The organism is Bacteroides caecigallinarum, from assembly GCF_021531075.1.
GTDB classification, from domain to species: domain Bacteria; phylum Bacteroidota; class Bacteroidia; order Bacteroidales; family Bacteroidaceae; genus Phocaeicola; species Phocaeicola caecigallinarum_B.
In genome coordinates this window covers 1-50,373 of the sequence record NZ_JADYTJ010000021.1, presented here as the reverse complement: position 1 = coordinate 50,373, position 50,373 = coordinate 1, and the positions used below count along the sequence as shown (strand labels likewise).

The window sequence follows — 50,373 nt, the reverse complement described above, 5'->3', positions numbered from 1 at the left end:
ATATAATATCATGTAACTTCTTAAAAATGATTTCTTAAAAACTCTTCTTTTAATGTTTCTGAATAAGAGTTGTAAATACCTAAGACATTGTTGTGAGAAAAACTTTTAAATATATAATATATTTGTGACTTCTATAGTAGAAATGTTATGATATTGCCTTTCTTCTTACCTGTTTTTGATGGTTTTATGAATGGAAAAGTTCCTGTAGAACTTTGTTTGGTATCAAAATGAAAGTTATAGCAGCTTTCTACGATTAAATATATAGTACAAAAAACTCCTAGAATATTTTTTTGTTTTTGCTATTATTTTATAAAGTTTTATGTTGTGTATATATAAATTCAATTTTCTTTTATATTTTTGTCGGCCGAAATAAAATGGGAATTTATGAAGAGAGATTTTTTTTTAATTTTTGTCTATTTTTTTATAGGCATCGGATGGGTGTGCGCCCAAACTAGGGATGTTTCCGGAACTGTCTTTTCGGCGGAAGACGGAGAACCAATCATTGGAGCCTCTGTATTGATAGAAGGAACTACCAGTGGAACAGTTACCGATATTGATGGTAAGTTTTACCTCAAAACAGCTGAAGGCGCGAAGTTGCAAATCAGTTTTATAGGTATGAAGACCGTTACACTTCTTGCAAAACCCAATATGGTGGTAAAATTAGAATCGGATACAGAGGTGTTGGATGAAGTAATGGTCGTGGCATATGGAACGGCAAAGAAATCTGCTTTTACCGGTTCAGCCAAGGTTATGAAATCAGAAGACATAGGAAAATTGCAGGTTACAAATGCTGCAGAAGCTCTTACCGGTAAGGTAGCCGGAGTTCAGATGAATACATCCAGTGGCCAGCCGGGATCGTCTACTCCAACAATTCGTATTAGAGGTATTAGTTCAATTAATGCCGGAAATGACCCGTTGATTGTGCTCGATGGTGCTCCTTACGATGGCGATATCAACAATATAAATCCACAGGATATTGAGTCAATGACAGTATTGAAGGATGCCGCTTCAAATGCACTATATGGTGCTCGCGGTGCTAATGGTGTTATTATGATTACAACTAAAAAAGGAAAATCCGGAGATGCAATTGTCACTTTAGATGCTAAGTGGGGTTCTAACATGCGTGGTACAATGGATTATTCAATGGTGACTAATCCTGCACAGTATTACGAAATGTATTATTCTGCTTTGAAAAATTATTTTATGGATTCAAGCAAGATGTCTCCTGCAAACGCTCATATTGCAGCCAATAACAATATGTTTGGTTCTGGAGAATATAGTCTTGTATATAATGTATATACAGTTCCGGAAAATCAATTCCTAATTGGTACAAATGGAAAACTGAATCCTAATGCTACTTTGGGCAATGTCGTAACATTTGGAGATAATAAATATCTGCTTTATCCTGATAACTGGACTGATGCTGCTTATAAACATGGTTTGCGTCAGGAGTATAACCTGAGTGTGTCTGCAGGTTCTGACAAATCAACATTCTATTTTTCTTTAGGTTATCTTGGAAATGAAGGTATTACTGATCAGTCAAACTATGAACGTCTTACAGGACGTCTGAAAGCCGATTATCAGGCAAAGAGTTGGTTGAAACTTGGAGCGAATATAGCATACAATCATATGGATATTAACTCACTAGGTAGTGACGGTGAGTCTGGAGGTAGCCAAAATATATTCTCTTATGCTTTGGCTGTGGCTCCTATCTATCCATTATTTATCCGTAATGAGGATGGTACTATTATTAGAGATGAAAATAATTTTCCTCGATATGACTATGGTGATAAAAATAATGCAGGATTGGAGCGCCCGATTTTTGCCGGTTCAAATGCTTATTCAGACTTGCTGCTTAATGAGAATGGTTCTGAAAGTAATGCAATAAATGCAAATGCATTCTTTGAGATAAGATTCCTTGAAGATTTCAAGTTTACGTGGAATAGTGGCGTAAATGTAGACGAGACACGACAGACTATGACAATCAATCCATACTATGGAACAACCTCTTCTTTCAATGGAATGGTTCATAAATATCATATTCGTTCGTTTTCTTATAACCATCAGCAGTTGTTGAACTATCAGCATACATTTGCGAATGTACACAATGTTGGGGTAATGGTTGGACATGAGTCATATCGTAGCAAGTACTATATTCTTTCGGGAAGCAAATCAAATATGTTCAATCCTTCAAATGTTGAACTTGACGGAGCTATAACAGTACAAGGTACAGGCTCTAACACTTCCGATTATAATTCTGAAGGTTTTTTCAGTCGTTTACAGTATGATTACGATAGTAAATATTTTGGTTCAGTTTCATATCGTCGAGATGCTTCATCCAGATTCCATCCTGAACATCGTTGGGGTAACTTCTGGTCCTTGGGAGGTGCATGGCTTATTTCTAAAGAAGACTTCTTCGATGTTGACTGGGTTGATGAATTGAAATACAAGGCTTCTTACGGTTCGCAGGGTAATGACAATATCGGTGATTATCGATATACTAATACATATGTAATAAGCAACTCATCAGGATATCCTGCTGCAGTCCCAAATGTTATGGGTAATGAAACCATTACATGGGAAACCAACGGTAACTTCAATACAGGTTTTGATTTCAGTTTCTTTAAAGGCCGCTTGACTGGTGCTGTTGAAATGTTCTATAGAAAAACATCAGACATGTTGTTTGCCTTCCCATTGCCACCTACATTTGGATATACATCATATTATGACAATATCGGTGATATGCGTAATATCGGTATTGAAGCAGAGTTTAATATTGGTTTGATAAAGACTAAGGACTTGCTGTGGGATTTACGCTTTAATATGACGCACTATAAGAACAAGGTTCTGTATTTGCCTGAAGAAAATAAGACAAATACAGTTGACGGACATGCCGGATTCATCAGTGGCTTGTATTATTATGGCGAGAATATGCCTCTTTATACATTCTATATACCTAAATATGCAGGTGTAAGCGAAAATGGAGAGTCGCTATTCTATAAAGATGTCGTTAAGGATGGAGTAAAAACAGTAGAAACAACTACAACATACAGCGAAGCTACAAAATATCTGTGCGGTTCGTCATTGCCTAAATTGTATGGTGGTTTTGGAACCTCATTGAGCTATAAAGGTTTGGATTTCTCTATGGACTTTACTTATCAGTTAGGAGGTAAAACATACGATTCTACTTATGCTTCGCTTATGCAGTCGCCTCAGACATCAACACGAGGACGAAACTTCCATACAGACTTGCTTAATGCTTGGTCTCAGGACAATAAAGGGTCTAATATACCGCGATTTCAGTATGGTGATGTTAATACTGCACAAACGTCAGACCGTTTCTTGACTGATGCTTCATATTTAAGTATTCAGAATATCAATTTAGGATATACATTGCCTACCACAATGCTTAAAGCTTTGCAGAGGGTAAGAGTTTATCTTTCGGCTGATAATGTCTTTGTGTGGTCAAAACGTCAGGGTCTAGATCCACGTCAAAGTCTTATGGGACAGCCTAACGGTGAAACTTATGCACCTATCCGTACTATCTCGGGAGGATTGACAGTAACATTCTAATTTAAAGAAGAAAGTATTTATGAATAATATATCGAAAATAATAATAGGAGCGTGTAGTTGTTTCTCTTTGATGTTGTCAACGTCGGGATGTATCGAAGAAACCATACCTACATCACTCATTTTGGAAGAAGAATTGTCTTCATCACAGAAATCAAGCGAAGCATTACTTTGGGCTATGCCTGCATGTTTCAACAGAATAGGAGTTATTTCTTCAAACTACCATTGGGACTGGGGATATGGCTCAATAATGCATATCCGTGATATAATGACAGAGGATTTTGCTATTGCCACATCTTCTTATGACCATTATACAGCATGGCAACAAAATGTTAGTCAAGGTTCCAATTCTATTTATTCACAATTTTTCTGGTATTACTATTGGAAATCTTTGTTGGCAGTAAATAAGATGATTGCTGCTGTTGATACACAGACTGCATCTGATGCACAGCTTGGTTATCTTGGTGCAGGATATGCTTTCCGTGCATTCTTTTATCTTGATTTGGCAAGAATGTTCGAATACCTTCCAACAGATAAGACTAATCCTGTTACGGATGCAGGTAATGATGTGACTGGTTATACAGTTCCAATTGTGAAAGAAGGGATAACAGAGGAACAAGCCCGCAAGAATCCTAGGGTTACACGTGAAGAAATGGCTGCATTTATACTTAGCGATTTGAATGAAGCAGAAACATATATTTCAAAATTGCCATATAAAGAAAAAACATTGCCGCATCTTGATGTAGTATATGGTTTGAAAGCGCGTTATTATATGTGGCTTGGCGATTATAACAATGCGAAGACATATGCTCGTAAGGCTATAGAGGCGGCGGACGTTACTCCAATGACAGAGCAAGAATGTCTAAACACTACAACAGGTTTCAACGATATCAATATGTGGATGTGGGGAGCACAGTATGTTGCCGAAGACAGTGGAGTCATGACTGGAGGTCTTCTTACATGGACTTCATGGAGTTCTAACGAAACTTACTTCGGATATGCCGGAGCAGGTCCATATGTTATGATAGGTGCAAGTCTATATGAAAGACTTTCGGACACTGACTTCCGCAAGAAAATGTTTAAGGCTCCTAAAGGAAGTTCTTTGGAAGGTGCTACAGAGTTTGTTGATCCGTTGTATGGAAACAACCTACCTGATTATGCTTCTGTAAAGTTCCGCCCGGGAAACGGAAATATGTCAGATGTTACTGTAGGTGCTGTAGTGGGCTATCCTTTGATGCGTGTAGAAGAAATGTATTTCATAGAAGCAGAAGCAGCAGCCCATATTAATTCTTCTGAAGGACTTAACCTTCTTAAAGAATTTATGACAACATATAGAGATCCTAACTATGTAAGTGCAGCTACAGGAGATGATTTGATAGAAGAGATTGTATATCAGAAACGTATTGAGCTGTGGGGTGAGGGGCAGTCATTCTTTGATATTAAACGTCTTAATATGTCAGTAACACGAGGATACGAAGGTACAAACTTCGGAGATGCAACACGTTTCAATACAAACGGCCGTCCTGCATGGATGAATCTTACAATAGTTCGTCTGGAAGAAGATAATAATCCGGCCTTAAAAGGATGGAACAATCCGGACCCTAGCGAGGCTTATTCCAAATGGGTGGAACCGGGCAGTGAAGAAGAATAAACTTAATATCAATGATAATTTTTAAATTCCTTATATGAAAAATATACTTATCCGTTTACAATTATTGGCTAGTATGTTTCTCCTTTTATTGGCTTCATGCTCGGATGAAATGGAGTATGTGCAGGGAGAACTTCCGGAAGGAAGCGAGGTATTTTTTGCTAAAGATGTAAAACAGTCATATACACTTGAGAAAGGAGATGCAGCCTCATTTAAACTTTCTGTGTATCGTGTTAATACTGAAGAAAAAGAGGTTGTTACTATAAATCAAACAGAATTTTCTGAAGGAGCAGATGCTATTTTTGATATTCCAGAAAGTGTTGAGTTCCGTTCAGGAGCAAGTGAAGCAGAATTTAGAGTAAGATATTCAAAAATAGAGGAAGGAAAATCATACAGTGTAAAGTTGACTCTTGGCGAAGGAACTCCTTATGCAAATTCTTCTATTGTCTTGAAGCTGTCATATCCCAAGAAAACTGTGTATAACTGGCAAGTCGTGAGTGAAAATGCATGTCTTGTTGAGAATATGCTTGTTTTTCACGGATTTCAAAATCTTATGATTATAGATATGACTGTCGAGAAGGCAGAAGGACATAATATATATCGTTTCCGTTCTCCTTACGACAATGAATACTTTGCTGCTCTTTTGGGTCCTGGATATAAGAGCTTCTTCCCTGAAAACTATGATTATCCATACATCGTTCTTGATGGTGAAACTTACAAGGAGGATGGTTGGTTCATTCCTAGTGTTGAACTAGGGTTTAAGTTAGTTGCAAATTCCTCACCGGAAAGAGACGACAATTTTAAAACATTTGGTTCTGCAGCAGTTAACCTTTCAAATAATGGACAGCAAATACCTTCAGACAGCGATGAATTCCCTTTGGGTACATACAACAGACAGAAGAAGATGTTCGATTTTGGAGTTGTGTATGAGCAGATAGCCGGAACTGGTGGTGGATATCAGGTTTTTGGATCAGGAGCATTTGTCTTATATCTTGATCAGTCGCTTATGACACTGGACTATGACCGCGACTTTACATGGGAAGAACGTCCTGAACTTACAAGTCTATATAAAAGTACAATATTTCAAGGATCAACATCGCAGGAAATAGAATCTGCCAAGGAAGACCCTACACTGTTCCGTTTCCCTTCTTTATATACTCAGGGTGTCAATATAGTGTTCTATTGTGATACTGAAAAAGGCTATGTGTCAATACCTAAAGGACAGTTTACAGGCCTTACTACAAATTTCGGAAACAAAGTATTCCTAGAAGCGACTCCAGGTGTGTCGAAATATGATAAAGAAGAAGAAACATTGACTTTGGGATATACTTTCTATTTAGCCGATGCTCAGGGAAATAAAACTGCAGAACTTATCAGTTCTGTTGAGACAATACTTTGGGGACACGCCACTGAAATTGATCAGTTGGTTCCTGGTGCTAAAATAGAAGCTTATTTGGGTAAATGGAATGCATACGGTACAAATCTATCTACTAATTCAATGGATACTGCAACCGTTGAAATAACTAAACATCCGAGCAGGGATGTAGTTATACTATCTAATGCAAGTAAAATTGAAATAGAAGGTTATTCTGACGAATTTATCGCTAATTACGATAAACGAACAGGTTTTATATCTATCAATCCTCAGGATCTATCTTCTCTAGATGCAGGTGATGGAACTATGTATTATCCGACACTTACATTTATGAATAGTACTACAGGAACTTTCACAATGGATAAGAATGAGTCTCTTGTGGGAGGTTTTACTAAGTCTGGAAAACTAAAGTTTGTTAATTCAGCCTCAAATTCGGGGACTTACGATGGTTTTGCGTATGTGGCTCAAACGAGTGAAGGTTATCTTATTTTGGGAGATCAGACAAGTGCCCGTATCTGTGGATTGAATTGGGATAAGCACGAAGAGATTGCTACTTCGAATTATGTAGTTCCTTCTTTGGAAAAGGCATCAATATACGGTATTCCGTTTAATTTCAAGAAGGCTGTTCGTGAAAGACAGAATCCGTTCCTTAATATTGTTCCTAAGCCTATGTCAAGCAGCAATGTAAATAAAAACTGTACATTGAATTCTTGCGGACTGACAAGGAATTGTAAGTTAGAGGAAAGTAACTAAACTTGAACAAATAATATTAATAGAATATGAGATATAAATATCTATATATAATAAGTTGTGCAGCTCTTTCGTTAGTAGGCTGTAAAGACGAATTCAGTACATCCGACGATGCTTCTATAACAAATGGGGATGGTCCTGTTATGGTAAATTCGTTGGAAAATGCCATGCCCAATATGGTTTTGGTAAAGTTCCATGATGAATATGCAGAAACTATTGAAAATACGGTTAATAATGCTTCTACACGTGCCGCTTCACGTTCGGGGCTGTCAGACTTCGACCGTTTCCTTGAAGACGTACAGGTGGAATCTTTCGAGCGTCTGTTCCCTGTGAATAAGTTTGAAAAACGTACACGTGCCGAAGGATTACACCTTTGGTACAAGGTTCATTTCCGTTCAAATTTACCTATGGAGGAGGTAGCCCGCGAGTTGAGAACTATATCTTCGCTCGAACTGGTTCAGTTCAATGAGGCTGTTAAACCTGTTGAACCTACAAATATACAGCTTGTAGACCAACTGATGGTTAATGCACGTTCTATGTATGCAGAAAGTGGACTGGAACTACCGTCCGATCTTAATTTTAAAGATCAGTGGAATCTGTATTATGATTCGGAGACTCCATTATTCGACAAAATAGAAGACGTGGCACACATTAATTTTCCTAATGCATGGAATATACAGAAAAAAGCGAGTGATGTTATTGTCGCAGTAATAGACGAGGGAGTAAACTATGACCATCCTGACCTGATAAATAATATGTGGGTAAATGATGATGAAGAAATGCAGGGAGCTTCTACAGATGGTGATGGAAATGGATATAAAGGTGACCGTCACGGTTATGATTTTGCTGTCAATTCTGGTGAGATTACTAAAGGTACTCATGGAACTCACATAGCAGGTATCATTGCCGCTCAGAATAATAATAATGTAGGTGTTGCCGGTATAGCTGGAGGTTCTGGTGGTAGTACCGGTGCGCGCATTATGACATGTTCTATTTTTACAGCTACAAGCAGTGGTGGTACTGCGGCTGTAGCAGAGGCTGTGAAATATGCCTGTGACAATGGTGCTGTGATATGTCAGAACAGTTGGGGTTATCAAACTCCTAATATGCAATGGGAAGGCTCTTCTACATATCGTGCAGAGCGTCAGGCATATGATTATTTTATTAAATACGCAGGTTATAATGAAGATGGTGAAGTAACCGGACCAATGGCCGGAGGACTTGTGACATTCTCTGCCGGTAATACAGGACATTTGTATGGTGATGCTAAAATGTATCCTGGAGCATATCCGGAATTTATAGCTGTAGCATCGGTAGATGCTGCCGGAAAACCTGCTTATTATACAAATTATGGCGATTGGGTTGATATCTGTGCACCGGGTGGAGACCAGGTGTTTGCCTCAAACGAGTTGGAGGACAGTACAGATTTTGTAGTAGAGAAAGATATGCATGGAGGTGTTCTGAGTTGTTATTACGAAGGTTCGCCTAGAGAAAACAAATATACGTATGCTTATTTGCAGGGTACATCTCAGTCTTGTCCACAGGTTTCTGCTGTTGCTGCACTTGCTATACAGCATGCAAATGACAATGGTGTAAAATTAACTGCGTCAGAATTAAGAGAACTTATCCTGCAATCAGCGCGTCCTATAGATGAGAAATTCACAGGGGAGAAATCTGATGATGGAGGAATGACAGGTGCCAATTTTACAGTCCATATGGAAGACTATGTAGGCAAGATGGGTAGAGGATTCCTTGATGCAGGGCTTGTAATGAATAATGTGCTAGCTCGTGTTGGAGCTGGTAGTAGTCCGATAAAACCAGAAAATGTATCCAAGGAAAACTTGACTAATGTTGCTGCTCCCGGAAGTCTAACTCTTACATGGGCACCTGGCGATGGCATTAAATTATATAAGGTTTATATAAGTGATCAGGAAATAGCAATAGATGCTAACGGTTATGTTAAACCTTCTTCGTATGTAATAGGACCAAAAATCGTCAAGACCGACACTGAGAATAAGGCAACTGAGGTTTCTTGTGAACTTACAGGATTACGTGCAAATAAAAAATATTATATAGTTATAATTGCAGTAGATGAACACTTCATTCAGTCTGAACCATTGACAGTATCATATACAACAGCTGAACCTGTATCGGGACCTGCTGTTACAGATCTGGAAGTTCTGAAAACAGGTGCTACGACTACAGTTCTTGAATGGACAGAGGTGGGTGACTGTGTAAACGACCCATATGTTTCTTATGTTGTAACTTGTGCTACAGATCAAGAATTTAAACAAGACGTGGTAACAAAGACAGTCCTTGCAAAAGAAGTTGGTAAGACTATGAAGGTAACAGTAACAGGTTTAAAACCTTCAACCAAGTATTATGTGAAGGTTGAGGCTTGGGATCAGTATTATCTGCTATCTGAAGCAAGTAAAACAGAAGAAATAACTACTGGAGCAAATAATACCCCTGTATTATCACCGGCAACAGTTGATAAACAGGATGTTCAGTATTGGGAAAGAAGAGAGCTTGTATTTAATGTTAATGATGAAGATAATGATGAATGGACAGCAACGTTGAAAGATAAGGCCGGATGTTGGACTATGACTACAGATGCTGAAGCAAATACCGTAAAACTTACATTCAATGGTCCTGTAAGCTTTACAGGAGATGCAGTTGCTGAGTTGACTGTTGTCGATACGAACGGTGGAGAAGTGAAGACTAGTTTCAGTTATAGTGTAATTGCTAATGTAGCTCCGGAACCTTACAAGCGTTTTGGCGATATCTATCTCACTTCGTGGGATACAACACATCAGCTTACTTTAGGCGATTATTTTACTGATAAAAACGGAGAAACTTTAAATTATTCTTTCACACAGACAGGTAAGTCGGTAAGCGTAAGTATAAACGATGGAATTATGTCTATAAAGGGTGTTCAGAACGGTTCTACTACATTGGAAGTTACTGCTACAGATGCTTCTGGACGTAGCGCCCAATCTTCACCTTTCCAGATAATGGTACGTCAGTCATCTGCGGCAATGGATATCTATCCAAATCCGGTGAGTGATGTAATGAATATCCGTATGGGAGAAGATGTGAGCGGATATATAGATGTAAGAATACTCACAGCAATGGGTAGTGAAGTATATTCAGTGAAATCTTCTATCTCTCCGTTCAGCCCATCGCAGGTTGATGTTTCTTCGTTGAAATCGGGCAACTATATAGTAGAAGTAACTGTGCAGTCAACTGGCAAAATATACAAGAATAATATAGTTAAATTATAAAACAGTAATTAAATACGGTTTTTGAGTTTGCAATTGTAATTCAGCAAACTCAAAAACCAAAAAATAAGGAATTCCATTATGGTAAAGAATATAATATATATAGCATTGCTCCTTGGTGTACTTCCAAAGGCATATTCACAGGGGGCATTCTCATATGCAGAATTGAACAACAGTCCACAAGGGCTGGCTATGGGAGGACTTTCAACAGCTGTTGATGCCAATGCGTTTTCTGTTTTTGATAATGCAGCATCTGTTTCATTTTCCGACAAGACTTTCGAAGCCGGAGTATTATATTCTCCTTGGGCAAAGGAAGGAACTTCCGGTATGGATCGCGACAATATGCTGATAAATGCAGGTGGTTACTATCGCGCAAACGATAATAGCAGTTTGCTTTTCGGTTTTTCATATTACGCTCCTGGTGGTAATAAAATGTATATAACAGATGAAAACGGCAACATTACAGGCGATGAAATCCGCTCCAGATATTTGTCTGTAGATTTGGGATACGCTTATCGTATCAACGATTTATGGTCTGTTTCTGCTACAGGTCGTTATGTAAACTGGAGAATTGTTTCTTCTGATTTGGTGGAGGCTGTAAGTTTCGATGTTGCTTTGATGCGCAGATTTGGACTAGGCAACTTTGGTAATATCGATGCTTCATTGAAACTGTCTAACTGGGGTACTATGATTTCAGGCGAGAATCGCGACAGTTATGAACTCCCGGGAAGTGTTTCAGTAGGAGGCTTGTGGAATACATCTTTTGCCGAGAAACATGGAGTGAAAGTTGGAGTAGAAGCTGGTTATCGTCTTATGGACACTAAGGCTTTGCATGCTTCGGGAGGTGCTGAATATAGTTACGGCGATTTCGTTTTTGTTCGTGGTGGTTATAACTTCAGCGAATACGATACAAAGAACCTTAGTTATGCTTCTGCCGGCATAGGTGGTAAATACAAGATGGTGCGTGTTGATGCTTCATATCTGTTCGCAGATTCAAAGAGCCCATTGAACAATACATTTATGGTAGGATTAAGTTTTGGATTTTAATTTAAAAATAATAAGTTATGAAGAAAGTGCTTTTTATTCTGACATTATTCTTAGGAGTAACAAACGTCCTAATGTCTCAAATTCCGTCTGTAAAACTTGAGAACGGTAAAGGAGAAATTATCAATACTTCAAGCCTTGCAGATGGCAGTACACCGATGATTATATCATTTTGGTCTACTACATGCAAGCCATGTATCAGAGAACTGGACGCTATCAATGATTTGATGCCAGATTGGTTGGACGAAGCTGAATTCCGTGTTGTAGCAATTTCTACAGACGACAACCGCTTCGTGGCAAAGGCAAAATCTCTTGTTGAAGGACACGGATGGAGTGATTTCATCGTTCTGTATGATAAGAATCAGGAATTCATGCGTGCTATGAATGTAACTTTGACTCCACAGGTATATGTAGTCGATGCAAATGGCAAGATAATATATTCACACACAGGTTATACTCCGGGAAGTGAAGAAGAATTGTTTAAATATATCAAATCTGCTCAGAAATAATATGGATAACAGCAGTAAATTATTGTCGTTGGCTTTACTGTCAGCATGTGTGGCTTCAGGATTGAATGCTCAGGAAAACAGCCGTAAGGGATACCTTACAGGAAGTTTCGAAACAAACACCAACTATTATCAGAAGGATTCAAAGAATCCTGGGGTGAATGTTCCTGAAGACCAGTTTGGTTCTAACAACTATCTGAAGTTGGACTATTACCACGGTAAGTTCAGTGCCGGTGTACAGGTAGAGGCATATGCTCCTGTATTGCTTGGCTATCCATCGGAACTGCAAGGGGCGAAGTTTACTAACTATTATGTAGACTGGACAGATGAAGACTTCTCTGTAACGGCAGGAACATTCTACGACCAGTTCGGTAGCGGATTGCTTTTCCGTAGCTGGCAGGACCGTACATTAGGTTTGAACAATGCCATAATGGGAGCACGTGTCACTTATAATTATAAGAACATCGTACGCCTGAAAGGATTGTGGGGTATGCCACGTTTCGGAATGGAATTTACTGAAACACAGGTCAGAGGTTTCGATGCAAGCGTGTCTTTGTCGGACTTGTTTAAATGGCAGACCACATCATTAAGCATAGAAGGTTCTGCTCTTAACCGTTATGAGAGTTTTGACAATTATGGAGGAATAGACCTTAAGGAAGAAGGAGGTAAACCATATAGCAACGGATTCTCAGGACGTATAAACCTCGATTCTCACGGATTTATATTCAAAGGCGAATATGTGGATGCCGGAAATAAATGGTATGATTCTACAGACGGTGAAACATTGTATACACGCAAGCGTGGAAATGCCCAGTTGATTGAATTGGGATATAATGCCAACGGTCTTGGTATTAACGTTACAGGACGTCGTCTGGAATGGATGAAAACAGATATCCTGGGCGGTAATACATCTACTTCGAACATGTTGAACTATGTTCCTGCCATGTGTACACAGTATACATATCTTCTGACCAACCTTCATCCTTATACAGCCGAAACTGGTAAGATGGGTATCACTCCGGGTGAAATTGGTGGACAGATTGATGTATTCTACAATTTCCGCAGAGGTACAGCTTTGGGTGGAAAACGTGGCTTGAAGGTTCATGCAAACTTCTCTACATATTATGCTTTGGCAGAAGAAGGCACTGCTAAAAAAGGAAATCTTCTGTTCCGCGACTTCAGCTTTGATTTCGAAAAGCAGTTCAACAGACAGTTTAAACTGAATTTCCTCTATTCCGTACAGGAAAAGAACCCTACATACGGAGCTACAAAGGAAACACACCTTTCAAATATCTTCGTAGCCGACATGCAGTATAAGTTTACTCCTAAGTTCTCTACTAGATTGGAGTTGCAGTACCTGACTACACACGAGGATGAAAAGGACTGGATGGCTGCTCTTCTGGAAGTGAACTTTGCTCCAACATGGAGTATCTATGTAAGCGATATGTATAATCATGGAGATACTAAGGTGCATTATTACAATATCGGAGCCAGCTATGCCAAATCGCGTACACGTGTAGCATTGAGCTACGGACGTAACCGCGAAGGTTATGTATGTTCCGGAGGTGTGTGCCGAACTCTTCCTGCATATACAGGACTTAATCTTTCAGTAACTACATCATTCTAAAAAAACGCAACAATGAAGAAAAATCTTTTTACATACATCGTATCATTGATATTGTTAGCTCTTGTTCCTGCATGTTCCGGAACAGAATCAGGTGAAGAAGTTCCAGCCGGAGAACTTGTTCTTCAGGCAAGCAAAGATGTGATAGAGGCCGACGGTAAGGACGAGGTGGAATTTGCAGTTTATGCAAATGGTGTTGACGTGACAGCCAATGCATACGTTATGGATGTCCTTACAGGTCTTGACCTTGAAAAGAACTCAAAGGGTCGTTTTGTATACACAGCCATTGCAAACGGAGAATTTGAGTTTCAGGCTGATTATAAAGGAAAGTCTGTGACTACTAAAGTAACAGCTCAGAACAGAAAAAAATACGAAGAGTTCTACAGACGAGTAGCTGTGTTCAAAGTAACAGGTACTTGGTGCAGCAACTGCCCTTCAATGACTACGGCACTGGCAAATGTAGAGAAGAAAATGCCTGACCGTATGGTAAAAATGGCTTTCCATTATTCGTCTTCTTTGGGAACTGATCCATATGCAATTGATGCTACATCATCTTTCTTCTCTGCACCTTATAACGTATTGGGCGCTCCGACATCAATTTATAACCTTAATGTGGTAGAAGCTGATCGTTCAAAAATTTCGTCAATTATAAATCAGGAACTTCGTGATAATCCTGCTACTTGTGGAATAAAGGTAAAGGCATATACATCAGGTAATGATATTATGGTAGATGCAAGTCTTAAATCAAGTACAGGAGGTAAATATGACTTAGTTTATGTGGTTCTAGAAGACGGTCTGACAGGTGGCGGTAGCTATTATGAGGAAGTATATGACTATACAGCTGTGGCTGTTTCAGGTAATTTCATAAGGCATGGAAATACAGCTAAGGAAGAAGTGGCTAAGGGAGAAGAAGTACAGTTCGGTACATTTACAATATCTAATGCAGACAAATTGCCTGAAGGTTCTAAAACACGTGTAGCAGTTTATGCACTCGTAGTAAAAGATGGCAAGTATATTGTTGATAACATTGTATCTTGCGATGTAGACGGCGAAGAGGTAGACTATAAGTATAATGATTAAAATTAATAACCAATGAAACATTTTATTTATACACTTATTTTAGGAATATGTACAGTCCTTTTTTCTTCCTGTTCAGGAACATCGGATGATGTAATGGATGGAAAGATACATCTTAAGGCTGACAAGACTTCCATTATGGCTGATGGCGCTGATTGCGTTACATTTACTGTAAAACGTGATGGCGAGGATTTGAGTAATGCCAAAACTATGCAGCTTGAGGTAACTGCTGAAGATGGTTCTGTTTCTACTTTGGCTGGAGGTGCAAATACATTCAGCTCAACCAAAGCAGGTAAATATTCTATTCGTGCCAAATATTATGAAAGAGGTTATACATACAGTGAAGAAACAATAGAAGTTACTGTTAATTCTATCGGTGTATCAAAGTATAAGCATATTCTTTTAGGTATGGAGTTCACTTCAGAAGGATGTTCTGCATGTCCTAATTTTGCAAAAACACTTGAGGTTATTAAAGAGGAAAACAGTGATAAAATGGTTGTTGTGGCTTTCCATATGGATTTTCTGGGAGTTAATGATTTCCTGCATTTGGATGAAACTACGGCATATCTGCAGTCTTTAGAAGCACGTTCTGCTCTTCCACAGTTCTATTTTAATATCCGCAAAACAGATGAATCATTAATTACACGCGATAAACTTCTTAAGGCAATGGCAGAAGAATTGACTATTCCTAATACCTGTGGTGTGGCAATAGATACTAAATACGATGTAGTAAGCAGAAAACTGAATATTACTGCAAAAATAACTTCTGATGTTGATAAGGAATATCGCTATGTGGTTTATTTGGTAGAGGATAATATTCCTCAGAGACTTCAGGGTGTTGAGGGTTTTATTCATCAGAATGCAGTTCGTAAAGTCCTGACTTCAACTATTGGAAATAAATTCCCGAATCCTATTCCTGCAAATCAGGAAGTAGCTGTTGCATTGCCGGAAGTAGAAATACCTGAAGATTGGAATACAGATAATATGCGTGTAGTGGTTTCTATGGTGAGTTCATTGGATGGTGGAAAGAGCTATACAAGCAATAACACAGCACAATGTAAGTTGGGAGAGTCTGTTGACTATCAGTTAAATGAATGATAATAAAGTTGCTATGAGACTTATCAATAAATTAAAAGTATGGGGGGGCTATATAATGGCATCCCTCGTGATTGTATCCTGCTCAGGAACAGCAGCTGATGGCGAAGCTACATTGACTCTGAAAGCAAGTAAATCGTCTATAGATGCTAACGGTAGAGATAATGTTACATTTACTGTAACTTCTTCCGGACTTGATGTGACTAAAGAAGCAGAGGTACGATGTGTTACTACCGGTCAGGTAGTGACTGAAAAAGGTTTTACTACTTCAGAGCCTAAAACCTATATATTCGAGGCTTCTTATGGTGATTTGGTTTCGGAACAAGTAAGTGTATCTGCAAATGAAGTGAAGCAGTCTGAATTTGTCCGAAAGGTATGTTTAATGGAATTTACTTCTATAAGTTGTACTTTCTGTCCGGAAGGCTATCGCAGAATAGAACCTGTTTTGGAACAATATCCGGAACAATTGTATCTTCTTTCGATGCATCCTGAATATTACAGTGGTACAGCAGATCCTTTAGGTATTCCACAGACCACCGAATTGGAAAAGACATTTAAGATTGGAAGCTATCCTTATACACTTTTAGATATGCGTGAACCGGCTGATGCATATTCAAAGAATGTACGAGAGGCATTGCAACGTTCGTTCGATGAATATCCTGCACACTGTGGAGTGGCTGTATCATCTGTTTTTAATGAATCTGAACGTAAAGCCCAGGTTACGGTAAAACTTCATTCAGAGAAAGAAACTGATTATCGTATAGCTGTTTATGTAGTGGAAGATGATATTATTTCACGACAGCTCGATAAAGGTGATTGGCGTGATGATTATCCTCATCATAAAGTAGCCCGTAGTATAGTCGATGGTAATGTTAATGGTGAAAAGTTAGGTAAAGTTTTAGCAGGAGAAGAAGCGATGAAAACATGGGATATATCTCTTGATCAATCTTGGAATATTGATAATTTGTATATCTATGCTCTTGCTATAGATGAGGATGGAACAGTAAATAATATGAATGCCTGCCTTGTTAAGAATGGAGATAGCGGCTATGCTAAGGTAAATGATAATGACTGAGATTTTTAAATATTTTATTTGTCTAACTTAAGTTTTTATGATTATGAAAAAACTTTTTCTAAACTTTATGTTTGCAGCATCATTGCTGTTTTCTGCAGGAGTTTCTTTTGTCTCCTGTACAGATGACGAAGGTCCTGACAATGGAGATCAGGATACTCCTTTGTTGGAAGGTGAGGTTATTAAAGGTAATGACACACCTACTCCTATCAAATGTTATGAAGGGGATGAAACTGTACTCTCAGAGTATGGTGTACAGATTGTTAAGGGTGTAACGCTTGACAACGAGATTCGTTTCGAATGTATTCCCGGTGCTTCTGCCAAGTCTTACCGTTTGGATATTATTCCGTTGGCTAAGGCATATGACATGATTTACACTGCTAACTATGATGAAATCAACAACGGAAAGGTTATGACTGTTGAAGAGACTGCTCAGGCTTTAAAGGATTTGCTTTTTGCTGAGGGTGGCGCTGCCGGTTATACATTTGCTCCTTCTGATAAAATGACTGATTATGCTACAGGACACGAATTTAACTGGGTTGCTGATGGATATTCACAGTTTACTATCGTTCCTGATGCTGAATATTTGATTGTTGCAGTTGGTTGTTCAGACGAAAACGGTGCAAACGGACGCGATATGTCTATCTTATGTGTTGAAACCACTCCTAAAGATCTGATTGGAGATCCTATTGTTAAAGTGAAAGGAGAGGTTAAGAGAGGTTGGAGTGCTTTCGGCTTTGATATGGAGGCTAATGCAGATGCCAAGTATTATTATTTATTCCCGATAGGAACAAAGGATATGAACAATTACGTGGATAAATATGGTGAAAAGACATTTGTCGATATGATTCGTTTTTCACAGTATCCAAGTGATGCTACTAAAGGTAACTTGAGTGCGCAATATCCATTGTGGCTTGACCCTTCAGAAGAAATCACTATTATTACTATAGGTGCTGATGAGAACTATGTAGTAAATGATATGGAGAAAACTTCTTTCTATATGCCACAGAAGCCGGCTGACCGTGTTATGCCAAAGAAAGGTATGAGTAGGGTTACTTGGAATCAGGAGTTGACATCCGCAAGCGTAGTTAATTTCAATATAGAATTCGACAAGGAAATCTCATTAATCAGATATAAATTGATGAGTAAGAGTGAATGGGAAACTATGGCAAATGACCCTGAAGCACAGGCTAAACTTGCTGACGAACTTACTTATAATGGTGGATGGGTTGAAAAAAATCCTAACTATAAATTGAGTGTAATTGGTGAAGATGATTACGAAGTGGCTGGTGAGGCTGGTACTACAACTTCCAAACAGTATATAATTCCAGCTGGAAGCGAAAATTATTTGGTTTGGACTTGCCAGAATGGTTTTGAAGATTATAACAAAGAATTGGAAGCTTGCTATTTCAAAACTGATGAATGGTCTAGAGACCTTTGGGGTTGGGATGAAGATAATTTGTGGTGTACATTTGAATCAACTACTAGAGGAATAACACTTTTGGTTGAGCCTACTGATAACACAGCATTCTATTATCACAGAATGATTCCTGAAGATAGAAATTTTGAATTAGGTACTGATGAACAGATAAATGCTGCTTTTGATTTCATGTTTGAAGAAGACGGAGCATATTATAATTTTACAGACCCATGGGCATATGAGAAGGGAACTCCTGAATGGGAAGAACAGAATTCATTCCCTTATATGGGGCTTGAACCGGGGAAAAAATATGATATTATGGTTATTGGAGAAACTTGGGACGGAAAACTTCTTTTCCCACAGATTGTTTATGCTGAGACTGAGGCAAATGAAGGTGGATTAGACCCTCAAATGACAATAACTGATGCGAAATATGGTTTCGATCCTCTTTGGGGTTACAATACATTCTCTGTTACATATAAACCGATTAAGGATGTTAGAATGTACTATCACGGTATTTTTGATAGGAATAAGGCTGATATGAAGTCAACTTATGCAGATGAAGTAACTTACTGGAAAGATATTATTGTAAACGGTGAAGATGGTACTGGTAATCCTTTCCAGTCTGATAGAGAAAAGAACCAATTTGCTGCAATAAATGAATGGTCTACAAGTGATTATAAGCTGGCTATGTGTTTGCCATACGGTAAGAATGATGTCAAAGGTGAACTTTCTATGGTAGCATTCGATGTGAAAGAGCTGAGAGTTATTACTGACTTAAGCGAAATCTGGCCAGATTATGAACCAGCATCAGCAGCAACAGCTTCTGTTGCTACTAAACCTGTAAGTGCTAACTTGTTTACAGCAACAGAACGTATAAAGAAGAATCAGGAAGAAGCAGAAGCATTCTTGCAGTCTTTGCGTAAGATTAGAGGCTTTGATAAATATCAGTGGACTCCATCTATAAAGGCTCCAGCACCTATTAGTATTAACGGTGAACCTGTTGTGAAATAATCTTGATTATATACATAACAGAATTCTAATATAATTTTTATTCTTACCCAAGGCTTGCGGAAAACGTAGCCTTGGGTAAGTTTTTTTATTGGCATAAGGCAACAAATTGTATCTTTATAAATTTTTCCTTTGTTTAATTGCCGTTACACGTTCGTGTCACTATCGTTACACCTAGGTGTTACTATAGTCACACGTTCGTGTAACTGTTGTGGCACGAACGTGTAACACTAATTTATATCAGTCGTTACGCCCGAAATCAGTCATATTATTCAGAAATTTAATGTGTTAAGTGACACAAAATGTGTATATTTGCAACTCATTTTGCAATATGCATAAATTGATGAATAAATATAAATTAAAAATACAATAAAGCAAATGAAGAAAAGACTATCTTTATTATTTGGTGCATTGCTAATGTGCATCTTTACGTTTGCCCAAATGCAAACGCCTGTAAAATTCAAATCCGAGCTTAAAAAGCTGTCCGACAATCAGTTGGAGGTGGTGTTTACAGGAACCATTGACGAGGGATGGCATGTCTACTCAACAGGCTTGGGTGAGGACGGTCCTACATCGGCAACATTCAATCTTGACAAGATAGAAGGTGCCAAGGTTATGGGAGAACTGACATTCGAAGGTGAGGAAATAAAGAAGTTCGACCCTATATTCGAGATGAATGTAAGATACTTCGAAAAGACAGTGAAATTCATTCAAAAACTTGAGATAACATCATCTGAATATACCATTGCCGGATATCTGGAATTTGGAGCATGTAATGATGAAAGCTGTATGCCTCCTACGGCAGTGGATTTCACATATTCAGGAACATCGGCAGTAAAACCTTCGAATGAAGTGGCTGCTACTCCGGCAAAGGAAAGTGAAGAGGTGGCCGAGGTGAAGGAAACTGTAGTTGATACTGCAGACAAAAACGAGATGGAAGTTTCGTCGTATTGGGACCCTGTAATAGACGAAATGGGTGCTCAGGGCGAAGAACAGAGCAGTGCTGACAGATCATGGATATACATTCTGTTTACAGGTTTCGTGGGTGGTTTGCTGGCTCTGTTTACACCATGTGTTTGGCCTATCATCCCTATGACTGTGAGCTTCTTCCTGAAACGTACTAAGGACAAGAAAAAGGGTATACGCGATGCGTGGATGTACGGTATCTCAATCGTTGTGATATATGTGGCGTTGGGTCTGGCTGTTACACTAATCTTCGGTGCCAGTGCATTGAATGCGTTGTCTACTAACGCTGTGTTCAATATCCTGTTCTTCCTGATGCTGGTGATATTTGCGGCATCGTTCTTCGGGGCATTCGAGATTACTCTGCCATCGAAATGGAGTAATGCTGTAGACAGCAAGGCTGAACAGACAACAGGTTTGTTGAGTATATTCCTGATGGCATTTACTCTTTCGCTGGTGTCATTCTCATGTACAGGTCCAATTATCGGATTCCTTCTGGTAGAAGTGTCTACTACAGGTAGCGTGGTAGCTCCGGCAATAGGTATGCTGGGATTTGCAATAGCTTTGGCTTTGCCTTTCACACTGTTTGCAATGTTCCCTACATGGCTTAAGTCTATGCCTAAGTCGGGTGGATGGATGAATGTGATAAAGGTGTCGTTGGGATTCCTGGAACTGGCTTTTGCTTTGAAGTTCCTGTCGGTAGCCGACCTGAGCTATGGCTGGGGAATACTTGACAGAGAAACATTCCTTGCTCTTTGGATTGTGATATTTGCTCTTCTTGGTATGTATCTGCTGGGCAAGATTAAATTTGCACACGATGATGATGAAAACAAGATAGGTGTTACACGTTTCTTCCTGGCTATGATTTCACTGGCGTTTGCAGTGTATATGATTCCTGGATTGTGGGGCGCTCCACTGAAGGCTGTAAGTGCGTTTGCACCGCCAATGCAGACTCAGGATTTCAATCTGTATAAGAATGAGGTACATGCCAAGTTCTTTGATTATGATGAAGGTATGGAGTATGCCAAGCAAAACGGTAAACCTGTTATGGTTGACTTTACCGGTTACGGATGTGTGAACTGCCGTAAGATGGAGCTTGCTGTGTGGACAGACCCGAAAGTGAGCAGCATGCTTACAGAGGACTATGTGCTTATCACTCTGTTTGTGGACGATAAGACTAAACTGCCACAGCCGATGAAGATTGTTGAAAACGGTACTGAACGTACGTTGCGTACTGTAGGTGACAAATGGAGCTATCTGCAGCGTTCCAAATTCGGTGCCAATGCACAGCCGTTCTATGTCCTGCTTGACAACGAGGGTAAGCCTTTGAACGGTTCGTATTCGTATGACGAGGATATAGACAAGTATGTGGAATTCCTTGAAAAGGGATTAAGAAACTATTAATGACAGACGTTGCAGTGTCGACGATATAGATAATGGGTAGGAGGAAGATAGAAATATTTTCCTCCTATCTTTTTAATTTATAACTTTGCGCACGGATTAATATCTGGGATTATGAACGAGGAACAGATTAAATACAGGGTTCAGAAACGTATAGTCATTATTTCCGGCTTGATACTTATAGGTAAGTTTATAGCGTATTTTGTGACAAATTCTGTAGGTGTGCTTACGGATGCAATGGAGAGTATTGTCAACGTAGTGGCAGGAATGATTAGTCTGTATTGCCTGAGATGGGGAGCAAAACCTGGCGATAAGGAGCATCCTTATGGGCATGGAAAGATTGAACTTATCTCGGCCTCGGTAGAGGGTATCCTTATAAGCGTGGCGGGCGGAATGATTATTTATGAGGCTGTTAAGAGACTGGTAGTGCCTGCCGAGGTGGAAAAGCTTGATGTCGGTATAGTGATAGTGGCTGTTTCGGGAGTGATAAACTATCTGATGGGGTATTTCAGTATACGGACAGGCAGGAAATACGGCTCTATGGCTTTGGTGGCTGGTGGAAAACATCTTCAGTCGGACACTTATTCCACAATAGGACTTGTGGCTGGCTTGCTGGTGTTGTATTTTACAGGTATAAACTGGATTGACAGCGCTCTGGCTCTTGTCTTTGGCTCAATAATTATAATTACGGGTATTTCGATTCTGAGAAATACTATTTCGGGATTGCTCGATACTGCCGATGATAAGCTTTTGGAAGAACTTGCCGGGTTGTTGAACGAGAACAGACAACCTGAGTGGGTGGATATACACAATACGAAGGTTATAAAATCGGGCAATTGCATATATATGGACTGTGACCTTACGGTGCCTTGGTATTACACTGTATCGGAAGGTCATAAGGCCGGAGAGAAGCTTAAAAACGTTCTGAAAGCAAGGTATAACGACAAGATTCAGCTTACATTGCATCTTGACCCGTGCGACATATTCGAGAAACCTAAATGTGATACCTGTATATTTGATTCGTGTAAGTACAGAAAGGCGGCTGTGGTTTCTGCAAATAAAATCACGTTGTCGACCTTTACTCTGAATGAGAGCGAAATGGATAACTGATAAAGAGATGTAACTGGGATTATCCTGCCCAGTTCTCTCTGTCAAGGTTACGGTAGCTTATGGCTTCGGCTATGTGCGATGAACGGATGTCCGGGCATGCTTCCAGATCGGCAATGGTACGTGCTACCTTCAGAATACGGTCGTATGCGCGTGCCGAAAGGTTGAGTCTGGTCATGGCGTTCTTCAGTAGGGTGAGGCCTTGTGCATCCGGTTGTGCATGTTTGTGCAGCAATGATGATGTCATCTGTGCGTTACAGTGTACGCCTTTTTCTTTTTCAAATCTTTTTTCCTGAATCCGGCGGGCCATGATAACCCTTTCTCTTATGGCCGAACTGCTCTCGCTTTTTTCGCGTTCTGAGATTTTTTCGAATGGGACTGGTACAATCTCTACCTGTATGTCTATTCTGTCGAGCAGAGGGCCTGAAATCTTGTTTAAATAGCGTTGTACTTGTCCGGGTGAGCACACGCAGTTACGTGTGGGATGATTATAGTAGCCGCAAGGGCATGGGTTCATTGATGCTACAAGCATGAAACTGGCAGGATAGTCCAAAACGTATTTGGCACGGGATATGGTGATATGCCTGTCTTCCAATGGCTGACGAAGGACTTCGAGCACACTTCTGTTGAATTCCGGGAGCTCGTCGAGAAACAGGACCCCGTTATGGGCCAGACTTATTTCGCCCGGATGTGGATTGGTTCCTCCGCCTACCATTGCAACTTGCGATATCGTGTGATGCGGACTGCGGAACGGACGTGTGGCTATGAGGGAGATGTCTTTACCAAGCTTGCCTGCTACTGAATGGATTTTGGTGGTTTCAAGGCTCTCGGACAGTGTGAGTGGCGGGAGAATACCTGGCAGACGTTTGGCCATCATGGATTTACCGCTGCCTGGAGCGCCTATCATAATAATGTTATGTCCGCCGGCAGCTGCCACTTCGAGGGCTCTTTTAACGTTTTCCTGGCCTTTGACGTCTGCAAAATCAAAAGGGAAATCTGTCTGATTCTGATAGAATTCTTCGCGGGTGTTTACTATAGTCGGCTCCAGTTTACGGGTGCCGTTGAAGAACTCTACGACTTCCTTAATGTTTTCTACGCCATAAACGTCCAGATTGTTTACCACTGCTGCCTCGCGGGCGTTTTGTTTGGGCAATATAAAGCCTTCAAATCCTTGTGCCCTGGCTGCAATAGCTATCGGCAATGCTCCTTTTACAGGCTGTAAACTGCCGTCCAGGCTAAGTTCGCCTATTATCATGTACTTGTGCAGCTTCTCGGATGACACTATGCCGGTGGATGCCATAATACCTATGGCCAGAGGCAAATCGTATGATGAGCCTTCTTTTCGGATATCGGCTGGAGCCATGTTTACAACTATCTGGCAGGATGGAACCTTGTAGCCATTTACATTTAGTGCAGACATGATTCTTTCGTGACTCTCTTTTACAGCAGAGTCCGGCAGACCTACCAGAAAGAACTTGATTCCCCTGGAACTGTTTACTTCTATGGTAACAATAGTTGCGTCAATACCTTGAACTGCGGCTCCGTATAACTTTACTAGCATAGTGTTTTTATTTCTTCTTTTTGTTTTCTTGTATCAGATTCTCTATTTTTTCTTTTAGTTCGTCTCCGTAGATGCACGTGGTTATTATTTTCCTGTTTTTTGTTACCAGTATATTATAAGGAAGTGTGTTGATGTTTAATTGTTTTACAACAGAATTTTCCCATCCTTTGAAATCGCATGTCTCAATCCATTGTTCGTTATCTTTCTTGCATTCCTTTTCCCAGGCATTTTTGTCGAAATCAATAGATATGTTCAGAACTCTGAAGTCCTTTTCAGGTAATGTCTTTATAGTGTTATACAGTGAATCTCTGATTACAATACTCTTCTCATCCCATGATGCCCAGATGTTCACCAGCGTGTATTGTTCGTCCTTACTGCTCCATGACACGTATTTTCCTTTACGGTCCTTGCACGAAAAGTAATTTATGTAATCAGACTTGTCTTCCTTGTTTTCGGCTACCTTTTTTTGAATGATGTCAACAATTCTGCAGTCTTTTACGTGTCCGTCTATTTGTGCAATAAGTTCTTTTAATTCTTTTATATCAGGATTTTTGTCCTGGATAAAATATTCGTTGAGAATATATGCCGATGCATATGAAGTTCTGTTGTTTAAAATAAAGTCTTTTGCCAGTGAAGATTTATTGATGGTATCTTTCAGCACTTTGTCTCTGAATTGCTGTAACTCATCATTGGGACCGTCGCCTTTTATATGAGGGTTGGCAAAACTTCCCTTGAAATTTACATCCCAGCCTTTATCTGCAAAAACAGGTAGGGCTATACCTGAGTCGTTGGCCAGTCTGAATATGGTTATGGTGTCAGGAATGAAAGAGTATTCAAATTTTCCGTCTGTAAGTTTTATCGTGTCCACCTTACCTATAGGGTCGTCGTATATGGCTATTATGTATTTCTCTTTTTTATTACTCAATTCCCCGGTTAGTGTGAATGTGTTGTCTTCGCTGCACGATGTCAAGATGAGCAGGGAATAGAAAAATATAAATCTGATTACTAGTTTCATAAAGTATCTGTTTGTTTAGCGCGAAAATACATAAAAAAGGTGTAATGTGCGTGATTTGTCTGAGTTTATTTACAAAAAAAAGGCCGGAACCTGAGTTCCGACCTTTGTATCTATCAAGTAACTGGTAGTTTAATTATTTGATTTCGTTTGCATATTTAGCAAATTCACGGTCATTTGCAGCTTTAGCAGCAAGAGCAGCGTCTTTCTGTGCAACCTTAGCCATACTTGTCTTAACCAAATCAGCATTGTTAGTTCTTGCACCTACAAGTGCCATCAAATAGTCTGTGTAAGCATCTGGGTTCTTAACTGCAGACAAAGTGTTTTTAGCTTTGTTGTAGTCCTTAGCCAAGATCTGAGCCAAAGCAGCAGAGTTAGTCTTAGTATCACCGAATGCAGCTACAGCCTTGTCGTACTGACCTTGTTTGATATACAAGTTACCAAGAGCTTCGTTTGCTGTGTTAGAACCTGTAGCTTTAGCAAGATATGTTTCAGCGTTAGCTACATTACCCTTAGACAATTCAATCAAACCAAGGTTAGTGTTTACTTCAGGAGCGTTAGCGTTCTTGCTTGCAGCCTGTTTGAAGTATTTTTCAGCAGTTGCTTTGTCTGAAACATATGCCATTTCACCAAGGTTGTTGTAAGCACGGTAGTCGTTAGGATACAATTCGATAGCTTTCTTGTAGATAGCTTCTTTGCGAGCATTGTCGTTAGTCAAAGTAGCAGCATAAAGAAGTTCTTCTACGCTCAATGAAGAAGCGTCAGTATCGAATGCAGCGTTGATTTCTTCGTCGCTACGGCCGATAACGTCATAGTTAGCAGTCAAGCGTGCACGACGCAACTGAGGAAGAATTTCGTCAGCCAAAGTCTTGTAAACTGAAGAAATGTTCTTGATCTCAGTTTCACGCTGTTCCGGATCCTGATACATAGAAAGAACACGCAAGATAAGGTCTTTGTCCTGGATATTTGACTTAGAAACCAATTCCTGGAAACCTTCCCAGTCCTGAGCTGTGTATTCAGTATCTACAGTTGTTTCAATCTTTCCTTTCTTCAACTGCTGTTTCATGTATTTTTCAGTGTTGTTCTGACGATTTTCAGCCAATCCTGTGTTCAGTTTAACACCACCATCTGGTGAAGCATAAGCAGAGATTTCAATGTTGTTAAGTTTGTAGTTCTTAGTGTCGCCAGCAACGATAGCTACCTGTTTGTGGAAATCTTTGATACCTTCAGATTTCAATTCGCTTGAGCGAAGGTTGGCCTGCTGGATCAAGAACATGATCTGAGCTTCTTTAGCTTCTTTGATGATACGCTGGAATGCATCTGTAGATGTTGCTGCATTTGCAGAAGTAACTGTAGGAAGTTCTGAAGTAGCGATTACACCATCAGCAATTTTTACAGAAGGGATAGTATATTCTTTGCTACCTTTCTTGATTTTGAAATCAAGGTAAAGTTCAGATTTAGCCATTTCTGGAACATAGTCGAAAGAAGCTTTCATAGTGTAAGTACCACCTGCCTTGTAAGAGATAGTCTGGTCATTACCTTGAACTTTTTCACCCTGGAACATAGCTGGCTGTCCTTTAGCCTCGCCACCTTCCCATCTTAGAACCGGAGTAACTTCTACGGTTGCGCTTTTCTTGAAATACTTTTCAGGGAACTTACCTGTGATAGTTACAGGAACTTTACCTCCAACAGCTTCGAGAACTTCAGGATTTGTTGTGAAGTAGTCAGAAGACAATTCTCCCATCTTGCTACATGAAGAGAAAGCAAGAACTAATAATGCCACGATAGGCAAATACAACTTCTTAATCATGATTTTAAAAAATTAGGTTTGTATAATTATATAATTTGTTTTATATTAAGTTCAGTCGGGACAAAGATACGAAAAAAGATATAGCTTAATCTATTTTTTGTTCTTTTTTTATGCAATAACAAATGAAAAATGTTTAAAAGTTATAGTTTTTACGGTGTTTATGGTAATTTTTTGTTATTTCGAGGGTGGTGCCTGATTATTTCTTCTTTAAGTTTACTGCTGTCTATGTGAGTGTAAATTTCAGTTGTACCGATACTCTCGTGTCCTAACATACTTTGGATTGCCCTTAGGTTTGCTCCTCCTTCCAGTAAGTGTGTTGCAAAGGAATGTCTGAATGTGTGCGGACTGATGTTTTTTTTAAGCCCTATCTTATCGGACAACTCTTTGATGATATGGAATACCATTATTCTTGAAATGTTTCTTCCGAATCTGCTGATGAACAGAAAGTCTTCATATCCCGGCTTTATCAGTCCCTCGCCTCTGGTTTCGAAGTAAAAACCTATTTCTTTGATAGCTTTTGGGGATATGGGTACCAGTCTTTGTTTGCTGCCTTTACCTTCGACTTTTATAAATCCTTCATTGAGATATAAATCCGAGATTTTCAGATTGCAAAGTTCCGAAACACGCAACCCGCAGCTGTAAAGTGTCTCTAATATTGCACAATTCCTTTGTCCTTCTCTAGTACTTCTGTCAATGGCTCCAATCAGGCTGTCTATTTCTTCCACACTGAGAATGTCCGGGAGATGTTTCCCTATCTTGGGCGACTCCAGTAATTCCGATGGGTCTTGCTCTATGTAGTCCTCAATGACAAGAAAATGAAAGAATGACCGAATGCCAGATAAAATCCTTGCTTGTGATCGTGCATGGATGCCTATGTCTCTTAATCCGGCAATGAAATTTTCAAGATTATCAATAGTTACGTCCAGTATGTCTATGCCGTCTGTGGCTAAAAAAGATAATAGTTTTTCTAAATCTCCTATATAAGCCATGATTGTGTTGCCTGATAGAGACTTCTCTAATCTCAGATATTGCTTATACTTTATTATAATTTGTCCGTTTACTTCCTTTTTATTCATACTTTTTTATTATCTTTGCACCATATTATTACAAAGATACAAAAAGTTTATATTGCAATAAACAATGCGAATACAAATAATCAATGGTCCCAATATTAATTTATTAGGGAAACGTGAACCTTCTATTTACGGAGCTGTTTCTTTTGAAGAGTATTACAATAAGCTTGTTCTTCAATATCCGGAGATAGAGTTCGATTATTATCAGTCTAACATAGAAGGTGAAATGATTAACAAAATCCATGAAGTTGGATTCTCATACGATGGCATTATCCTGAATGCCGGTGCCTATACGCATACTTCTATAGCATTGCAAGATGCTTTACGTGCAGTTACTACTCCTGCCATAGAAGTCCATATATCGAATGTTCATACCAGGGAAGAGTTCAGACATAAATCTATGATTTCGTGTGCATGCCGTGGAGTGATATGTGGATTTGGTCTTGATTCTTACCGGTTGGCAGTAGAGGCTTTTATTAATTCGAAATAGTGTAAAACAGGTATAATAGTTTTTTATTATGATGCTTAAACAAACAAAAATCGTTGCGTCCATTTCAGATTTGCGCTGTGAAGTGGATTTTATCAGAGATCTTTTTAATGCAGGTATGAACGTTGTTCGTATGAACACAGCACATGCCAGCCGTGAAGGTTTTGAAAAGTTGATATCCAATGTGCGCGAAGTATCTAACCGTATTGCAATCCTTATGGACACTAAGGGCCCTGAGGTTCGTACAACAGCTAGTGCTGAAGGTCCTATCGATTTTAAAATTGGTGATAAAGTGCAGATTGTAGGTAATCCGGATCAGGAAACTACACGTGAATGCATCGCGGTAACATATAAGAATTTCGTTCATGACTTGTCTATAGGAGCTTCTGTTCTTATCGATGATGGTGATTTGGCTTTGACTGTTGTCGACAAGAATGAAACAACTTTATTCTGCGAAGTGCAGAACGATGCTACGCTTGGAAACCGTAAGAGTGTGAACGTTCCTGGAGTTAGAATCAATCTTCCTTCACTGACTGAAAAGGACCGTAACAATATCCTTTATGCAATTGAAAAAGATATTGACTTTATCGCTCACTCTTTCGTTCGTAACCGTCAGGACGTTATGGATATACGTGAAATACTTGATGCACATAACAGTGACATTAAGATTATCGCGAAGATTGAAAATCAGGAAGGTGTAGATAATATAGATGAAATACTTGAAGTTGCAGACGGCGTGATGGTTGCCCGTGGTGACTTGGGTATAGAAGTTGCTCAGGAACGTATCCCTGGTATACAGCGTCAGTTAATCAAGAAATGTATTCTTGCACGTAAGCCGGTTATCGTTGCTACTCAGATGCTTCACACAATGATAAACAATCCACGTCCTACACGTGCCGAAGTAACTGATATTGCAAATGCAATTTATTATCGTACAGACGCGTTGATGCTTAGTGGTGAAACTGCATACGGAAAATACCCTGTAGAGGCTGTTAAGACTATGACTAAGATTGCAGCCCAGGCTGAAAAAGATAAAATGGAAGAGAACGATATTCAGATACGTCTTACTGCGGAAAATGCCGATGTCACAGGATTCCTTGCAAAATCAGCAGTACGTGCCACTAATCTAATGCCTATACATGCTATTATCACCGACAGCTTCAGCGGTTTGACAGCTCGTAGCCTTGCAGCTTATCGTGGAAAACATCCTGTATTGGCTATCTGTTATAAGGAAAAAACTATGCGTCATCTTGCTCTTTCATACGGTGTTGAGGCTATCTATATGCCGGAAAAAGCAAACGGTCAGGAATACTACTTCACTGCTCTCCGCAAGCTTATCACCGACGGCGTTCTTTCAGGCAACGACATGGTGGCATATTTGAGTAGTGGTAAGGCAGGAACAAAGACTTCATTCCTTGAAATCAATCAGGTGAACGATGTCCTTGAACATGCAGATGACTATGTTCTTCCAAACAAAAACCGTTACTTATAATCAATAATGAAAGAAACGGACGCACTGGACGATTATATACTTCGTCATATTGATGAAGAAGGAGAATATCTGAAAGCATTATATCGGGCGACGCATGTGAAACTACTGCGTCCCCGTATGGCTTCCGGACATCTTCAGGGGCGAATGTTGAAAATGTTTGTACAGATGATTCGTCCGAAACAAGTGCTTGAGATAGGTACATACAGCGGATATTCCGCCCTTTGTCTGGCAGAAGGACTTGAAGATGGAGCTATGCTCCACACATTCGAAATTAATGACGAGCAGGAAGATTTTACACGTCCGTGGCTTGAAAATTCGCCATACGCTGACAAAATAAAGTTTTATATAGGTGATGCTCTGGAGATAGTACCTACTATGGATATTACGTTTGATCTGGTGTTTATGGATGGCAACAAACGTTACTATGTAGAGTATTACGAGATGATTCTCAAACAACTTCGCAACGGTGGATATATTCTGGCCGACAATACCCTTTGGGATGGTCATGTACTTGAGGAAAATCCGCATCACACAGACCTTCAGACAATAGGAATAAAGAAATTCAATGACTTGGTAGCAACCGACGAGAGAGTGGAAAAAGTAATACTGCCCATGCGCGACGGGCTTACCATAATAAGAAAAAAATAAGAGATAATATGGAAACTACCAGACAAAACAAAATAGCCAGACTCATTCAGAAAGAATTGAGTGAGATGTTTCTGGTTCAGACAAAATCAATGCCGGGTGTGCTTGTTTCTGTCAGCATAGTAAGAATCAGTCCTGATATGAGCTATGCGCGTGCATACTTGAGCGTTTTCCCTTCTGAAAGAGGAGAGGAGATAGTAAAGAATATCAATGATAATATGAAGTCTATCCGTTACGAACTTGGCAACCGTGTTCGCCATCAGTTACGTATAATACCGGAACTGAAGTTCTTCATCGACGATTCACTGGATTACGTTGAAAAGATTGACAAACTTCTGAAAGACTAATCTGTCTTTCTATATTAAAAACAGATTCATCGTGAATTTCCCTTTTTTTATTGCTAAAAGGTATCTGTTCTCAAAGAAATCGCATAATGCCATAAATGTAATTTCTGCTATATCTGTGTGCGGAGTCGCTTTGGCCACACTGGCCTTGGTCTGCACACTTTCTGTTTTTAACGGCTTTCAGGATATGGTAGCTACATTTTTTACAGCATTTGATCCGCAGATAAAGATTACATCCGTCAGAGGTAAGGTTTTTGACGGAAGCGAACAGTTATTTGCCGAAATCAGGACGATGCCGGAGATTGCTGTGTATTCAGAATCGGTAGAAGACAATGCTATGGTGCAATACAAAGGCCGTCAGGTAATGGCTGTAATAAAGGGAGTGGAAGATAATTTTGACACGTTGACTCCTATAGACAGTATACTGTTTGGCAGGGGAGACCTTTTACTTCACGATGAGGTTGCTGACTATGCTATTCCCGGTCTTCAGTTATTGTCAACATTAGGTACCGGAATTCGTTTTCTCGATCCGCTTGAAATTTATGCTCCCAAACGTGGAAGCCGTATAAATATGTCCAATCCTATGAGCAGTTTCGTAAGCGACCAGCTCTTCTCTTCCGGACTGACATTTACAGTAAATCAGGAGAAATACGATGCTTCGTATATTATAACTTCGATTGGCTTCGCACGTCGTCTTTTTCAGTATACCAACGAAGTTTCAGCAGTCAACCTCCGACTTACTCCCGGGGCAGATGAAAATGCCGTAATAAAAAAACTTAAAGAGAAATTAGGTGATGATTTCCGTGTTCAGAACCGTTACGAACAGCAGGCCGATACTTTCAGAATAATGGAAATAGAGAAACTCATTTCTTATATTTTTCTTGTATTCATACTTATGATAGCATGTTTCAATGTTATCGGTTCGCTTTCAATGCTTATTATTGATAAGAAAAACGACGTACAGACATTGCGCAATCTTGGTGCTTCCGACAGTCAGATAGTGCGTATATTCCTTTTCGAAGGTAGAATGATTTCCTTCATAGGCGCAGTATCAGGAGTTGTCATAGGGCTTGCTTTATGCCTTATTCAGCAGGAATATGGTATAATATCCTTAGGTAGTGCCGGTAGCTTTATTGTCGACGCCTATCCTGTAAGTGTGCATGCATGGGATGTGGTGCTCGTATTTGTCACTGTGCTGATTGTAGGATTTATCTCTGTATGGTATCCGGTCAGATATCTAAGTCGTCGTTTGCTATAAGGGTTATTCAAGAGTTATACTCCTTACTTCCACATCTTCATGCAGGAATATCGATGCCGATTCCTTGAATTTTTCTACTGATTCCGTAGTAAGAAACTCGCATTTACTGTTTCTGGTGCATCTTGTGGCTATCTCATCATGTCTGCTGAGATAATCCTTCAGACTGGCAGCTACATATTCTCCCTGCGTTATTATGTTTATGCCTTCGGGAGTGAACCTCCTGATTTTGTCCAGCAGCAGAGGATAATGTGTACATCCCAGCACTATTGTATCAATGTCTTTATCCCTGCTTAACAGTTCGTTGATATATTTTTTTACGAAGAAGTCTGCACCCTCTGAATCGTATTCCTTGTTTTCCACCAGAGGAACCCACATCGGGCAAGCTACACCGGTGACTGTTATGTCCGGAAACAGTTTCTTTATTTCCATAGGGTATGATTCGGAACGGATAGTGCCAGATGTAGCCAGAATGCCCACATGACGGCTTTTTGTGACTTCTCCTATACTTTCTGCCGTAGGTCTGATAACTCCAAGCACACGCCTTGAATTGTCCAGATAAGGCAGGTCATTCTGCTGTATGCTTCTCAAGGCTTTAGCAGATGCAGTGTTACATGCCAGTATCACCAGTGGACATCCCATTTCGAACAGTCTGACCACCGCTTCAAGAGTAAACTCGTACACTACTTCGAACGAGCGTGTTCCGTATGGTGTACGCGCATTGTCGCCCAAATACAGATAATCATATTCGGGTAATGCTTTTCTTATTTCTTTCAGTATAGTCAGTCCGCCGTAGCCGGAATCAAATACTCCTATAGGTCCTTTAATCAAGTTTCTCAGAAATGGCATGTCGTTCAAATTAAAAAGTGAAGAACCTGAAGGCACCGTATGTGTGCTGACAGATTCTTCACTTATTATATATGTTTAATTTAATATTAGTTCCCTGCTGGAAGTGTAGCAGGCACCTGTGGTACGTAAGGTGCAGCTGTCAAGCTGATTCCGAGATTTGTTTTGATATCATCAGTAATATCTTTAGCCTGAGTCTCGTCTACGTAAGGTATGTCTGTACGGTTCAAATCGAATACGAATACATATCCGCCTGCTTTAGCTACAGTCTGAACTGATTTTTCCATCTTTTCATATATAGGAGCCATCATGTCAGCATAAGCTTTCTGCAATTGCTGCTGAGCATCCTGCTGGAACTGCATTCCCTTTTCAGAAAGTTCCTGAAGTTCTTTCTGGCGGCGTTCAAGGATGTTCTGAGGGAGGTTCTTCTGTTCCTGCTGGAATTCAGCAAATTTTTTGTTGAATTCGTCAGATGCACGTTTGATTTCATCTTCATATTGTTTCTGCAATGCCTGAATGTCAGTCTGTGCTTTAGCGTATTCCGGCATAACCAAGATGATTGATTCTGATTTGAAGTATCCGAACTTCTGTGCAAATATGCTCATTGGTGCAACGAGCATAAGCAATAATGCTAATTTTTTCAACATAATATTTGTCTTCTATTTATTATTAATTTTTTCTGTTATTGAATGTGTTTTCCTTTCGGATGCAAATGTATAAAATTATTTTGAATATCCTAATTTCAAAAGAACATCATTACTGATATCAATGCGTGGTGATGCAAAAATCATACTTTGAGCTGAGGCTCTGTCAATTACTGCATCATATCCCTTTTCTGTAGCAATAGCCTTTACTGCATTGTATATGGCATCCTGTATAGGTGCTATCAGTTCTTGTCTTTTTTTCATAGCCTCTCCTTGTGGACCGAAATATGTCTGTCTCAGTTCGGCAGCCTCCCTTTCCTTTGCTATAATTTCCTCTTCTTTGGCTGTTCTTTGCTCAGCACTCATTGTTGAAGCTGTCTTCTGGTATGACTCATACAGAGCTTTTGCTTCGTTCGATTTTGATTCTATCTCAGTCTGCCATTGCTTTGACAGATCTTCCATCTGTTTGTTGGCCTGTTCGTACGAAGGAATTTGCTTTAATATAAATTCCATGTCTATAAGGGCAAATTTTTGAGCTTGCGCTGCCATTATGGTTGCCACGATAAACAGCAACGAAAAAAACACCTTCTTCATAATATTTGAGTTTTTGAGTTTATTAGTTTTTGAGTTTTTTAGATACTAGTTGACGAGTAACTAGTTGACTAGGTTTCCTAGTCTCTAGTTCCTAGTCTCTAAAGCCTTGTCACCTTGTAGTTAGAACTCCTGACCTATGATAAAGTGGAACTGGCTTCCGCTATACTGCATTGATCCGTTTATCTTGTCGAAACCATATGCCCAGTCGATACCCATCATACCAATCATAGGGAGGAAGATACGAACACCGACACCTGCCGAACGTTTCAACTGGAATGGATTGAAGTCTGCCACGTCAGTCCATGCGTTACCAGCTTCTACGAATCCCAAAGCATAGATACTTGTTGAGTTCTCAAGCATGAGCGGGTATCTCAATTCAGCTCCAAGTCTGATGTAAGCATAACCTTCGCTACCGTATGGAGTTAACGAACCGTTTTCATAACCGCGGAGCGCGATAGTTTCAGAAGCATAGTTGTAGCTATATCCTGTCATACCGTCACCACCCACATAGAATGTTTCGAACGGAGAACGTTTGTACTTGTTGTAATGTCCCAGGATACCGAATTCAGTACGTGTCATCAGCACAGGACATTTCTTTATAGGCAACAGTGCTGTATATGTTTTTGCTTTGAATTTCCACTTGTGGTATTCTATCCACTTATACATGCTTGCAGCCTCTTCGTAGTTATCCTTGCCGTATGTAGAATAATCCTTGTTGCTGAACAGAGAGTATGGCGGAGTGAACGAAACCGATGCTGTAAACTCAGAACCGTATCTTGGGAAGATAGGGTTATCAGTAGAGTTTCTTGAAAGAGTAAGGTTCAGGTTTACATTGTTACAGTTACCTGTGTTCATATACTGCCCGTTGTTCAGCTTGATGTACAGATAGCTCCAGTCCTTAAGCATGAATCTCTGGTAAGAAAGCTCGGCCGAGATAGTAAAGTAGTCGTCAGGCCATCTCAAACGCTTACCCCAACCGATTGACGCACCGAACATCTTGATCGACTTGTCTGGGTCGTAGTAAGATTCATAGTTATTATAGTAGTTGCCATAATAGTTGTTGTAGTAGCTACCATAACCGTAAAGCATATTATAGTAGTTGTTCATGTATGCCGAGTTATAGTAGTTGCTGCTTACGTCGGTCTGAACAGAGTAGAATGCCGATACAGAGAACGAAGTAGGACGTTTGCCTCCGAACCAAGGATCGAAGAACGAAACACTATACGACTGATAGTATCTACCGTTAGTCTGACCGCTGATGGTAAGAGTCTGACCGTCTCCCTGAGGGAGGATACCACGATAGTTGTCATTTTTTCTGAAGAGGTTGGCAAACGAGAAGTTTGTAAACTTCAGACTCAGCTTACCTATTACACCTGTCTGTCCCCATCCAGCCGAGAATTCCACCTGGTCGTTGGCTTTTGATTCCAGTCCCCAGTTGATGTCTACAGTACCGTCCTGAACATTTGGCTGTACGTCAGGCTGTATGTTCTCAGGGTTAAAGTGTCCCATCTGTGCAATTTCACGATATGAACGTTCAAGTGCTTCCTTGCTGAAGAGGTCGCCCGGACGGGTTCTCAACTCACGACGAACGATGTTTTCATACAGACGGTCGTTACCGTTGATGCGTACGTGGCTGATAGTAGCCTGCGGACCTTCTGTGATACGCATTTCCAGGTCGATAGAGTCGCCGTCAATGTTTATTTCCACAGGGTCAAGGTTATAGAACACATAACCTCTGTTGTAGTAATTGTTACCGATGGCATCTTCATCACCACTGATACGTTCGTTCAGCAGTTTCTGGTTATACACATCACCTTTTTTCATTCTCAACTGTTCGCTCAGCAGGTCCGAAGGATATACAGTGTTACCTACCCATGTGATGTCTCTCAGGTAGTATTTGTCACCTTCGTATATTTTCATGTATACGTTTACCGTCTTGTCGTCATACTGGCTCACGCTGTCCATTTCAATAAGCGCATCACGGTAACCAAGTTCGTTATACTTGTCTATGATAAGCTGTTTGTCGGCTTCGTAATTGCTTTCTATGAACTTTTTGGTACGGAAAAGGTTAATAAGCTTGCCTTTTTCGTTGGTTTTCTTCATTACTCTCTTTAACTTCTTGTCTGTCAAGACAGTATTCCCGTCAATAATAATCTGGTGAACCTTGATTTTTTCCTTTTTGTCTATGTTTACATCCACATATACCTGTTCAGCATTTGCGGTGTCTTCTCTTTCTATGATGTTTACTTCGGCATTTTTGAATCCTTTTTCGTCGAAGTGTTTTTTGATAAGTATTTTAGCACGGTCAATAAGGTTTGGTGTAATCTGGCTACCTTTCACAAGTCCCAGTTTGGCTTGCAGGTCTTCACGTTCACTCTTCTTTACGCCGTAGAAACGTATGTCAGTGATACGTGGACGTTGCTTAAGTTCGATGTGCAGATATATCTTGTTGCCTTCAATCTTGTCGGCAGATATTTTCACGTCCGAAAACAGTCCGTGTCTCCAGTATTTCTTTACAGCTCCGGTGATGTCATCGCCCGGCACTGTTATAGTCTGTCCCACGGCAAGTCCGGATATTCCCACGAGCACATAATCCTCGTAGTTCTTCACGCCTGTCACCTTAATGTCGGCAATTTCGTATTTCTTAGGCGAGCCGTTATATAATATTACAGGTTTGTCGCTTTCGGTATTATTATCCTGGGCACAGACTTTTGTGTTCATGAAAGTCAGTCCCACGGTCATCATAGTTATGAGTAAAAGACGGTATCTCATTGCTTAATATTATAATTGTTCACTAGTTTTTCCAAATCGGCGTTCTCTGCTCTGGTAGTCGCAAATAGCCTTACACAGTTCCTCTTCCTTGAAGTCCGGCCAGTAAGTGTCACAGAAATACAGTTCAGAGTAAGCACACTGCCATAGCAGGTAATTGCTTAGTCTTATCTCTCCACCAGTTCTGATGAGCAGTTCCGGGTCGGGCATATAGCTTGTTGCCAAATGTTGGTCAATGGTCTTGTCGGTAATGTCGTCTGCAGACAGTTCCCCCTTTTCAACCTGTTTTGCAATTTTTCTCATTGCATCCGTTATCTCCCATCTTGACGAATAGCTCAAAGCCAGTGTCAGACACATTCCCGTGTTACGCGATGTGTTTTCAATACACTTGTTCAGACGGTCAAGCACTTCCTTTGGCAGTCTGGAAGTGTCACCTATTATTCTGAAACTGATATTGTTCTTCATGAAAGTTTCCTCCTCTATAGAGTCCATAAGCAGACTCATCAGAGCTGCCACCTCATCAACCGGTCTGTTCCAGTTTTCGGTGGAAAAGGTATATAAAGTCAGAAATTTAACACCCAATCTGGCCGATTCTTCCGCTATTATGTGTACAGTTTCCGCTCCTGCCTGATGTCCGAATGTCCTGGCATGTCCTTTTTCTTTTGCCCAGCGCCCGTTGCCGTCCATTATTATGGCTATGTGTGCGGGTATTCTGGTTTTATCTATTTTCTCTCTGTATGTCATGTCGGTAATTTTCTGTTTAAACAATTATTCCTTAGGCATGAGTCTGTTAAGATGTCCTCTTGTCATCGTTCCATCCTGCCATATAAACCACATGAATGATCCTTTACTTCCATTATCCTCTACTACAGTGGAATAAGTACCATCCTGACGATAAGAAGAAAGTGGCTTTATACCGTTTTTCTCTTCGGTTGGGAATACCATATATCCGGTCTCTTCGTTCCAGTTTAATCCATTGTCGACAGAAGAACGGAATGTGTCGAACAGTCCTCCAAAGGCAAACAGTTTACCGTCATACTTAATCATTGAAATGTTTTTCTGGTTAGGACATGTGGTAGGGTAGTTAGGCTGGTATTTTACCCAGGTATCATCACTGCTTGTATAGCTGTATATGCATGCAGTGGTGTCTGTCTCTGCCCCGTTTTTCATTACAGTGGTTCTCCACAACGACGGGTTATGCGATGCCGTTTGCGATACGGCATACAGCCTTCCGCTCATATCTTCTCCATCAATAAAATCTATGTCCTTTTCCTTTGAACCATCGGCTTTTATGCTGCACACCTTGCTGTCAGAGGTATATGCCAGCATTACATCACCTGTGGCTGATATAAGATTAACCAGGTTGTTCAATGCTCCTATTGGGGAGTTTGACGATAAATTATACAGCTGTCCGTTTGCTACATAATATATATCATTTTCAAAAGCCAGCGCAGAATATATGTTTATACCCTGTATGGCAGGAGTGATGTCTTCCCATCCTGAGATGTTACCTCTGTCGACACCGGTTCGGAATACTTTAGTTTCCTCGGCAGATGTCTTTCCGAATACGTATATGTTGTTGTTCTGGTACACGGCTTTCTGTTCAGTCAGCTTTATTCCCTCTCCGAAGGTGCTGCTGTCAAAATGTTTCCATACCAGTGAGTCCGGATTCAGCTTGTGTACATTGATACTTACTCTATATCCCTGTCCATATACGAAGTTATTCTGTATTTCGCTGAAAGCCATTACTTTGAAAATGATGTCATTGGTAAAGTCCAGAGAGTCGGTAGAAGTCCATACAGTGTCTTTTCCGTTCTTTTCATAATATATTGCAGCTATATCAGCTTCTATACTTGTAACCACTCTGGTGATATCCACATCTTTTGGCAGAGAATCCTTGTTGTATATCCTTCTGTTTATTTGGTCTATGGTGAATGCACAGTCGGCATAACTTATGGTATCAACATATATGCTGTCTTCGCCCTTGGAACTTTTTCCATAGAATGTCTGGTGTAAAGTCCCTATCGAGAAGCTTGTGATGCTCGATGTGGCAGGATATTCAATCTCGCTTGTGTCATTGCCGAGACATGAAGACAATAAAAATGTGGCCGACATGAATCCGGCAACCAATACAGGTAATATTCTTAATTTCATTTGCAAATGATTTCTATGTTACAAGTTGCAAAAGTAGAAAGTTTTTTTGTCTAAACAGAACATTTCCTACAGTTTTATATAAAATTATGGATAAACTGTCCGATTTTATCGTCAAGTTATTGAAAGTACAACATTTTAAACTGTATTTAAACGATGTTACTCTTCCTTGGTCCCAAAACTTCCCGGTGTGGGCATATAAAGCGGATGGTTCTCGAAACCTACGTTGACCAGTTTCCCGCTTTCGGTCAGGCGCTTTATTTGCTGCATGGCCATATATCTTGTGGTTGAACAGATGTCTTGCAGCTTAGGGCGTGTGATAGCTTTATTTGTGCTGAAATAATTTGTCAGTATTCTGTCCACTTTCTCGTCTGTTAAAGAGTCTGAATGTCTTGCCATTACCTTTTCCGTTCCGTACTTTTTTACCAAATCCTTTACCCTTTCCGTAAATTCCTTTTCCGGATTGATATTGACCGATTTCAGTTCAATTGCCTTCCCGTTCTCCTTACCGGTACACGTCCCGTTGGCAGATTTAAGACTGATATTGAAGCTGCACAGACCTTCCAGTTTCACAATGTTTCCTTGTGCCAGCTGATTGGCTATCTCTTCCTGAAAAGCGAAGATTACAGCATTAATGTCCGCCGGTGTAAGAGTACTGGCATTGTGTATCAATTCTATGATCCTCTTTGTACTGATGGTTTGCTGTCCGCATACTCTGATGTGGTATTCCGATTTCAGTTTGCCTTCTTTGTTGTCCGGATTTTTGTAAAAATCGAATTTTATATTTCCCATAATCTAGGTTTTGATTTAATTATTTCAATTTATGTTCTGATGCTGACCATCGTCGGCAGTGCTGCCGACAATGGTAGGCTCCTCGGCTGACGATGGTGAGCATTGCTGCCGACGATGGTCGGCACCAAATGATGTCATGCTTCTTCTCTCTTTGTTTTTGTAAACAAAAGTACGTAATTGTTTTTTTATAATGTCCGCCTTTGTCAGTCTATTTTGATATTCCTTCATCGTTTTAGTGAAAACTCAGATTGTTTTATTACCTTTGCACAGTCCCGCGCCGCCGGACGCTTTATCATGGAGCGTAGGAAGGGAGGGACAAGACATATTGAAAGGCGTTTACTACGCTTTGGTTTTGACGTTCTGAAATCCTGGAAAAATTTCAAATTGTAAGTCAAAAACAAAGCAACGTGAATGCCCCGTTGGTGTGCTATATACATACCTGAACTATGCCGTACAGCCAATGGTGTATCTATACGCCATTAGCTGAGTTGCGGTATATAGGTGCGTTATACATATCGGCGTGGGGCTTCGGCGTTGCTCGTTTCGACTTACAGGGCAATTTCCAGGAGCCTCAGAACGTGGAGCGAGCGACAATGCAGGGCTTCACGCTTTTTTTATGTCTTTACGCGAAGTGGTATTAATGAAAAACGTGGGTTGCCGGAGTCCTGAACCCTGAAACTTTGTATATAGATATGGAACAAACGAAACAGTTGGGACAGGACAAATTACAATCGCACGTTATCAGTTATCTTCGATTTTGGTTAATTATAGGTGTAGTATTGATTCATTCTGTACCTGATAAAGTTGTAATTGATGGAGCAGACATTATTGATGGGCATAATTTTGAAATATACAATACATTCAGGTATTTAATTTCTGAAGTGGTTGCAAGAATAGCAGTTCCAGCTTTCTTTTTTATTTCCGGCTTTTTATTTATAAAACTGAATCGTTTGATTGTAATACCTATTCCCAAAAACTAAAAAAGAGAAGCAGGACATTACTTATACCTTATTTGTTTTGGAATTTGGTAGTTGTCTTGTTGTATTATTTAACTCAAACTTTTTTATCAGGTTTGACTTCCGGTGAAAATCTGTTGATAAAAGAATACACATGGATTAACTGGTTGAAAGTTTTTTGGGATGGTAATAAAATAGGTGGTGATATGCCTATTAATTACCCGCTATGGTTCGTTCGTGATTTGATGGTGGTGATTGTAATATCGCCGATTGTGTATTTCTGTGTAAAACACCTGAAAATTATATTTGTTATAACATTGGGACTATTATGGATTTTAGGTATCTGGTTTACTTTACCCGGCTTTAGTATTACTGCATTATTTTTCTTTTCATATGGTGCCTATTATACTATTAACAAAAAGAATTTCATTAGGATTCATAATAGTTTTCCCCTTTATTCATTTGTGTTATATATAATTATAGCGATATGTGACTTGCTTACAAGGCAATATGATTGGCATAAATATGTCCATAGTATTGGTATTTTAGTTGGATTAAGTGCTATTGTGTCTTTTGTGGCATACGGTATAGCAAAACAAAAGTTACATCCTAATCATTTCCTCTCAAACAGTAGTTTTTTTATTTATGTTTACCATGGAATGCCTTTGGCTTTCTTGATTAAGTTTTCTGTAAAGGTTTTACAGCCCCAGACGGATGCAGGCCTTATTATGCTATATTTGGTTTGTCCTTTAATAACTATTTTGTTAGGTCTGTGTATTTATAGTGTTTTGATAAAATATCTCCCGAAATTTACAGCGATTATAACTGGTGGCAGATAATGTAAATAGAGATAGTCTCTTATTTTGAGGCTATCTCATCCAATTTGGATAAATTACAAAATTCTGTAGTTGACTACTTTGTTCATTAGTATATGGATACTTTTTTATGTAATAGCTATCACGAGTTATGTAATAGTGAATATTTATCAAGTAGTGAATTTAATTATTTGTAAAACTTATAAGTTTTTAGAAAAACTACTGTATTATCAATATTGAGTCTTAAAGTTTTAGTTTGAAATTCGAATGGACTTTTAAGAATATATTCTTTGTTGTCTTAAATATATCTTTTATAAAGATTGTCTATCTAAAATATATTCCCCAATAATACCTGAATTATTTTGTACTCAGCATGTTCATATTATTCTTTATGCTACCTGGTTATATAATGACTCACACAAACCCCGTCGCGCATTTCTGTTTGCATCACTGCTCCTTTCGGTATTATAGGCGATTTCACACCTTCTTCCAATACTTTTTCGGAATGTTCCACATATATATCATCCCACAGTTCTGTGTCAATAAAAGACTGTAGCAGGGTAGTTCCTCCCTCAACCAGCAGTGACTGTATCTTCCTTTCGTAAAGGACGGTAAGAATCTGTGGTAGTATGTCCTTTGAAAAATCCAATGTTATGTATTCCAGGTTTTCCTCTCCTGCTTTTTCTTTTTCGGTAAATACCAGTGTTGGCGTACTATGGTCGAAGAGTCTTAAGTCAGACGGCAGAGTTAGATTACGGTCTATCACTAATCTCAACGGATTTGCACCGTACCAGTTTCGTGTAGTGAGCGAAGGATTGTCCAGTAGAGCAGTTCTTCTGCCTACGAGTATAGCCTTATGTTCTGCTCTTTGCTTGTGTACGTACATTGAAGTGATGGGAGTAGACAATACGACAGGTGAACCGCTTTCACGGTTTATGTCAATATATCCGTTGGCCGATTCGGCCCATTTCAATGTGATGTAAGGACGTTTTTGTGTGTTGAATGTCACAAATCGTCTGATAAGGTTCTTGCATTCATCTTCCAATACTCCTACAGTGACATCTATACCTGCATTGCGCAACTTTTGTATTCCTCTGCCAGATACTTGTGAAAAAGGGTCTATACAGCCTACTACAACGCGTGGAATTCCTTTGCTGATGATAAGGTCGGCACATGGAGGTGTCTTACCGTAGTGAGAGCATGGCTCCAGACTTACGTAAATGGTTGATTCCTTTAGCAGACTTTCGTCTTTCACTGAACGTATGGCATTTACTTCGGCATGGCCTTCTCCGCATCTGGCATGATAGCCTTCGCCGATAATCTTGCCATTGTGTACTATCACTGCACCAACCATAGGGTTTGGAGCTGCATTGCACAATCCGTTTGATGCAAGTTCTATACATCTGCGGATATATTTTTCATCTGTAGTCATATTCTTGAGCTTTTTTCTTACTTTTGCACATTATGCATCCAATATATACTTATATACGACAAGAACTTTCCGGTTACTATCCGGATGCCGAGGCTGCCGCCTTGGCTAAGTATATTCTGACAGAGAAGTTTCAACTGTCAGCTCTTGACCTATATGCAGGCAAAGATATGAATTTTTCATCAGAAAATCTTTCGGAGGTAAATGATATTCTGATGCGTCTGAAATCGTACGAACCCTTGCAATACATAATGGGAGAAACGTGGTTTTGTGGCTTTCGTTTCAAAGTTACCCCTTCAGTTCTCATACCTAGACCGGAAACATCCGAATTGATAGACTGGATAGTTGACGACAATAAACGTGAGGAAATAAGTGTTCTGGACATTGGTACCGGAAGTGGATGCATTCCTATTTCGCTTTCATTGATGATGAACTCTCCTGTTGTGTCTGCATGGGATATCTCCGAACAGGCACTGTCTGTAGCTTCAGAGAATGCGCGTATGAATAATGTAGATATTGCATTCAGTCGTGTAGATGTGCTTAGTACAGACATTCCCGATATAAAGACTGATATTATAGTCAGTAATCCGCCATATATAACAGATAGTGAAAAAACTGATATGGAGAGAAATGTTCTTGAATGGGAGCCTGGTCTGGCACTCTTTGTTCCCGATGATGATCCTCTTCGTTTCTATAGACGAATAGCTGAAATAGGTATTGATATCTTGAATTGCGAAGGTTTGATTTATTTCGAAATAAACAGAGCTTATGGTAAAGAAACTGTGGAGATGCTTTCTTCTATGGGATATAGGAATATAGAACTGAGGAAAGATTTGTCCGGTAATGACAGAATGATAAAAGCTGTACGACCATGAAAGAATATTCAGAAAAAGAATTGCTGAACAAGGCTGAGGCTTATTGTTCTGCCGTAGAGAGATGTCCGTCGGATGTAGAGACAAAATTGAAAGGATGGGGCGCAAGTCCTGAAAGCATAGCTGCTGTTATGGCTCACCTCTTTAAAGAAAAGTATCTTGACACAATTCGTTTTTGCAGTGCATACGTGCGCGACAAATATCGTTTCAATCAGTGGGGCAGGATGAAGATAGCCCAGTCTCTCCGTATGAAAGGACTTACTTCAGAGGAAATAAATGCCGGAATGGAGGATATTGACGAAGATGAATACAATGGAATCCTGCAAAATCTGCTGAAACAGAAACTCAAAACAATCAAGGCTGAGAATGATTATGAACGAAATGCAAAACTGATAAGATTTGCAGCCGGAAGGGGATTTACCATGCAGGAAATAATGAAATTTGTAAAAGGTGATTTCGAATAGTAAATGAATTTTCTGAACGACATACGCGATTTCTTTTTCCCTCGTATATGTGTGTGCTGTGGAAAACTGCTTTCTTCACAAGAGGAAGGCCTGTGTGTGTCGTGTATGGCTTCTCTCCCTTTAACAGGGCTGCGTAATACCCCTGAAAATGAGATGGAACGACTTTTCTGGGGTATATACCCAATAGAAAAGGCTACGTCTTTATATTATTATGCACGTGGAGGTTCTGTCTCTAAAATACTGCATGGCATGAAATATTATGGAAGAAAACGGCTTTGCAAACAAATGGGACGTGTCATTGCTACAGAACTGTTGGATACCGGTTTTTTTGATGGGATAGATTATATATTACCGGTGCCATTACATAAAAGCAGGCTCAGAATTAGAGGATATAATCAATCGGAGTTGTTGGCAATGGGAATTTCAGAGTTGACATCTATTCCCGTAATAACCGATGCTTTGGAAAGGACTCATAATAATGCCACTCAAACCCACAAATCCGCTTCGGGAAGATGGGAAAATGCCGAAGGATTGTTTAAAATTACAGAAAAAACATTCTCATTACACGGCAGACATCTGCTTCTGGTAGATGATGTATTGACCACTGGAGCCACCATTTCATCCTGTATCGACGCACTTAAGACAGTGGATTCCGTTAAAATAAGTATTATAACACTAGCGTGGACAAAATCTTGATATATGATGCTTTATGTCAGATTTTAGCAAAATTAATACATATAAATTTTCAAATACCGATGTATTTCTCTACTTTTGCACAAATGTTTATCAGATATTAGTAAAATTATGAAAGCTTTGGAAAGATTATTCGCAGAAAAATTGCTGAAAGTTAAAGCTGTTAAAATTCAGCCGGCTAACCCATTTACTTGGGCTTCAGGTTGGCAATCTCCTATTTATTGCGACAACCGTAAGACTTTGTCTTATCCTGCACTTCGTAACTTTGTGAAGTTGGAAATCTGTCGTATTATCCTTGAAAAATTCGGTCAGGTTGATGCTATTGCCGGTGTGGCAACTGGAGCAATCGCTCAGGGTGCATTGGTTGCAGAAGAACTTAACCTGCCATTTGTATATGTTCGTTCAAGTCCAAAGGATCATGGATTGGAAAATCTTATCGAAGGTGAGTTGCGTCCGGGTATGAAAGTTGTAGTAGTAGAAGATTTGATTTCTACTGGTGGAAGCAGCTTGAAAGCAGTTGAGGCTATACGTCGCGACGGTTGTGAAGTTATCGGTATGGTAGCATCATTCACTTATGGATTTGACGTATCTGTTAAGGCATTCTTGAATGCAAATGTAGAACTTGTAACTCTTACTAACTACAATGCAGTTTTGGATGCTGCTCTTAAGACTGACTATATTGATGAAGATGATATTCCTGTACTTCAGGCTTGGAGAGAAGACCCTGCTCACTGGACAGGAAAATAATAAATATTAATCTATAATTGGAGACACGGATTCTACTGGTCTCACGGTTCTTGATTGTGAATCGTGTCATACGGTAAAATCCGTGTTTTCTTTTTGTTTTTGAAAGTATATGGCAACATTGCAATACGAGAGTACAGTGAAATATGTTCCTTACGCTCAGGAACGAGTTTATAACAAGCTGTCGGACTTGAATAATCTTGAGTCTGTACGTCAGCGTCTGGATGCCGTGAAAGACAAACTTGACGGTAAACTTGAGGATATGACTTTCGATCAGGATTCTATTACATTGAAAGTACAAGGAATAAGTCTTACACTCCGAATAATAGAGCGCGAGCCTATGAAGTGTATAAAATTTGAAGGCGAAAAGTCGCCTGTGCCTATGAATTTGTGGATTCAGATGCTACCGGTGTCCGACGAACAGTCTAAAATGAAGGTTACAATACGTGCAGAGGTAAATATGTTTATGAAGGCTATGGTATCAAAACCACTTCAGGAGGGAGTGGAGAAACTGGCTGATATGCTTTCTGCTATACCTTATTAATAATTAACTTTGATATAAAACAAGAATATGGCTCAGAAACTTTGGGAAAAAAATGTTCAGGTAAACGCTGAAATAGATCGTTTCACTGTAGGCCTGGACCGCGAAATGGACCTGTATCTAGCAAAGCATGACGTACTGGGTTCAATGGCTCATATCATTATGCTTGAAAGTATTGGTCTTTTGAAGTCTGACGAATTGAAAGTTTTGCTTGATGAACTGAAGAATATCTATGCTTCTGCCGAAAAAGGAGATTTCGTGATAGAAGACGGAATAGAGGATGTACATTCTCAAGTGGAACTAATGTTGACAAGAAAACTGGGTGATGTGGGAAAGAAAATCCACAGTGGACGTTCCAGAAATGATCAGGTGCTGGTAGACTTGAAACTGTTCACCCGTGCCCAGATTAAAGATATAGCTGAGGCTGTAGAGGATTTGTTTAAGGTGCTTATTGCGCAGAGCAACAAATATAAGGACGTATTGATGCCAGGATATACACATCTGCAGATAGCAATGCCATCGTCGTTCGGATTATGGTTTGGAGCATATGCAGAGAGCTTGGTAGATGATATGATGTTTCTACAGGCTGCGTATAAAATGTGTAATCGTAATCCTTTGGGTTCTGCTGCCGGTTACGGTTCTTCGTTTCCATTGAATCGTGAGATGACAACACGTCTTTTAGGGTTTGACTCGATGAATTACAATGTGGTATATGCTCAGATGGGCCGTGGAAAGATGGAACGTAATGTGGCCTTCGCTTTGGCTTCCATAGCCGGAACACTATCGAAGATGGCTTTCGATGCATGTATGTTCAGCAGTCAGAATTTTGGTTTTGTAAAACTTCCGGACGAATGTACTACAGGCTCAAGTATTATGCCTCACAAGAAAAATCCTGATGTGTTCGAGCTTACACGTGCAAAATGTAATAAGATACAGGCTCTTCCTCAGCAGATAATGATGATAATGAATAATCTGCCTTCCGGCTATTTCCGTGACTTGCAGATTATCAAGGAAGTGTTCCTGCCTGCATTTTCCGAACTGAAAGATTGCTTGCAGATGGCTACATACATCATGGATAAGATTTATGTGAACGAGCATATCCTTGATGACGATAAATATCTGTACATATTCAGTGTTGAGGAAGTGAACCGTCTGGCTACCGAAGGAATGCCTTTCCGCGATGCCTATAAGAAAGTTGGTCTTGACATAGAAGCCGGAAAGTTTACTCATAACAAGCAGGTACATCACACACACGAAGGCAGTATAGGTAATTTGTGCAACGACCGTATCGTAGAACTTATGGATAAGGTTGTTTCCGGTTTTGATTTCTCGGTTGTAGAGAATGCTGAAAAAGCCCTTTTGGGAAGATGATATTGAAACTTGCAAAAGCTTTGCAAAGACTTTTAAAATGTTTTGCAAATATATCATAAGCCATGTAAAAAGGCTTTTGGATATATGAAAACGGATATTTTTTAATAAAAACGGGCGAAATGTTTGGAAGTTATACAAAAACTCCATACATTTGCACCCGTTAACGCGGAAATAGCTCAGTTGGTAGAGCATAACCTTGCCAAGGTTAGGGTCGCGAGTTCGAGTCTCGTTTTCCGCTCTTCTCTTTGAATGGATGCTCGAATGGTGGAATCGGTAGACACGAGGGACTTAAAATCCCTTGGCTATTGCAGCTGTGCGGGTTCAAGTCCCGCTTCGAGTACTGGCTTAAGGCTCTGTAAATCAATGATTTACGGAGCTTTTTCTTTATGTGCACAACACAGTACTTTTATCCTGATTATACTCAGTTTATGTGTTTCTGGAGCTCAAAGTTAAACCAAAAGTTAAACCAAGAGTTAAACCAGAATTTATTATGAATGCTACAGTTAATGTGTTGTGTTACAAGTCAAAAACATTAAGTAATGGCGAGCATCCTTTGATGATTCGCGTGTGTAAAGATGGTAAAAAGAAATATGTTAGCCTTGGTGTCTCTGTAAAACCTCAATATTGGGACTTTGATAAGAATAGACCTAAAAGAAATTGTCCTAATAAAGAACAGATAAATACCCTGATTAAAGAACAGGAACAGAAATATTCAGAGCAGATTCTTGATTTTTCTTCCAGAAATAAGGATTATACTTTAACCACATTGGTTGAAACAGTTGATTCACCTGTAAAAGCGAAAACAGTTAATTACTTGTTTGTTCAATATATAGAGCAACTGAAAAAGGAGAATAGGATTGGTTATGCGCTTTCTGTTCGCCAGGTTTATTTTTCATTGTTAAAATTCAATGGGCATTTGGATATTTATTTTCAAGAAATAGATGTGAACTGGTTGAAAAACTATGAGTTATGGTTACGTAGTCAGAAACTTGCAGAAAATACGATTGGCATACGTTTAAGAACATTGAGAGTAGTCTATAATTTGGCAGTTACAGAGGGATTGGTAAAAGAAGATAATTATCCTTTCAGAAAATATAAAGTTTCAAAGTTACACAGTATTACAGCTAAACGTGCGATTACTAAAGAGCAGGTAAAGCAAATAATGTCCTATAATACAGATTCATCTTGTTTTTATAAGAAACTTGCTGTTGATATGTTTGCTTTTTCTTATCTAATGGGAGGAATAAATTTCACAGATATGTCTTTGCTGACTAATGATAATATTGATAACGATAGGTTAATATATGTGCGTCAGAAAACGAAAAAGAAAATTATTCTACCATTGTCAGAACAAGCAAAGGAGATAATAGATAAATACTGTGATTCCAGACGAAAATTCTTGTTCCCTATACTTGATAATAAGAACCGTACTCCAACCCAGAAAAAGGACCGTATTTATGATGTCCTTGCTAATATAAATCATCATTTGAATGAGATTGGTAAATCTTTAGGCATAGAATTGAAAATAACTACTTACGTTGCACGTCACTCTTATGCAACAGTTCTAAAGCGTGCTGGAGTTTCTACTGCTATTATCAGTGAATCTTTGGGACATAGTTCAGAAAGGGTGACACAAATTTATTTAGATTGTTTTGACAATGAACAGGTAGATGATGCTATGAAAAATCTACTATAAAATGATTATCCCACTTGTAGTATTTGTGAGTGGGATTTTCTTTTTTACTTTTGCATATAAACCAATAGATTTAAAATATGCAACCAATAGATAAATTTCAATGGAACAATATAAATAAAGAGAAAGAGTTATTAGAATATATTTCTATATTAGAAAATATATTTATCCCAGACTTTGACTTTGCAAATGAAGACCCTTTTTGCTATTATAATATATCCATTGTAACAGAAGAAGAAAAATCTCCAGAAGAATGGAAAGAAATAGGCAATCAGCCATTAATACCTGCTATATCAGAAACTTTACAGATATTTTCTGATAGATATAACAACAATCTAATATCCGAGTATTTTAATTATGATGACTATTTAGAAAG

General features: G+C 39.5%; 39 protein-coding genes, 2 tRNA genes and 1 pseudogene. 30 read left to right on the top strand and 12 right to left on the bottom strand.

All coding sequences use genetic code 11. The features are described from left to right. Positions 1 to 384: 384 nt before the first annotated feature. The 13 genes from I6E11_RS07475 (at position 385) to I6E11_RS07415 (ending at position 22,947) form a co-directional block, all read left to right on the top strand. Positions 385 to 3,573, top strand: a complete 3,189-nt coding sequence (locus I6E11_RS07475) for a SusC/RagA family TonB-linked outer membrane protein (protein ID WP_235337408.1) — start codon at positions 385 to 387, stop codon at positions 3,571 to 3,573. 19 nt (positions 3,574 to 3,592) lie between these two features. Further along, complete coding sequence (locus I6E11_RS07470; RefSeq protein ID WP_235337407.1) at positions 3,593 to 5,221, top strand: RagB/SusD family nutrient uptake outer membrane protein; 1,629 nt, start codon at positions 3,593 to 3,595, stop codon at positions 5,219 to 5,221. A 34-nt stretch (positions 5,222 to 5,255) separates the two neighbouring features. Further along, entirely contained in the window at positions 5,256 to 7,346 is a 2,091-nt protein-coding gene (locus I6E11_RS07465) for a hypothetical protein (RefSeq protein ID WP_235337406.1), read from the top strand. Positions 7,347 to 7,372: 26 nt separating this feature from the next. Continuing rightward, positions 7,373 to 10,627, top strand: coding sequence for a S8 family serine peptidase (locus tag I6E11_RS07460; protein WP_235337405.1), 3,255 nt, complete (start codon positions 7,373 to 7,375; stop codon positions 10,625 to 10,627). Positions 10,628 to 10,705: 78 nt separating this feature from the next. Then, on the top strand, positions 10,706 to 11,671 hold the full coding sequence (locus I6E11_RS07455; protein ID WP_235337404.1) for a PorV/PorQ family protein: 966 nt from the start codon (positions 10,706 to 10,708) through the stop codon (positions 11,669 to 11,671). A 17-nt stretch (positions 11,672 to 11,688) separates the two neighbouring features. Beyond that, positions 11,689 to 12,177 carry a TlpA family protein disulfide reductase gene (locus tag I6E11_RS07450; protein WP_235337403.1) on the top strand — a complete coding sequence of 163 codons (489 nt, stop codon included), beginning with the start codon at positions 11,689 to 11,691 and terminating at the stop codon, positions 12,175 to 12,177. Position 12,178: 1 nt separating this feature from the next. After that, the gene (locus I6E11_RS07445; RefSeq protein ID WP_235337402.1) at positions 12,179 to 13,801 is read left to right on the top strand and encodes a DUF6029 family protein; all 1,623 of its coding nucleotides are present in this window, start codon (positions 12,179 to 12,181) and stop codon (positions 13,799 to 13,801) included. A 12-nt stretch (positions 13,802 to 13,813) separates the two neighbouring features. After that, complete coding sequence (locus tag I6E11_RS07440; protein WP_235337401.1) at positions 13,814 to 14,878, top strand: Omp28-related outer membrane protein; 1,065 nt, start codon at positions 13,814 to 13,816, stop codon at positions 14,876 to 14,878. A gap of 12 nt (positions 14,879 to 14,890) precedes the next feature. Continuing rightward, positions 14,891 to 15,973, top strand: coding sequence for an Omp28-related outer membrane protein (locus I6E11_RS07435; protein ID WP_235337400.1), 1,083 nt, complete (start codon positions 14,891 to 14,893; stop codon positions 15,971 to 15,973). Between the two features lie 13 nt (positions 15,974 to 15,986). Next, positions 15,987 to 17,045: an Omp28-related outer membrane protein gene (locus I6E11_RS07430; protein WP_235337399.1), complete on the top strand. Its 1,059-nt coding sequence runs from the start codon at positions 15,987 to 15,989 to the stop codon at positions 17,043 to 17,045. A gap of 43 nt (positions 17,046 to 17,088) precedes the next feature. Then, positions 17,089 to 19,476 (top strand): hypothetical protein, encoded by a 2,388-nt coding sequence (locus I6E11_RS07425; RefSeq protein WP_235337398.1) that lies wholly within the window; start codon positions 17,089 to 17,091, stop codon positions 19,474 to 19,476. A gap of 375 nt (positions 19,477 to 19,851) precedes the next feature. Further along, positions 19,852 to 21,840 (top strand): protein-disulfide reductase DsbD family protein, encoded by a 1,989-nt coding sequence (locus I6E11_RS07420; protein ID WP_235337397.1) that lies wholly within the window; start codon positions 19,852 to 19,854, stop codon positions 21,838 to 21,840. A 111-nt stretch (positions 21,841 to 21,951) separates the two neighbouring features. Further along, a complete protein-coding gene (locus I6E11_RS07415; protein WP_235337396.1) occupies positions 21,952 to 22,947 on the top strand; it encodes a cation diffusion facilitator family transporter in 996 nt (331 codons plus the stop codon). 19 nt (positions 22,948 to 22,966) lie between these two features. On the opposite strand, the gene I6E11_RS07410 is transcribed toward I6E11_RS07415, so the two are convergent. The 4 genes from I6E11_RS07410 to xerD form a co-directional block, all read right to left on the bottom strand. Further along, positions 22,967 to 24,505, bottom strand: a complete 1,539-nt coding sequence (locus I6E11_RS07410; protein WP_235337395.1) for a YifB family Mg chelatase-like AAA ATPase — start codon at positions 24,503 to 24,505, stop codon at positions 22,967 to 22,969. A gap of 7 nt (positions 24,506 to 24,512) precedes the next feature. Further along, entirely contained in the window at positions 24,513 to 25,520 is a 1,008-nt protein-coding gene (locus I6E11_RS07405) for a DUF4369 domain-containing protein (RefSeq protein WP_235337394.1), read from the bottom strand. Positions 25,521 to 25,653: 133 nt separating this feature from the next. Further along, on the bottom strand, positions 25,654 to 27,327 hold the full coding sequence (locus I6E11_RS07400) for a tetratricopeptide repeat protein (protein WP_235337393.1): 1,674 nt from the start codon (positions 27,325 to 27,327) through the stop codon (positions 25,654 to 25,656). Positions 27,328 to 27,485: 158 nt separating this feature from the next. Then, positions 27,486 to 28,403 (bottom strand): site-specific tyrosine recombinase XerD, encoded by a 918-nt coding sequence (xerD, locus tag I6E11_RS07395; protein WP_235337392.1) that lies wholly within the window; start codon positions 28,401 to 28,403, stop codon positions 27,486 to 27,488. Positions 28,404 to 28,467: 64 nt separating this feature from the next. On the opposite strand from xerD, the gene aroQ reads away from it, so the two are divergent. The 5 genes from aroQ to I6E11_RS07370 are packed head-to-tail and all read left to right on the top strand — an operon-like array spanning position 28,468 to position 32,626. Next, the gene (gene aroQ, locus I6E11_RS07390; RefSeq protein ID WP_235337391.1) at positions 28,468 to 28,890 is read left to right on the top strand and encodes a type II 3-dehydroquinate dehydratase; all 423 of its coding nucleotides are present in this window, start codon (positions 28,468 to 28,470) and stop codon (positions 28,888 to 28,890) included. Between the two features lie 28 nt (positions 28,891 to 28,918). Next, positions 28,919 to 30,379, top strand: a complete 1,461-nt coding sequence (pyk, locus tag I6E11_RS07385) for a pyruvate kinase (RefSeq protein WP_235337390.1) — start codon at positions 28,919 to 28,921, stop codon at positions 30,377 to 30,379. A gap of 6 nt (positions 30,380 to 30,385) precedes the next feature. Continuing rightward, entirely contained in the window at positions 30,386 to 31,027 is a 642-nt protein-coding gene (locus I6E11_RS07380) for an O-methyltransferase (protein WP_235337389.1), read from the top strand. A gap of 8 nt (positions 31,028 to 31,035) precedes the next feature. After that, positions 31,036 to 31,371 carry a 30S ribosome-binding factor RbfA gene (gene rbfA, locus I6E11_RS07375; RefSeq protein WP_235337388.1) on the top strand — a complete coding sequence of 112 codons (336 nt, stop codon included), beginning with the start codon at positions 31,036 to 31,038 and terminating at the stop codon, positions 31,369 to 31,371. A 31-nt stretch (positions 31,372 to 31,402) separates the two neighbouring features. Beyond that, positions 31,403 to 32,626: an FtsX-like permease family protein gene (locus I6E11_RS07370; protein WP_235337387.1), complete on the top strand. Its 1,224-nt coding sequence runs from the start codon at positions 31,403 to 31,405 to the stop codon at positions 32,624 to 32,626. A 3-nt stretch (positions 32,627 to 32,629) separates the two neighbouring features. On the opposite strand, the gene murI is transcribed toward I6E11_RS07370, so the two are convergent. From murI to I6E11_RS07335, 7 genes are all read right to left on the bottom strand, one after another. Further along, complete coding sequence (gene murI, locus I6E11_RS07365) at positions 32,630 to 33,472, bottom strand: glutamate racemase (protein WP_235337386.1); 843 nt, start codon at positions 33,470 to 33,472, stop codon at positions 32,630 to 32,632. An 86-nt stretch (positions 33,473 to 33,558) separates the two neighbouring features. Then, positions 33,559 to 34,116 carry an OmpH/Skp family outer membrane protein gene (locus I6E11_RS07360; protein WP_235337385.1) on the bottom strand — a complete coding sequence of 186 codons (558 nt, stop codon included), beginning with the start codon at positions 34,114 to 34,116 and terminating at the stop codon, positions 33,559 to 33,561. Positions 34,117 to 34,191: 75 nt separating this feature from the next. Then, positions 34,192 to 34,707: an OmpH/Skp family outer membrane protein gene (locus I6E11_RS07355; RefSeq protein WP_235337384.1), complete on the bottom strand. Its 516-nt coding sequence runs from the start codon at positions 34,705 to 34,707 to the stop codon at positions 34,192 to 34,194. 120 nt (positions 34,708 to 34,827) lie between these two features. Continuing rightward, a complete protein-coding gene (locus I6E11_RS07350; protein ID WP_394800112.1) occupies positions 34,828 to 37,479 on the bottom strand; it encodes a BamA/OMP85 family outer membrane protein in 2,652 nt (883 codons plus the stop codon). 9 nt (positions 37,480 to 37,488) lie between these two features. Further along, positions 37,489 to 38,220: an isoprenyl transferase gene (locus I6E11_RS07345; RefSeq protein ID WP_235337382.1), complete on the bottom strand. Its 732-nt coding sequence runs from the start codon at positions 38,218 to 38,220 to the stop codon at positions 37,489 to 37,491. Between the two features lie 24 nt (positions 38,221 to 38,244). Next, positions 38,245 to 39,630: a DUF6242 domain-containing protein gene (locus I6E11_RS07340; protein WP_235337381.1), complete on the bottom strand. Its 1,386-nt coding sequence runs from the start codon at positions 39,628 to 39,630 to the stop codon at positions 38,245 to 38,247. 156 nt (positions 39,631 to 39,786) lie between these two features. Then, positions 39,787 to 40,419: an HU family DNA-binding protein gene (locus I6E11_RS07335; protein WP_235337380.1), complete on the bottom strand. Its 633-nt coding sequence runs from the start codon at positions 40,417 to 40,419 to the stop codon at positions 39,787 to 39,789. Between the two features lie 692 nt (positions 40,420 to 41,111). On the opposite strand from I6E11_RS07335, the gene I6E11_RS07330 reads away from it, so the two are divergent. Next, positions 41,112 to 41,399, top strand: a complete 288-nt coding sequence (locus tag I6E11_RS07330; protein ID WP_235337379.1) for an acyltransferase family protein — start codon at positions 41,112 to 41,114, stop codon at positions 41,397 to 41,399. A 32-nt stretch (positions 41,400 to 41,431) separates the two neighbouring features. Beyond that, positions 41,432 to 42,214: an acyltransferase family protein gene (locus tag I6E11_RS07325; RefSeq protein WP_235337378.1), complete on the top strand. Its 783-nt coding sequence runs from the start codon at positions 41,432 to 41,434 to the stop codon at positions 42,212 to 42,214. A gap of 370 nt (positions 42,215 to 42,584) precedes the next feature. Here I6E11_RS07325 and ribD read toward each other — a convergent pair whose 3' ends face one another. Continuing rightward, complete coding sequence (gene ribD, locus I6E11_RS07320; RefSeq protein WP_235337377.1) at positions 42,585 to 43,622, bottom strand: bifunctional diaminohydroxyphosphoribosylaminopyrimidine deaminase/5-amino-6-(5-phosphoribosylamino)uracil reductase RibD; 1,038 nt, start codon at positions 43,620 to 43,622, stop codon at positions 42,585 to 42,587. Between the two features lie 32 nt (positions 43,623 to 43,654). On the opposite strand from ribD, the gene prmC reads away from it, so the two are divergent. The 10 genes and pseudogenes from prmC to I6E11_RS07270 all read left to right on the top strand — a co-directional run. Then, on the top strand, positions 43,655 to 44,494 hold the full coding sequence (prmC, locus tag I6E11_RS07315) for a peptide chain release factor N(5)-glutamine methyltransferase (RefSeq protein ID WP_235337376.1): 840 nt from the start codon (positions 43,655 to 43,657) through the stop codon (positions 44,492 to 44,494). Next, the gene (locus I6E11_RS07310) at positions 44,491 to 44,955 is read left to right on the top strand and encodes a regulatory protein RecX (protein WP_235337375.1); all 465 of its coding nucleotides are present in this window, start codon (positions 44,491 to 44,493) and stop codon (positions 44,953 to 44,955) included. Before prmC ends, I6E11_RS07310 begins: the two co-directional genes overlap by 4 nt. 3 nt (positions 44,956 to 44,958) lie before the next feature. Next, positions 44,959 to 45,651, top strand: coding sequence for a ComF family protein (locus I6E11_RS07305; RefSeq protein WP_235337374.1), 693 nt, complete (start codon positions 44,959 to 44,961; stop codon positions 45,649 to 45,651). A 108-nt stretch (positions 45,652 to 45,759) separates the two neighbouring features. After that, complete coding sequence (pyrE, locus tag I6E11_RS07300) at positions 45,760 to 46,395, top strand: orotate phosphoribosyltransferase (RefSeq protein ID WP_235337372.1); 636 nt, start codon at positions 45,760 to 45,762, stop codon at positions 46,393 to 46,395. Between the two features lie 109 nt (positions 46,396 to 46,504). After that, complete coding sequence (locus I6E11_RS07295) at positions 46,505 to 46,936, top strand: SRPBCC family protein (protein WP_235337370.1); 432 nt, start codon at positions 46,505 to 46,507, stop codon at positions 46,934 to 46,936. A 27-nt stretch (positions 46,937 to 46,963) separates the two neighbouring features. Further along, positions 46,964 to 48,304, top strand: coding sequence for an argininosuccinate lyase (gene argH, locus I6E11_RS07290; protein ID WP_235337368.1), 1,341 nt, complete (start codon positions 46,964 to 46,966; stop codon positions 48,302 to 48,304). A gap of 165 nt (positions 48,305 to 48,469) precedes the next feature. Next, positions 48,470 to 48,542: transfer RNA gene (locus I6E11_RS07285), tRNA-Gly, on the top strand. A 17-nt stretch (positions 48,543 to 48,559) separates the two neighbouring features. Then, a tRNA-Leu gene (locus I6E11_RS07280) sits at positions 48,560 to 48,644 on the top strand. Between the two features lie 150 nt (positions 48,645 to 48,794). Next, a complete protein-coding gene (locus tag I6E11_RS07275) occupies positions 48,795 to 50,000 on the top strand; it encodes a site-specific integrase (RefSeq protein WP_235337367.1) in 1,206 nt (401 codons plus the stop codon). 77 nt (positions 50,001 to 50,077) lie between these two features. After that, positions 50,078 to 50,373: pseudogene (locus I6E11_RS07270) on the top strand (hypothetical protein); the annotation flags it as partial.

Excerpts from the sequence above, each read along its gene's own strand:
- I6E11_RS07475 (WP_235337408.1), top strand. The coding sequence starts at position 385 with ATGAAGAGAGATTTTTTTTTAATTTTTGTCTATTTTTTTATAGGCATC.
- I6E11_RS07470 (WP_235337407.1), top strand. The coding sequence starts at position 3,593 with ATGAATAATATATCGAAAATAATAATAGGAGCGTGTAGTTGTTTCTCT.
- I6E11_RS07465 (WP_235337406.1), top strand. The coding sequence starts at position 5,256 with ATGAAAAATATACTTATCCGTTTACAATTATTGGCTAGTATGTTTCTC.
- I6E11_RS07460 (WP_235337405.1), top strand. The coding sequence starts at position 7,373 with ATGAGATATAAATATCTATATATAATAAGTTGTGCAGCTCTTTCGTTA.
- I6E11_RS07455 (WP_235337404.1), top strand. The coding sequence starts at position 10,706 with ATGGTAAAGAATATAATATATATAGCATTGCTCCTTGGTGTACTTCCA.
- I6E11_RS07450 (WP_235337403.1), top strand. The coding sequence starts at position 11,689 with ATGAAGAAAGTGCTTTTTATTCTGACATTATTCTTAGGAGTAACAAAC.
- I6E11_RS07445 (WP_235337402.1), top strand. The coding sequence starts at position 12,179 with ATGGATAACAGCAGTAAATTATTGTCGTTGGCTTTACTGTCAGCATGT.
- I6E11_RS07440 (WP_235337401.1), top strand. The coding sequence starts at position 13,814 with ATGAAGAAAAATCTTTTTACATACATCGTATCATTGATATTGTTAGCT.
- I6E11_RS07435 (WP_235337400.1), top strand. The coding sequence starts at position 14,891 with ATGAAACATTTTATTTATACACTTATTTTAGGAATATGTACAGTCCTT.
- I6E11_RS07430 (WP_235337399.1), top strand. The coding sequence starts at position 15,987 with ATGAGACTTATCAATAAATTAAAAGTATGGGGGGGCTATATAATGGCA.
- I6E11_RS07425 (WP_235337398.1), top strand. The coding sequence starts at position 17,089 with ATGAAAAAACTTTTTCTAAACTTTATGTTTGCAGCATCATTGCTGTTT.
- I6E11_RS07420 (WP_235337397.1), top strand. The coding sequence starts at position 19,852 with ATGAAGAAAAGACTATCTTTATTATTTGGTGCATTGCTAATGTGCATC.
- I6E11_RS07415 (WP_235337396.1), top strand. The coding sequence starts at position 21,952 with ATGAACGAGGAACAGATTAAATACAGGGTTCAGAAACGTATAGTCATT.
- I6E11_RS07410 (WP_235337395.1), bottom strand. The coding sequence starts at position 24,505 with ATGCTAGTAAAGTTATACGGAGCCGCAGTTCAAGGTATTGACGCAACT.
- I6E11_RS07405 (WP_235337394.1), bottom strand. The coding sequence starts at position 25,520 with ATGAAACTAGTAATCAGATTTATATTTTTCTATTCCCTGCTCATCTTG.
- I6E11_RS07400 (WP_235337393.1), bottom strand. The coding sequence starts at position 27,327 with ATGATTAAGAAGTTGTATTTGCCTATCGTGGCATTATTAGTTCTTGCT.
- xerD (WP_235337392.1), bottom strand. The coding sequence starts at position 28,403 with ATGAATAAAAAGGAAGTAAACGGACAAATTATAATAAAGTATAAGCAA.
- aroQ (WP_235337391.1), top strand. The coding sequence starts at position 28,468 with ATGCGAATACAAATAATCAATGGTCCCAATATTAATTTATTAGGGAAA.
- pyk (WP_235337390.1), top strand. The coding sequence starts at position 28,919 with ATGATGCTTAAACAAACAAAAATCGTTGCGTCCATTTCAGATTTGCGC.
- I6E11_RS07380 (WP_235337389.1), top strand. The coding sequence starts at position 30,386 with ATGAAAGAAACGGACGCACTGGACGATTATATACTTCGTCATATTGAT.
- rbfA (WP_235337388.1), top strand. The coding sequence starts at position 31,036 with ATGGAAACTACCAGACAAAACAAAATAGCCAGACTCATTCAGAAAGAA.
- murI (WP_235337386.1), bottom strand. The coding sequence starts at position 33,472 with ATGCCATTTCTGAGAAACTTGATTAAAGGACCTATAGGAGTATTTGAT.
- I6E11_RS07360 (WP_235337385.1), bottom strand. The coding sequence starts at position 34,116 with ATGTTGAAAAAATTAGCATTATTGCTTATGCTCGTTGCACCAATGAGC.
- I6E11_RS07355 (WP_235337384.1), bottom strand. The coding sequence starts at position 34,707 with ATGAAGAAGGTGTTTTTTTCGTTGCTGTTTATCGTGGCAACCATAATG.
- I6E11_RS07350 (WP_394800112.1), bottom strand. The coding sequence starts at position 37,479 with ATGAGATACCGTCTTTTACTCATAACTATGATGACCGTGGGACTGACT.
- I6E11_RS07345 (WP_235337382.1), bottom strand. The coding sequence starts at position 38,220 with ATGACATACAGAGAGAAAATAGATAAAACCAGAATACCCGCACACATA.
- I6E11_RS07340 (WP_235337381.1), bottom strand. The coding sequence starts at position 39,630 with ATGAAATTAAGAATATTACCTGTATTGGTTGCCGGATTCATGTCGGCC.
- I6E11_RS07335 (WP_235337380.1), bottom strand. The coding sequence starts at position 40,419 with ATGGGAAATATAAAATTCGATTTTTACAAAAATCCGGACAACAAAGAA.
- I6E11_RS07330 (WP_235337379.1), top strand. The coding sequence starts at position 41,112 with ATGGAACAAACGAAACAGTTGGGACAGGACAAATTACAATCGCACGTT.
- ribD (WP_235337377.1), bottom strand. The coding sequence starts at position 43,622 with ATGACTACAGATGAAAAATATATCCGCAGATGTATAGAACTTGCATCA.
- prmC (WP_235337376.1), top strand. The coding sequence starts at position 43,655 with ATGCATCCAATATATACTTATATACGACAAGAACTTTCCGGTTACTAT.
- I6E11_RS07310 (WP_235337375.1), top strand. The coding sequence starts at position 44,491 with ATGAAAGAATATTCAGAAAAAGAATTGCTGAACAAGGCTGAGGCTTAT.
- I6E11_RS07305 (WP_235337374.1), top strand. The coding sequence starts at position 44,959 with ATGAATTTTCTGAACGACATACGCGATTTCTTTTTCCCTCGTATATGT.
- pyrE (WP_235337372.1), top strand. The coding sequence starts at position 45,760 with ATGAAAGCTTTGGAAAGATTATTCGCAGAAAAATTGCTGAAAGTTAAA.
- I6E11_RS07295 (WP_235337370.1), top strand. The coding sequence starts at position 46,505 with ATGGCAACATTGCAATACGAGAGTACAGTGAAATATGTTCCTTACGCT.
- argH (WP_235337368.1), top strand. The coding sequence starts at position 46,964 with ATGGCTCAGAAACTTTGGGAAAAAAATGTTCAGGTAAACGCTGAAATA.
- I6E11_RS07275 (WP_235337367.1), top strand. The coding sequence starts at position 48,795 with ATGAATGCTACAGTTAATGTGTTGTGTTACAAGTCAAAAACATTAAGT.